General features: G+C 42.5%; 45 protein-coding genes and 1 pseudogene. 22 read left to right on the top strand and 24 right to left on the bottom strand.

The window, feature by feature from the left end; genetic code table 11:
- Nucleotides 1-3: 3 nt before the first annotated feature.
- Nucleotides 4-8,334, top strand: coding sequence for a Calx-beta domain-containing protein (locus SJY28_RS13485; RefSeq protein ID WP_379545012.1), 8,331 nt, complete (start codon nucleotides 4-6; stop codon nucleotides 8,332-8,334).
- A gap of 150 nt (nucleotides 8,335-8,484) precedes the next feature.
- Here SJY28_RS13485 and SJY28_RS13480 read toward each other — a convergent pair whose 3' ends face one another.
- The 10 genes from SJY28_RS13480 to SJY28_RS13435 all read right to left on the bottom strand — a co-directional run bounded on the left by SJY28_RS13480 (nucleotide 8,485) and on the right by SJY28_RS13435 (nucleotide 19,659).
- Nucleotides 8,485-9,111, bottom strand: coding sequence for a c-type cytochrome (locus SJY28_RS13480; RefSeq protein ID WP_379545011.1), 627 nt, complete (start codon nucleotides 9,109-9,111; stop codon nucleotides 8,485-8,487).
- 166 nt (nucleotides 9,112-9,277) lie between these two features.
- Complete coding sequence (locus SJY28_RS13475; protein WP_379544871.1) at nucleotides 9,278-10,879, bottom strand: flavin monoamine oxidase family protein; 1,602 nt, start codon at nucleotides 10,877-10,879, stop codon at nucleotides 9,278-9,280.
- Between the two features lie 70 nt (nucleotides 10,880-10,949).
- Nucleotides 10,950-12,335 carry a c-type cytochrome gene (locus SJY28_RS13470; RefSeq protein WP_379545009.1) on the bottom strand — a complete coding sequence of 462 codons (1,386 nt, stop codon included), beginning with the start codon at nucleotides 12,333-12,335 and terminating at the stop codon, nucleotides 10,950-10,952.
- Nucleotides 12,336-12,456: 121 nt separating this feature from the next.
- Nucleotides 12,457-13,071, bottom strand: coding sequence for a YceI family protein (locus SJY28_RS13465; protein WP_379544869.1), 615 nt, complete (start codon nucleotides 13,069-13,071; stop codon nucleotides 12,457-12,459).
- Between the two features lie 230 nt (nucleotides 13,072-13,301).
- Nucleotides 13,302-14,111, bottom strand: a complete 810-nt coding sequence (locus tag SJY28_RS13460; RefSeq protein WP_379544868.1) for a PAP2 family lipid A phosphatase — start codon at nucleotides 14,109-14,111, stop codon at nucleotides 13,302-13,304.
- A 134-nt stretch (nucleotides 14,112-14,245) separates the two neighbouring features.
- Nucleotides 14,246-14,719, bottom strand: coding sequence for a diacylglycerol kinase (locus SJY28_RS13455; RefSeq protein WP_379544867.1), 474 nt, complete (start codon nucleotides 14,717-14,719; stop codon nucleotides 14,246-14,248).
- A 177-nt stretch (nucleotides 14,720-14,896) separates the two neighbouring features.
- Entirely contained in the window at nucleotides 14,897-16,237 is a 1,341-nt protein-coding gene (locus SJY28_RS13450; protein WP_379544866.1) for a sensor histidine kinase, read from the bottom strand.
- 127 nt (nucleotides 16,238-16,364) lie between these two features.
- Entirely contained in the window at nucleotides 16,365-17,060 is a 696-nt protein-coding gene (locus SJY28_RS13445) for a response regulator transcription factor (RefSeq protein ID WP_379544865.1), read from the bottom strand.
- 55 nt (nucleotides 17,061-17,115) lie between these two features.
- Nucleotides 17,116-18,828, bottom strand: coding sequence for a phosphoethanolamine transferase (locus SJY28_RS13440; protein WP_379544863.1), 1,713 nt, complete (start codon nucleotides 18,826-18,828; stop codon nucleotides 17,116-17,118).
- 141 nt (nucleotides 18,829-18,969) lie between these two features.
- On the bottom strand, nucleotides 18,970-19,659 hold the full coding sequence (locus tag SJY28_RS13435; RefSeq protein WP_379544861.1) for a Crp/Fnr family transcriptional regulator: 690 nt from the start codon (nucleotides 19,657-19,659) through the stop codon (nucleotides 18,970-18,972).
- An 85-nt stretch (nucleotides 19,660-19,744) separates the two neighbouring features.
- Here SJY28_RS13435 and SJY28_RS13430 point away from each other — a divergent pair, with 85 nt between their 5' ends.
- From SJY28_RS13430 to SJY28_RS13420, 3 genes are read left to right on the top strand one after another with little or no spacing between them, the layout of a single operon-like run.
- On the top strand, nucleotides 19,745-20,536 hold the full coding sequence (locus SJY28_RS13430) for a class II aldolase/adducin family protein (RefSeq protein ID WP_379544859.1): 792 nt from the start codon (nucleotides 19,745-19,747) through the stop codon (nucleotides 20,534-20,536).
- Nucleotides 20,537-20,543: 7 nt separating this feature from the next.
- Nucleotides 20,544-21,140, top strand: coding sequence for an alpha/beta fold hydrolase (locus SJY28_RS13425; protein WP_379544858.1), 597 nt, complete (start codon nucleotides 20,544-20,546; stop codon nucleotides 21,138-21,140).
- A gap of 13 nt (nucleotides 21,141-21,153) precedes the next feature.
- The gene (locus tag SJY28_RS13420; protein ID WP_379544857.1) at nucleotides 21,154-21,417 is read left to right on the top strand and encodes an alpha/beta fold hydrolase; all 264 of its coding nucleotides are present in this window, start codon (nucleotides 21,154-21,156) and stop codon (nucleotides 21,415-21,417) included.
- Between the two features lie 479 nt (nucleotides 21,418-21,896).
- Here SJY28_RS13420 and SJY28_RS13415 read toward each other — a convergent pair whose 3' ends face one another.
- From SJY28_RS13415 to truC, 3 genes are all read right to left on the bottom strand, one after another.
- Entirely contained in the window at nucleotides 21,897-22,241 is a 345-nt protein-coding gene (locus tag SJY28_RS13415) for a hypothetical protein (protein ID WP_379544856.1), read from the bottom strand.
- 130 nt (nucleotides 22,242-22,371) lie between these two features.
- A complete protein-coding gene (locus SJY28_RS13410; RefSeq protein WP_379544855.1) occupies nucleotides 22,372-22,764 on the bottom strand; it encodes a hypothetical protein in 393 nt (130 codons plus the stop codon).
- Between the two features lie 215 nt (nucleotides 22,765-22,979).
- Nucleotides 22,980-23,753 (bottom strand): tRNA pseudouridine(65) synthase TruC, encoded by a 774-nt coding sequence (gene truC, locus SJY28_RS13405; RefSeq protein ID WP_379544853.1) that lies wholly within the window; start codon nucleotides 23,751-23,753, stop codon nucleotides 22,980-22,982.
- Between the two features lie 268 nt (nucleotides 23,754-24,021).
- Here truC and SJY28_RS13400 point away from each other — a divergent pair, with 268 nt between their 5' ends.
- Nucleotides 24,022-24,960: a pirin family protein gene (locus SJY28_RS13400; RefSeq protein WP_379544852.1), complete on the top strand. Its 939-nt coding sequence runs from the start codon at nucleotides 24,022-24,024 to the stop codon at nucleotides 24,958-24,960.
- A gap of 227 nt (nucleotides 24,961-25,187) precedes the next feature.
- On the opposite strand, the gene SJY28_RS13395 is transcribed toward SJY28_RS13400, so the two are convergent.
- On the bottom strand, nucleotides 25,188-25,466 hold the full coding sequence (locus SJY28_RS13395) for a peptidylprolyl isomerase (RefSeq protein WP_102078430.1): 279 nt from the start codon (nucleotides 25,464-25,466) through the stop codon (nucleotides 25,188-25,190).
- 272 nt (nucleotides 25,467-25,738) lie between these two features.
- Nucleotides 25,739-26,374 (bottom strand): TetR family transcriptional regulator C-terminal domain-containing protein, encoded by a 636-nt coding sequence (locus SJY28_RS13390; protein ID WP_379544850.1) that lies wholly within the window; start codon nucleotides 26,372-26,374, stop codon nucleotides 25,739-25,741.
- A gap of 487 nt (nucleotides 26,375-26,861) precedes the next feature.
- Here SJY28_RS13390 and rutA point away from each other — a divergent pair, with 487 nt between their 5' ends.
- The 9 genes and pseudogenes from rutA to SJY28_RS13345 all read left to right on the top strand — a co-directional run bounded on the left by rutA (nucleotide 26,862) and on the right by SJY28_RS13345 (nucleotide 35,100).
- Nucleotides 26,862-27,965 (top strand): pyrimidine utilization protein A, encoded by a 1,104-nt coding sequence (gene rutA, locus SJY28_RS13385; protein WP_057761066.1) that lies wholly within the window; start codon nucleotides 26,862-26,864, stop codon nucleotides 27,963-27,965.
- A 14-nt stretch (nucleotides 27,966-27,979) separates the two neighbouring features.
- Nucleotides 27,980-28,699, top strand: a complete 720-nt coding sequence (gene rutB / locus SJY28_RS13380) for a pyrimidine utilization protein B (RefSeq protein ID WP_379544848.1) — start codon at nucleotides 27,980-27,982, stop codon at nucleotides 28,697-28,699.
- A gap of 75 nt (nucleotides 28,700-28,774) precedes the next feature.
- A complete protein-coding gene (gene rutC, locus SJY28_RS13375; RefSeq protein ID WP_057761062.1) occupies nucleotides 28,775-29,158 on the top strand; it encodes a pyrimidine utilization protein C in 384 nt (127 codons plus the stop codon).
- 132 nt (nucleotides 29,159-29,290) lie between these two features.
- Complete coding sequence (gene rutF / locus SJY28_RS13370; RefSeq protein ID WP_191114002.1) at nucleotides 29,291-29,872, top strand: NADH-dependent FMN reductase RutF; 582 nt, start codon at nucleotides 29,291-29,293, stop codon at nucleotides 29,870-29,872.
- A gap of 35 nt (nucleotides 29,873-29,907) precedes the next feature.
- Nucleotides 29,908-31,266, top strand: a complete 1,359-nt coding sequence (locus tag SJY28_RS13365) for a solute carrier family 23 protein (RefSeq protein WP_379544846.1) — start codon at nucleotides 29,908-29,910, stop codon at nucleotides 31,264-31,266.
- A gap of 39 nt (nucleotides 31,267-31,305) precedes the next feature.
- The gene (locus SJY28_RS13360) at nucleotides 31,306-32,805 is read left to right on the top strand and encodes a CoA-acylating methylmalonate-semialdehyde dehydrogenase (protein ID WP_379544845.1); all 1,500 of its coding nucleotides are present in this window, start codon (nucleotides 31,306-31,308) and stop codon (nucleotides 32,803-32,805) included.
- Between the two features lie 108 nt (nucleotides 32,806-32,913).
- Nucleotides 32,914-33,561, top strand: a pseudogene (gene ribB / locus SJY28_RS13355) (3,4-dihydroxy-2-butanone-4-phosphate synthase); the annotation flags it as partial.
- 147 nt (nucleotides 33,562-33,708) lie between these two features.
- The gene (gene rutD / locus SJY28_RS13350; RefSeq protein WP_201567281.1) at nucleotides 33,709-34,485 is read left to right on the top strand and encodes a pyrimidine utilization protein D; all 777 of its coding nucleotides are present in this window, start codon (nucleotides 33,709-33,711) and stop codon (nucleotides 34,483-34,485) included.
- 18 nt (nucleotides 34,486-34,503) lie between these two features.
- The gene (locus tag SJY28_RS13345; RefSeq protein WP_379544844.1) at nucleotides 34,504-35,100 is read left to right on the top strand and encodes a malonic semialdehyde reductase; all 597 of its coding nucleotides are present in this window, start codon (nucleotides 34,504-34,506) and stop codon (nucleotides 35,098-35,100) included.
- A 440-nt stretch (nucleotides 35,101-35,540) separates the two neighbouring features.
- Here the strand turns inward: SJY28_RS13345 and SJY28_RS13340 are convergent, their stop codons facing one another.
- From SJY28_RS13340 to SJY28_RS13315, 6 genes are all read right to left on the bottom strand, one after another.
- A complete protein-coding gene (locus SJY28_RS13340; protein ID WP_379545007.1) occupies nucleotides 35,541-35,957 on the bottom strand; it encodes a TSUP family transporter in 417 nt (138 codons plus the stop codon).
- Nucleotides 35,935-36,315, bottom strand: a complete 381-nt coding sequence (locus tag SJY28_RS13335) for a TSUP family transporter (RefSeq protein ID WP_379544843.1) — start codon at nucleotides 36,313-36,315, stop codon at nucleotides 35,935-35,937. Before SJY28_RS13335 ends, SJY28_RS13340 begins: the two co-directional genes overlap by 23 nt.
- Nucleotides 36,316-36,490: 175 nt before the next feature.
- Nucleotides 36,491-37,996 (bottom strand): tripartite tricarboxylate transporter permease, encoded by a 1,506-nt coding sequence (locus tag SJY28_RS13330; protein ID WP_379544842.1) that lies wholly within the window; start codon nucleotides 37,994-37,996, stop codon nucleotides 36,491-36,493.
- A 5-nt stretch (nucleotides 37,997-38,001) separates the two neighbouring features.
- Complete coding sequence (locus SJY28_RS13325; RefSeq protein ID WP_379544840.1) at nucleotides 38,002-38,457, bottom strand: tripartite tricarboxylate transporter TctB family protein; 456 nt, start codon at nucleotides 38,455-38,457, stop codon at nucleotides 38,002-38,004.
- A gap of 116 nt (nucleotides 38,458-38,573) precedes the next feature.
- Nucleotides 38,574-39,587 carry a tripartite tricarboxylate transporter substrate binding protein gene (locus SJY28_RS13320; protein ID WP_191113994.1) on the bottom strand — a complete coding sequence of 338 codons (1,014 nt, stop codon included), beginning with the start codon at nucleotides 39,585-39,587 and terminating at the stop codon, nucleotides 38,574-38,576.
- A 578-nt stretch (nucleotides 39,588-40,165) separates the two neighbouring features.
- A complete protein-coding gene (locus SJY28_RS13315) occupies nucleotides 40,166-41,455 on the bottom strand; it encodes an SLC13 family permease (RefSeq protein ID WP_238051833.1) in 1,290 nt (429 codons plus the stop codon).
- Nucleotides 41,456-41,792: 337 nt separating this feature from the next.
- Between SJY28_RS13315 and SJY28_RS13310 the strand changes: the two genes are divergently transcribed.
- The gene (locus SJY28_RS13310) at nucleotides 41,793-42,518 is read left to right on the top strand and encodes a GntR family transcriptional regulator (protein ID WP_191113992.1); all 726 of its coding nucleotides are present in this window, start codon (nucleotides 41,793-41,795) and stop codon (nucleotides 42,516-42,518) included.
- 271 nt (nucleotides 42,519-42,789) lie between these two features.
- Here SJY28_RS13310 and SJY28_RS13305 read toward each other — a convergent pair whose 3' ends face one another.
- Nucleotides 42,790-43,221, bottom strand: a complete 432-nt coding sequence (locus SJY28_RS13305; RefSeq protein ID WP_057761040.1) for an Lrp/AsnC family transcriptional regulator — start codon at nucleotides 43,219-43,221, stop codon at nucleotides 42,790-42,792.
- Nucleotides 43,222-43,389: 168 nt separating this feature from the next.
- Between SJY28_RS13305 and SJY28_RS13300 the strand changes: the two genes are divergently transcribed.
- From SJY28_RS13300 to map, 5 genes are all read left to right on the top strand, one after another.
- Nucleotides 43,390-44,484 (top strand): ornithine cyclodeaminase, encoded by a 1,095-nt coding sequence (locus SJY28_RS13300; protein ID WP_379544836.1) that lies wholly within the window; start codon nucleotides 43,390-43,392, stop codon nucleotides 44,482-44,484.
- 30 nt (nucleotides 44,485-44,514) lie between these two features.
- A complete protein-coding gene (locus tag SJY28_RS13295; protein ID WP_379544834.1) occupies nucleotides 44,515-45,531 on the top strand; it encodes an arginase in 1,017 nt (338 codons plus the stop codon).
- A 96-nt stretch (nucleotides 45,532-45,627) separates the two neighbouring features.
- Nucleotides 45,628-47,031 (top strand): YjiH family protein, encoded by a 1,404-nt coding sequence (locus SJY28_RS13290; RefSeq protein ID WP_379544832.1) that lies wholly within the window; start codon nucleotides 45,628-45,630, stop codon nucleotides 47,029-47,031.
- Nucleotides 47,032-47,247: 216 nt separating this feature from the next.
- A complete protein-coding gene (locus SJY28_RS13285; protein ID WP_057761037.1) occupies nucleotides 47,248-47,454 on the top strand; it encodes a ParD-like family protein in 207 nt (68 codons plus the stop codon).
- Nucleotides 47,447-48,220: a type I methionyl aminopeptidase gene (map, locus tag SJY28_RS13280; protein WP_379544831.1), complete on the top strand. Its 774-nt coding sequence runs from the start codon at nucleotides 47,447-47,449 to the stop codon at nucleotides 48,218-48,220. Before SJY28_RS13285 ends, map begins: the two co-directional genes overlap by 8 nt.
- Before the next feature lie 186 nt (nucleotides 48,221-48,406).
- Here map and SJY28_RS13275 read toward each other — a convergent pair whose 3' ends face one another.
- The gene (locus tag SJY28_RS13275) at nucleotides 48,407-50,065 is read right to left on the bottom strand and encodes an isovaleryl-CoA dehydrogenase (RefSeq protein WP_379544829.1); all 1,659 of its coding nucleotides are present in this window, start codon (nucleotides 50,063-50,065) and stop codon (nucleotides 48,407-48,409) included.
- Nucleotides 50,066-50,172: 107 nt separating this feature from the next.
- Here SJY28_RS13275 and SJY28_RS13270 point away from each other — a divergent pair, with 107 nt between their 5' ends.
- Entirely contained in the window at nucleotides 50,173-50,976 is an 804-nt protein-coding gene (locus SJY28_RS13270) for a PaaX family transcriptional regulator (RefSeq protein ID WP_379544828.1), read from the top strand.
- A gap of 124 nt (nucleotides 50,977-51,100) precedes the next feature.
- Here SJY28_RS13270 and cadR read toward each other — a convergent pair whose 3' ends face one another.
- Nucleotides 51,101-51,532: a Cd(II)/Pb(II)-responsive transcriptional regulator gene (gene cadR / locus SJY28_RS13265; RefSeq protein WP_057761031.1), complete on the bottom strand. Its 432-nt coding sequence runs from the start codon at nucleotides 51,530-51,532 to the stop codon at nucleotides 51,101-51,103.
- A 188-nt stretch (nucleotides 51,533-51,720) separates the two neighbouring features.
- On the opposite strand from cadR, the gene SJY28_RS13260 reads away from it, so the two are divergent.
- The gene (locus SJY28_RS13260; protein ID WP_379544827.1) at nucleotides 51,721-53,913 is read left to right on the top strand and encodes a heavy metal translocating P-type ATPase; all 2,193 of its coding nucleotides are present in this window, start codon (nucleotides 51,721-51,723) and stop codon (nucleotides 53,911-53,913) included.
- Nucleotides 53,914-53,948: the final 35 nt, after the last annotated feature.

Below are 53,948 nucleotides of genomic sequence, written 5' to 3'. Positions count from 1 at the left end.
ACGTTGGATAACCTGACTGACATCCAAGCCTTCCTGACAAATGGTGCCACGGTCACCATACCTGCAGGCAGCACGAGTGCACCTGCGATTACGGTCACTGTGATTGATGATGTGGTGTATGAGCGCTCAGAAGACTTGGTTCTTAATATTGCCATACCGACAAGCAGCCCAACGGCCGCCACGGTTGGTACAGGCAGTGCCACCGGTGTCATACTAGATGAAGACCAACGCGTCAACACCAACAACCTGAATAACCCAGATGATGTTACTGATGAAGTCGATGGTGACAAACCCGTGGTTGGTATTACTGGCACTGATGCTCAAGCGGTTGAGGGGGTAGACAATACCTTAGTCTTTACTGTGGCTCAGAATAACCTCAGTAATTTTGATACCACCGTCAAGGTTAGTTTAGGCAGTAGTACACTAGTCGCTGCTGACATTGCCAGCATCAGCTATACCGATGCCACTGGTGCAGTGATCACGCTGAACAATACTGCCGATATTCAAAACTTTCTCACGAATGGCGATAGTGTCAAGATACCAGCAGGTAGCACGAGCGCCCCTGCTATTACAGTCACTGTGATTAATGACAATATTTATGAGCAATCAGAAAACATCGTACTTACGATCAGCAATGCGTCCAATGCCACTTTTGGCAGTAATGCCAGTGCCACAGGCACCGTGTTTGATGAAGATAACGGGAACCCCAATGACGGCAGCACCACTGATGGTGATAAGCCAGTGGTCAGCATCACAGGTACAGAAAACCTAAGTGAAACAGCAGCCAATGGGTCGGCAAATACGGCTACTTATACGGTCAGTTTAAGTAATCCAAGCGCCCTTGATACTAGTGTGGTCGTCAGTATTGCTGCAGGCTCTGCAACCGGTAATGGCACAGATTACATCGCTCCTGTTACCCAAGAGGTCACTATTCCAGCTGGCCAAACATCAGTCAACATTACAGTGCCATTAATTGATGACACAAATTTTGAAGGCCCTGAGAACTTTACTGTCAGCATTTCGAGTATTGCACCAGTATCGACAGGTAACGTAACTATTGATCCTGTAAACAATACTGTAAACACTACGATCTATGATGATGGTACGACTGATGGTACGACTCCAGGCGGGGTGAACGACAACATCGTGCCAGTAGCAGTAGCAGACACATTAAGCTTAATCGAAAATGTGAGCGTTGGTTCAAATTCTGGTAACGTATTAACCAATGATAATTTGGGCAACACACCGACTCAAAGCTTCACTTGGGGTACAGAGTTTGCAAGCTACGGTAGTATCACTAAAAACCCAGACGGTACTTACAACTACGCGCTCAGCAACGGCAATACGGACGTACAAGCACTGGCAATAGGTGAGACGTTGACGGAGACGTTTACCTATAGCTTTAGAGACCAAGATGGTGAGTTAGCAAACTCAACGCTGACCATCACCATTACCGGTACCAATGACCGACCAAAAATCACCAATGGTGCCAGTCTAAATGGCGTCATAGACAGCAGACAAATCACAGAGCAGACAGATGCCTCTGTTATTACGCAAACAGGTATCATCAACTTTACTGACGTTGATACGAGCAATGAGTTAACACTCATTTATCTAACAAATCAAAACATCTTTACCTTTGGTTCTAATACCGCATTGACGTCATTAACAGCAGACCAACAAGCGGCACTAGAAAATATATTTAGCGTGAATCAACCATCAACGTCTAACAATGAGGCGAGTTGGAATATTAATGCTTCTTCTACTGCGCTTGACTTTATTCCGCCTGGTGAGACGGTAACGATTCGCTATGCTGTACAAGTCAATGATAATGAAGGGATCACGACTGCCGCTAATGGCAATCAACTCAGTGCCAGTGATATTCGCTATATCCAAGTCACGATTACAGGTACAAACGACGGCATTGCTCTAGTTAATGATAGTGAGACAATGCTCGAAGACGGCACCTTAACTGGCAATATCTTTACCAATGATAATGATGATCCTGATATTGGAGAGATGCTGACGATAGAGAGTTATGAGGTTAATGGCACGGTAGTACCTGTAACGGCAGGTACAAATACCGCAATGCCTGTGACTATAGATGGAAATATAGTGGGGCAAATCACTATGAATAGTGACGGCAGCTACATCTTTACCCCAACTGCCAATTATAGTGGCACTATCCCTACCATTACGGCTAATGTGTCAAACGGCTTGCCAGTCGGTAATCCTAACCGATCATCGGGTTCTGAGACGCTTGATATTACTGTGACGCCAGTCTCAGATGCGCCTACTTTATCAGCTGTATCAGTGACAACGAACGAAGATACCGCTGTGTTACTAGGGCTAAAAGCACCTATCATTAACGATGCCAATGATCTCACGGCAAATACAGATGACAGCCCTGAACGTATCGGCTTGATCACCCTAACTGGCATACCTAGAGGTGTGACCTTAGATTATGGTAGTAGCAGTATTATGACAACCACTGCCAATCAAACGATTACGATTTTATTGAGTGATGGCCCCACTGTTGTTAATCCACTAGGACAAGATGCGTCGACTATCACCATGACAAGGGCTGAATTTGAAGCGATCGAACTAACACCACCTGAAGATAGTGCCGCCAATATCACTATTGGCATGGCAGTGACAGAGTATGAGGTCGATAGCACAGGTGCTATCGTTTCAGGGGTGGCAGGCGCTGCGTCTAGCACAACGATAAAGGTTGACGTGCAAGCAGTGACCGACAGCAGTAGCAATAATGCTGCTAGCGATGATGTCAGTACCTTTGGCTATACTACAGTGGTAGGTGATACAGGAGTTGTGTCTGGTAGTACTTATACCGTGAGTGCCCAAGAAGGCGACTCTGTTGTCTTGCCAATTACCACTGCATTTGGTGATTTGGTAGGTAGTGGCAATAATCGTGAGACTTACGGGTTTGTTATTAGTGGCTTACAGCCAGATGCGGTCATATCATTTACTCCTGCGGGCAGTAACACCGTCACTGAGTACACTGCTAACAGTAGCGGTGAAGTATTGATCGGTGTAAATGCCATTTCACCTACATCGACTACACTGGCTGTGAGTAGCGGCTCAGAACCTAAGATCAGTATTAAATCAGCCATATATAATTCACTCGATATGAGGAATATCGAGGTATCTCTATACACCCAAGACCATGATACTGACTCGACCCCAAGAAACAAAACGGTTGAACTGATCAGTACGGTGACAGTAGATATGACTGTGACGCCTGTCGCGGGACAAGTGACTGCGAACGATGTTGCAACTATTGAAGACACGGCTATCACGCTAGATGAATTCAACTTCCAAGTGCTAGATAATCAGTCGAGTGGTAGCCTTACTCAAGAAGTCATCACTGCGATTCGGTTTACCTTGCCAGTAGGTTGGACTTATAGCGACGGTACCACTATGCAAGTAGGTGATGGCACTCCTACATCTATTATTACTATTACAGACACTTCCAACTTAAGTAGTTTATCGCTCACGCCACTTGCGCAATCTTCAACAGATACTGACATTGTTTTTGAAGTAACTAGTGCAGATTTGGATGATGACGGAGGTTTAGGTGCTGTTTCGATTAGTACAACAACAGAATTGACCCAGACGGTTACGATTACACCAGTCGCTGAAAAAGTTGGTGAAGATATTGATGGTGATGGCACAGCCGATCTAACCATCAATCCAGACCATGAATATACGAATGTTGCACAAGAAGAAATCGCTTTCAGCCTTGGTGTTGATGGTGCATTTACATTGCTCACTGGCTGGACCAACCAAGATGATACGGTCGACTTTGGACAAGAAAGCCATACGAATAATCCTCAGGATTCTGAGCAGACTTATGCTCACCTAACGTTTGGTTATAAAAATGCTAGCGGCTTTGAGGCAGTTGAAGGCGCGGTCTTCACTTATAGTGACGGTACTAGCACTATTACTTTAACTGATAGTGGTACTGGTGTTGATATTCCAGCTGCCTATCTTAATAGTGTGACTGTTATCTCGCCAGAAGATTATAGTGACTTCAACCTTGCTAGTGGTACCGAGACCGCGGTCAAAGTAGAAGCCAAAACTATAGATTATGATGAAGATACAGGCATGGATGTCGAGGCCATCAGTGGTGAAAGCTATTTGACATTTAAAGTAGCAGGTGTGGCTGATAGTGTCTCACTAGGCGTTGACCCAGCTTACGGTAATGAAGATCAAGCACTCGCGGGTGGCAATATGCGTGACGGGTCATCGACTGCTGTCGTTAATCCGACGAATGGTATTGCGTTGCAAATTCGCCCAAGCTCGCGTGATGATGATGGCTCTGAGATTTATAACGTAACCATCACAGATATTCCAGTAGGCGCGCAGCTGTATGTTGTTAATGCATCAGGTGTTTCAACGTTGGTACCTACTAACACAGTTACTGACACCGCTACTGGTAAAGTCACCGAGACAGCCATTATTAATAACTATACCAATGACGTGACTAGCCTTTATTTTGTTCCTGCTGAAAACTACAGTGGTACAGTCAATCTGAAAGTGTCTGCAGTGAGTGAAGAAAGTGATGGTGATATCAGTGCATCTAGCGCCATACTCAATTTACCGGTTGCCGTTATCGGCAAGGCGGATCTTATATTGAATGATACGCTAGCCACTGAAACCGCTACAGTAACAGCTACTGATGGTCAAGAAACCACTAAGGATTACACCTACGTAGGTGCTGAAGATGCTGGTAATATTGCGTTATCAGAGTTCTTCTCTGATTCGGCCAATATTGCTGCTTACGACAGCAATGTACCCACTGCCGAACAAGTCACTTATAAAGTGACCGGTTTGCCAACTGGGTTTGATATTACAGGTGCCGTATTTTTAGGTGGTAGCGGCCTCACACGCAGTTGGTCTGTATCTTTAGATGCACTAAAAAATGGTACAGCGGAACTGGTAACGCCTAGCAACTTCGCTGGTGAAGTCGATTTTACTATCACTGGTACAACCACTGAAACCGTCTCTGGTAATAGTGCCACGCATAATACTCAAAATGTGTCGGTGCTAATAACACCAGATGCGACTGACAGTGTAGTGGCTAACCCACAAGTGCTAGCGACAGAGGATGTTTGGACGACTGTCAATTTCCTTTCTGTTTACACTAGTACAGACACGACAGCACTGGTAAATATTGCGACTGGTTATGAGGCATTAGAAACCATAATTCTAAAAGCTGATGACTTAATCAGCAGGGAAGTCGCATTGCGTGTTGATAATATTGAAGTTACGCTAGTGGCAGGTGAGACATATATCTATACACCAGATCAGCGCATTGAGATTATGTACGATGATGACAAGCGTCATAGTGATGATGATGTCAGCATACCTTTTGATTACACGTATACCGACACGGCTACATTAACAGATGGTTCAACCATTACCACAACATCACCAGTCATTACTGGCAAATCAGTAGATGTTACTTTCCAAGCTGTCACTGACCAACCGACTCTAACATTGACGGCTATAACATTGCCAGGGGACACGGCTCCTAATAACACTATCGACAATAGTGGCTCAAATGATACAGCCTCGGTTACAGTTTCATTAACCTCACCTGATCAAGATGGCTCAGAAAGCTTTACCCGTCTAGAAATCAGCAACGTGCCGGCTGGTATTCGAGTAGAAGGCGGTATATTGGCTGGTAATACTTGGTATGTCGATGTACCAGATACGGCGATAACAGGTGCGGCACCAGCACCAGAGTATGAGTTGGTATTCATCAGAGATACCAACATAGTCAACATACGTCCAGATATCTATGACATTACGGTGGTTGGTTTTAACCAAGATATTAACGGGCAGGGTATTAACGGTAATGAAGCACGTGACAGCCAAATCTTTAAACTTACGCTAGCAAGAAACGGTACTGGTGGTATAGACCCTGTAGATCCAGACTTGATCAATACGCTGACAGTCACCTCGGTACCTCAGCCAGAAGATGCCGCTATTGTATTGTCTACTTTAATCAATGCGACGCTAAACTCTGAAGCTGAAAGTACAGTGAGTGCTTATAGTTTCACATTGACCGACTTACCAGACGACACGGTATTGACCAGTAGCAATCCAGACGTGCAGGTGCAGAAGATTGCAGGCCAATGGATTATCAGTGTAGAGGCGAGCGCTAACTTAACGCCTAATGAAGCACTAGCAGCAATAACACTGACGCCGCCTACTGATTTTAGCACCAATGAAGTCGGTCAAGAGCTTGTCTTCGATGTTGGGTTTACAGCCTTGAATGATGAAGGCTTAGACGATAATCTCAAAATTGATGATGTTAAAGTTGAAATCAAACCTGTCACCGATGCTTTTGATAACGATGGTCAGACTTCAATCGTGTCAACCGATGAAGACGCGCCGATCGCGATTAATATCAATTTAACCAATACTGCGGATGGCGATTATGTGTCGCTAGTTGATGGTAAGTTGTATATTAAGATCGATGAAACAGGATTAACGACAGGATTAGGCACTGCTGGCGTATTAACATATAACGGTATAACGTTGACACCAGATAATAACGGTGAGTATATAGTTGATCTAAACAATGGTGCAGGAGACTTAGTTAATCCTCCTGATAGCGTTATCGTTCAATATACCCCTGCTGAGAATGCTGATGGTAGTGCTACCATTACTGTAAATGCTGATCACAAAGAAGTGACCAATGTTTCCGGAACGGATGATGGTAATATCATCACGTATCAGCACAGCTATGATGTTAGCGTTGCTGCGCAGCCAGATGCGCTTAGTATCGCTGGGGTCGGTAATAATGATGGAGATAATGACCCTTTAACAGTGACTGCTACAGGTAATGAAGATACCCTAATAGCCATACCTTATGAGATTAGTTTAAGTGATATTCAAGGTGACAGCGATGGCAGTGGAGGTGTTGTGGAGGATAGCGCCGCTGCTATCAGCCTAGATAACGTACCTAATGGTTACTTAGTGTATTATGCCAATGCGTCAGGAAATCTAGTTTTAGCCAGTAATAATGGTGTGTCACCAACTAACGCTGATAATAATTCATGGTCAATCGATGCGAGTAAACTGCAAGCTGGCACGGATAATATCTTTATTTCGGCGCCAGAAAATGAAAGCGGTGTCGTTACGGGTATTGAAATGAGTGTGATTAGTGATAGTGGCCTAGTGAGTACTCCGCTTAGCGTTACGCTTGATGTGACGCCAGTTGCTGATGCTATCGAGTTCAGTCCTAGCTCTGTGATTGGCTCTCAAGGCAAGTGGACATCACTTAACTTAAACGCGGCTATGGTCGATATTGATGGTAGTGAAACGGTCAATGTGATACTGACGGGCACCAACCTATATGGTGATGTGCTCGATGTAAAAACTAAAAGTGGCACTGCTATAAACAATGTTACGTTTGATGCGGCTACTGGCACTTATACCATTATAGGCGTCACACCATCGCAACTGAACGATTTGCTTGTCAAATCAGCCGCACCGTATACGGGTACGTTACAGATTAGCTTGCAAACGGTTGAATCGGCAAACGGTAATAATCTGACCATAGCTGCAAAAGACCTTCCTGTTAATATTGCCCCAACGTTGATTTTCAACGGCACGACTGAAGATGATGTTTTAATTTCAGTCAATCAAACAGCCGCTGTTAAATACTCTGGTGGTGATGGGAATGATACCTTTATCGGTGGCAGCGGCAAAGATACCCTCAATGGCGATGCGGGAGATGATGTTTTAACTGGCAATGCCGGTAACGATACCATTAACGGTGGTACGGGCGATGACATACTTAGCGGTGGATCAGGCAATGATATACTTAGTGGTGGAGCCGATGACGACACGATAGATGGTGGTGCTGGTGCCGATACGTTAAATGGTGGAACGGGTAATGACACGATAATATTTGATGCTGCTGACTTAGTTATCAATGGTGGTGACGGTATTGATACGTTACTCATTAATGAAGAAAATACCACAATTAACTTTGGCACTTTCGATTCATCTAAGTTTGAAAGTATTGAGGTTATCGATATGACGGGTAATGGTGCTCAGTCACTTACCAATCTGTCGACCAGTGATGTGCTTGATATCATCAATGATACGGTCATGACCGATAAGGACCTAATTATCAATGGTGACAGTGATGATAGCGTGAGTCTTACTGCGACAGGTTGGGCAAATAGCGGTACTACCACTCAAGACGGTATCAACTATAATGTGTATAGCTTCTCTGATACCAATGGTAACCATGATCTGTTGATTCAGACTGATGTGAATACTACTATCCTATAGGTTTATTCACCTAGTACAGATTTTGATTTTTCATAAAACGCCACTGGATTCAATCCAGTGGCGTTTTTTTGTATTCACATTATGGCTTTTTCTAGATGTATTTTGGTATGTAAAGTTATATTGACTCTATTAATAGCGATTCTTGTAAACTCACTCACTAGGGTCTGACCCTGGTGGGAAGTCATGGCGTAGCTGTGCGACATTGGCAGGAGTCACTGTATCTGTGAAGTTATTTAGATCGCTATGCACGTATTGTGTGACGGCTGCTATTTGCTCATCGCTCATCATGCGGTGGAATGATGGCATGCCGCGTAGACCATTGATAACGACACTAATAATATAGTATTTCGATTGCATCTTGCTGTTGTCAGCTAGTGGCGGATAATAGCCTGCGCCGTATGCACCCTCACCTTTTTGCATATGACAACCTGCACAAGAGTCATCGTAGAGCTTTTTGCCATTGGTGGTAAAGAACCCCGTCTTGCCTTGTGTGCTGCCTTCAAATTTAGTGAGCCACTGCTGCATGCTGGCATCTTCACTCATCTTTGGTATTGAGCGTATATCGACTATATTGGTAGTAGGTTCAGCCAATTCTGCTTTGGACATATATACGCCGCCCCATGCGCCCTGATTGCGACTGGCCTGATGGTCGAAATTGTTGTCAAACACCATGGGAGCTGTTTGCTGGCTAGCAATAGTAGCTGCGTTTTTGGTTCTATTCTGACTACAGCCTGACAACGTTATTAACGCTATCGACCCACCAACCATGAGCGTCATTATTGCTTTGCTCGATCTGAGCGAGCTAGATGATTTCATTGGGTTTGCTGTCACTACGTTCATAATTGTTCCTAATGTGCTTAGTCTCATTGTTATCCTCCTTGCTTCAACGCCAGACTGATTATCCAACAGCTTATCATCTAAAATTTCGTTATTTAAATACGTGCTACCCAAGCTTTTTGGCCTTTTGATGTAAGCGTTTGGCGGCATCCATACCAGATAGTATCGCGCCTTCTTGCCAAGCAGGAATATGTGAGCAGTGCTCACCTGCCAGTACGATACGGTAATCAATCTCGCAAAGCGTATCGTAGTACTGCTCACGACTTGACTCGCTCCAAATACCGTAGCAGCCAAGCGACCAAGGGATACGGTGCCATGCGACAGACGTGCCCGAACGGAACTCTTTGGTATATTGCGGATGAATCTGTTTGCCATAGGCGAGCGCGGCATTGATACGTTCTTTGGGTGTCAACGAGTTGAACTTGTATGAAGCTTCCCCAAATCCATAAGCACCAAGCAACACACCTGAGCCTGTGCTAAACATATTTTGTGAGGGATAAGAGATTTGGGTGATCGGCAGATCAGTATAGGTGATACCGCCATAGATCCATTCATCCTCTTCCCAAAACCGTCGTTTGAACTCCAAGCCCACTTTATACGAGCTGTCATAAGGAACGGCTGCCATTGCTTGTTTCATTGGCGCGGAGACATTGATGTCAATTTGAGTCAATATGGACAAAGGAATCGTACAAATGCACCAATCCGCGCGCACTGTTTTGGCTGCACCGTCAGGGCTATTGCTATCGACATAGTCAACGGTGACCCCAGTTTCGTCTTGATTGATTTTGGTGACTTTGGCATTGAAGGTAATCATCTCGCGACACTCGCGCGTGAATGCATCACCGATTTTCCCCATACCGCCGACAGGTTGAAACATAGTAGGTTGATGCACATGCACGGTATAGTTGCTATAAATGTCCGACCACATGCCTGAGTCTAGTAGCTTATCCATCGGTATTGGCGTTGATGGCTTGGCATCCAGCATCAATCCACCACCCGGATACACACTATAGCCGCGATGCTTACCCGTCTCATGGCTTTTGACATAGCGATAGTTGTTATCTAGCACGCCCCAGCCTTTTAGTCCTTCGAGGAGTTTTTCTTTATCCTCTTTATTGACCGTACTATCGAGGTTGCCTGTATTGACGGCTTTGGACAATAACTCTGATACATAACCGCGAATATCGCTTTGCACCTCACCCAAGCGCTGCGGCGCACCATTGAAGTGATTGGTACGGTGTAGATAAGCTCGGTCGTTGGTTTGGATAAAGGGTTGCAATGCCACACCGAACTTTTTGCAGTAATGAAAGACCGCGTAGTGATGAATAGGCAATCGCCATGGACCAGCATTGAAGTAATTGCCTTTTTCAAAGTCGCAAGTAACTTCAGCACCACCTAATTCAGTGTATTTGTCACCGCTATTGAGCGTCCAGCTACGGCCACCGCCACGGTTTTGGTACTCAAGCACGGTCACTTTGTAGCCTGCTTTGCGTAGCTCATAGGCGGCAGTCAGACCGCCCAACCCTGCACCCAATATCACGATACTAGCGCCAGCCGGTGCGCCTTTAAGATTCATCTCTTCTTTGAAGCTCGACTCAGAAGCAAACCCTAACGTAGTCATCGCTTGATACATCGCGGTCGCGCCTGCCGTCTTGCCTATCATTGAGAGCAGTTGTCGCCGTGTGGGAGATTGGAGCAGGTCATTCATAGGATTATCCTTATCGTGCTGAGTCTTTGCGGTGTTATTGAAAATACTAATTTATGCCTATTCTTTATAGCTAGCTTTTCTCTTTTATCACGCGCGTGACATCCGCCGCGCTGACATCGCTGTTTGGTAAACCACCAAATTTAACTCGTACGTAGTTAGTGATGCTAGCGATTTGTGCAGAGCTTAAATCTTCTGAAAAGCCGGGCATTTTTGGTGCTGTGTTAAAGGCACCTTTCGCGCCAAAAGCAATCACAACAATTAGTGCATCAGGTTTTACGCGGCGAATACTACTCAAACCAACGATGGAGGCGTAGCGTGCATCGGGCTGGGCGTAACCGTCGACGCCATGACAGCTAGCGCAATGTGTCAGATACAACTCTTTTGGCGTGTTGCTGTTCAGACCGCTATTGTTGGCACTGCTGACAGTATTGGTTTTGGCACGCGCCAGATAGTCTTTCTGCTCTAGCAAGTCATAAGTAATCGAGTTACTGACTGGTTGCGGTAGACGAGAGACATTGACAGGTATCAAATAATCATCGGTCTTAATGGCTGGGACGACTTTTAAATAGTCAGCCATCGCTATAAGGTCTTCATCAGTGAGATAACGCGTACTATGCGCCACTGCTTCTGCCATCGGGCCGCCCGCGTAAGCGCGCTTATCAAGAGTGCCTGTACGCAGGTAAGTTACGATATCCATTTCTCTCCAAAGGCCGATACCCGTATCGTTGTCAGGGGTGATATTTGGTGCAAACCATTTACCAAGTGGCGCCCCAGATAAATAACGGTCTTTATCAAGGCCTTGGGTTAGGTTGCGCGGGGTATGGCAGGTGCCGCAGTGTTCTAAGTTATTGACTAGGTATTCACCACGTTGCTGGGTTTGCGTCAGCCCTGAACGGTTTTCGGTAGATGGTACGTTGATGACATTCCATGCCAGCATTAGGCTACGGATATTCAATGGGAAAGGCAGGTGCGTGGTTTTTTCAGGGGGTTTGTCTACGATAGGTACGGTCTGAAAGTACGCAAATAAGGCGCTGATATCCTCATCTGTCATGCCATGATAAGACGGGTAAGGCATCGCAGGATAAAGCTGATGGTTGGGTGTACGACCTTTTTGCAAAGCCTTTTTGAAATCGGCTTCGGTATAGTTGCCGATGCCATAGCGCGTTGACGGTGTAATATTGGTCGAGTAGATATTGCCAATGGGTGTCTCAATTGGTACGCCGCCACTATAGTCATCACGGTGGCAAGCCATACAGTCGGCGGTACGAGCCACGTAAGCCCCGCGATTGGCAAGCGCACTATTGGCTGGGCTGACATTTGGTAGGGTTATTCGACTGGGCAAAGTGTCTATTGGCAGGCTGACCGTGCCTGCCATCACGACGGTAGACACTAAGCTGAATCCCAACGTTAATGTCAGCGTCAGTGTTATTATCGAAGAAAATGACAATGCTGGCATGACGGCAGAAAGTGGTTTCGCAATACTCTTATAATACCGATGAATCATGTCTAATTCCTTTTTAAGCTTTCTGCAAATCACTACCAGTATCCATTCAGACAATGGCGAAACATTAAAAATACTACTGTCTGTCGGCTTCGACCTTGATACTTAAGTCAAGGTTTTTGGTCAGTCCGAACCAAGCGAATTTATTGATATTCCATTTTGTGCGATTAATCGTAGCAGTGAACTCACCCCCACAAACATTTTTTCTGATGCTCGTGTTTAGATAACAATTAAACTTAGTCGCGGTTAGGCTAATTGGGTGTGTCTCGCCATGCAGTGTCAGCTGTCCATCTACCCGAGTAACCTGCGGGCTTCTATTATCTTGATTGAAATGCCATTTTGTCGATTCGAAATATGCTGAAGGAAATCTCTGCATATCAAAAAATTCAGGCCCCGTTAGACTATTATTAAAAGAAGGGTTGCCCGTATTTAAAGAGTTTATCGGTATGATTAATGAGATATCACCTGATCTTAAGTTTGGATCGTATTGCAATTGACCTTTGATATTGTAAAAGCCACCAGTCGTGGCTGAACCTTTAAAGCGTTCGATAGCAAATCGAATATGAGTGCTGGCAGGATTAATAGCGTAACTGGCAGCTTGACTGCTATTTGCAGCGCCTATGAGTAGTAATGGAATGGTCAGAAAAGAATAGATATGCGATGATTTTGGCCTAATAAACAACAAGCGCATAGCTGCATTCCTTTGCAAGTTACTGAAATAGAATAGCTTATTCACAAGCGCTATCCTTGCGTTTGCTTAACAATAAGCCAGTGATTGTTTATTATTTATACAGGGTTTTTCAAATACTTAGTAGTGCTATTTTAGTAAAGAGATAACGAACGACTCTGTCATGTCTGAACGTCAATTCTAAGTATTGAAGCTAAGTACTGATGCATAAGTACTGAACCTAAGTGCCAACTTTAAGTGTTAGAGTGCTCAATGCTAGACAAGCTAAGACCAGTATTTCTTTTATCGTCGTTGGTGCTGTGTGCTTTATTTTTAATCGATTGTTTAAAAAATAAGGCCGCGAGCGCACAGGCTATGGTTAATGACAGCAGCATTGAGACCAATGTATGGCTAAAGAAGTGATCGCCAAACAGCATCTTATACAGTCCCATTGTCCAGCCCAAAATAGTTACTGATATGACTATTTGATAGCGGTATTTTCTCAATGTCGGTAAAAAAGCCAATCCATATAAAGAAAACCCTGCGCTGGCGTGAGCTGCTGGGAAGCATCTTGCAGGCGTTGCTGCTACGATGTTTTGCCAAAGATTGAGGTAGGGCAAATCCCCATTAAAAACAATCAAGTCATTTGGGCAGCTGACATGGGTGACGCCTTTGAGCGTGGCAATGGTAGCAGGTACAACTGCTAATATAATTAGTAGGTAGCTAATCTCGCGCATAGATAAAGGAAGTAGAAATCTATCAAGCTTATTACGATGGAGCTTATTACAGTTTAGGGCAGTAGCATTAAGCCTTGACTGTCTATACTTGATGATTAAAACCGCTATGAGGTAGACAGCCAATAGAATCAGTAATACTTTGGGCAAATCATAAAAGATAAATGCATAAGGCTGCGCGCCTTTTTCAAGTAGCCAGTGACCATTATTATAAAAAATCTCACTGATGCGTACGTCTAATTGGCTATGCTCAAAAACCAAGGTGGCCATGATGGTCACGCACAGTAGTTTTAGCCAGTCCCAAGTCACTGCGTTGTTTTCTGAAGTCATGACTACACCCGATAACGTATATGCGATGTTGATAGATCCTAATACGCTCTTCATTTTATTATTTAAGATAGCGCTAGCAGCGCGTTTCGCTGTTAAGCGAGTGCTCGCCATGCTTTAATAAAGTAGAGCAGACTTTAATAAAATAGAGCAGATAATGCCATTACCCATAAAACTATTAACAAACTTAACGCTAAGAACTGTGCTGCAGAGCCGACATCTTTTGCGATTTTTGCGAGCGGGTGTTTGGCGGTTGAAGTATGGTCAACGCAGGCTTCGATACCTGTATTGATTAGCTCAACAATCAAAGATAAAAAAGAAGCGACGACCAGCATCATTTTTATACCAAGCGCAAAAGGCATAACGATGACAGCAGCTAGCAGTATAAGATTGAGCCACACAACTTGTCTAAAAGCCGCTTCCAATTTATATGCGGCTTTAAAGCCATCTATAGAGTAACCAGTGGCTCTTATCATGCGGAGGATTCCTGTTTTGCCTTTGGCATGACTTGCAAAGCTGTCAGCTGCGAGTACATTATCATGGGCTGTTTTGTTGACAGAACTATGCTCGGCTGATGGGGCTACAAGGTTGGTATGAGTGATTTGCTTCATAGGGCATTCTTAATGGTCTATTAAAATTAAGATAGCCTGAGTATAAGACGGGAGAGGTTAAGAAAACGTTAAGAGGATATAGGGAAATGAGAATAAAGCATAATGGGTGTTTAAATTTTTATTTCCCAATCAGTAATTATGATTAGGAAATGAATATGTCTTTGAGCTATCACGAGGTTATTTATAATAAATACTAAAGGTGCTACCACCTGAGCGATTAGCTTGGTGAGTGAGCTGCCAGCCCATATGCGACATGATACGCTGGACGATACTGAGTCCTAGACCTGACCCTTCAACCTTATGTTTTGTCTCATGCTCTGACGATAGGGTTGTTTGCTCGTCTTTATATTGAGACTCTAATCGCTCAAACCGTTCATAAAGTAAAGGCATCATCGCTTCAGGAATACCTAAGCCAGTATCAGTCACCATAATTTTTTCGTCATCGATAGTAATGGTTACTTCGCCATCATCGGTATATTGAAACGCATTTTTAATGAGGTTGCCCAATGCCATTTTTAGTAGTTCGGGACGTACGTAAGCGCTGTATTCTTGCTCAGCAATTACCTGACAAGTAACAGACTTATACCGCAGTAAGTATTTTAGGCGCTGCATTTCCGCTAAAGCGATATTGTTGATAGAGGTTTGCGGTGCGTCTAACTTTTCAGGCGCGCGCGATAGTAGAAGCAGGGCGGTGATAATCTCAGAAGTTTCTTTGGCAGTAGTGCTGATGCGATTGGTAAATTCATTTAAGTGGCTGTCAGCGTCTAATTGCGAGGCCAACACTTCAGAAGCTCCCATGATAATAGTCAACGGCGTACGCAGCTCATGACTGACATCACCAGTAAACAGTTGCTCGCGCTTGAGGTACTGTTCTAACTTGTGGTTTTTATCATCGATGGCCCGTGCCAAGACACCAACCTCAGATGGCAAATGTGTTAAATCGCTTAAGTTATGATGGTCGGTTTCGACAGCTCGCTTCAAATCCAATAGAGGCTTGATGATTTGTTTGGAAGACAACTGAGAGAAGATAGCGGCGATAAGTAAGCTTAAAATAACGGCTACTTTTAGCGTATCTGCAAATATGTCTTCTAGGTGCTCAAATATCGCCAAGACTGGATAATTTTCCATTACCATTTCGGTGTTTTCTAGGTAAGTCAAAATATAGGTTTGACCGTCTTGGGTGTAGGCGAAAAGATGCAGGTTGGCATGACCTGCTCCAGAGGCTTTATTAACAGTGACAGAGGCTTCTTGCACCGTGTCATTGGCTATCGCTTGCAAACTGGTAGGTGCTTTGTCATAGCGATAAATCTTGATACCTGGGTCAGCGACATAGATAGGCTGGTCACCGTACTTTTCTTGACTAAGCTCTAGCTGCTGCAATAGGCGAGCCTTGACCAAATCTTGCTCTATTCGGCTCTCTGCGTACAAGAAAATACTGACAAAAGCTGCGCACAGTAATAACGCGAATATGAAGTAAGACAGTCTGAATTTATTGGCTATCGAGTCTATATTGAGCATGGCATGGGACAACCTAATAGAAGAAGGCGATATATAACAGGGCTATATATAATAGAGCGATAAATACGATACGGTCAGTCGATTAGTAAATTGGATGAGGTTTATTCAATTCATACTATAATGATGACTACGCGCTTGCTGATTTATTAGGGTCAACAACTTGGTAACCTACGCCAGGTACTGTGACTATCATAGGTGTGTCAAATGGCTTATCAACCTGCGCCCGCACGCTGTGCATATGGGTGCGCAGTGCATCACTACTCGGTACATCTAGCCCCCATACTTTTTCTTCAATCTCAGTTTTACTGACGACGCGAGGTGCGGCACTCATGAGGATGTGCAATATTTTAAAGCCAGTTGGGGTAAGCTTCAGTGATTGTCCGTCGCGCATAATAGTATGCTCACTGTTGTTCAAGGATAGCGCTCCGACAGCAATACTGTAGGCAAAATGATCGTCCTCGGTGCGACGTATGAGCGCTTTGATACGGCACTCCAGCTCAACCAACGAAAACGGCTTAACCAAATAATCGTCAGCACCGCTATCAAACCCAGCGACTTTATCTAAGATTGTATCGCGAGCCGTAAGCATTAGCACGGGAGTCTTGTCATGCAACTCTTCTCTGAGCTTTTTGCACAGCTGCGTGCCATCCATACCCGGTAACATCACATCTAGCAGTATCACGTCATAGCGATTGTTTGAGGCAAGTGTTAGCCCGCTATAACCATTATGTGCGTTGTCCAACTCAAACCCTTTTGGCTCAAAAAAAGCATAAATATTGGCCACGATATCGGGGTTGTCTTCAATGACGAGTATCTTGTACATGATGCTGACCTAAAAATAGTAGCTACCTAAAAGATGGAGCAATATAAAAACAGATTTAGTTCTTCACTTTAAAAAAGGTTGGCGCACCTTTGACTTCATCGGTCGTAATACCAAAAAAGCTAAGCAATGTCGGCGTAATAAAATCGTGTGACACTGGCTGATTGACCATACTAGAAAGACTGTCAGTATCGATACTATTGCTGTTGGGCGACCAAACTATCGTAGGCACGTGTTTTTGGGTATCTGGTGCGAACTTATAGGGCAAGCCGTGCAAGTAGATATTATTTTCACCCAAACTCTCCCCATGATCACTAATATATACCATTACCACATCATAATCTTGCTCATAAGGCTTTAACGTATCAATCACATTATTCAAAAAATAATCGGTATAACGAATCCCATTATCGTAGCCATTTATCACAGACTGAGCATCACATTTAGACAGCTCATTGGTCATGCAAACAGGGTTATATTTTTCAAATTCTTTTGGATAGCGCTGGTAATAGGCGGGGCCATGATTACCCATTTGATGCAGCAAAATAAGCGTGTCTTTCGGCATCTCTTTCTGTGAGCTGCCTGATTTAACCAGTTCATTAAACCCGTCAAGCATACCGATATCTCGGCATTCGACATCACAGTTGGGGTTTGTGTCAGCTGTTTTGTAGTTTTCAAAAGTAACGCGATCAGCCACGCCTTTTGAGCTAGAGTTATTGTCGCGCCAAATGACATTGATCCCTTGCTTGCTTAGCGTATCTAGTACGTTTTCATTATACTTGGCTGTATCGATATCGTAGTCTGTTCGATTTGCATAGCTAAACATGCAGGGTACGGAGTAAGCCGTAGAGGTTCCGCAGGAGACAGCATCTTCAAAGCTATAAAGGTCTGACTGCTTTGAGAGCAGCGGTGTGGTATTGCGTGTATAGCCGTTCAAACCGAAGTGATCAGCGCGAGCCGTTTCCCCAACCACAAACACCATTAGTTTTGGTTTGCCGCTACCATCCACACTATTAGCAGGTGCCACGCGCTTTGCGTCTGTCGCATGCAGCGTCAAAGTATCAGGACGGCGTAGCTCATCGACATAGTTTTCGCCAAGTTTGATCGTAGAGTAAATAGGCGTGATCGGGTTGGCATAAGAACGGACTTGTTTATGCTGACGAAAGAAGCTGGCGTACTGGTCACCAAAGGGTAAAAGACACGCCGCGATGACTGCGATAGACAATATCAGCGTGGCTGTCTTTTGTAGTATGCCTCGCTGCCACGTAAAGCGTTTTAGACGAATTTTGCTAATGATAAATGCTGGCAACACGCCCAGTAGCAGCACCCGAATGACCATGCTAGGGGCAAACAACCCCATCGCCTCTGCTTGATCGGTCTCTAGACTGTTGATCAGCATGTTTGTGTCAAATATCGTCCCATAAGCATCGGTAAAATAACCACAGATGGCAGCAGTAATCAGTAGCGCAATCAACACTGGTTTGGCAATGGGACGATAGCAAAGCAGCTGTAATACCAGCCACATCAGTCCAAACAACAAACCAGTAATAGACAGGATGAATCCGATGTTTTTGCTAAATGGATAGATAGCCAGCACCTGCTCAAAAAACCCAATATTTGCGGTCGCTACCAAATATAAAGCCACAATGAAAATAAGATAACTGAGACTTATCTCACGATCATAGAGCTTACTAAGGTAGCTGGTCTTTGTATTGGCGTTGGGTGCTTTGATTTTTAGCACATTGGTCTTGATGACTTGAGGTATGGACATACAGATACTTCTCAACAGATGGTAGGAAACGTCATTCCTTACCATAGCAAGTGGTCTGTTAAGAAGATGTTAAGGCAGTTGATGCTAACTATCATAAGTTGGATGTTGTGTGGATTGTTGAAACGATTTTATATATTCAAGTCAGGCAGGATTCATCATTGCCATCAACTGGGGCTTGTCCTTTATGGTGATAAAACCATAGTGCATATCGATAAGGCTCTGCTTTTGCCACGATTGAATGATTTTATTGATGGTTTGTCTGGTAGTACCAAGCATAAAGCCAAGCTCTTCTTGCGATAAGCGCAGATCTATTTTGATATCGTCTCCTATTTGCTGTCCATAAGTGTCAATCAGTCCAATCAGCATGCTAGCCAATCGCGCTGAGGTATTGAGTGAGGTAGCATCGTCAATCCAATCAAATGCTCGGCGAATTCGCTCGCAGGTTATAAGCGCGAGGTGCTTGTATAAAATCGGATGCAACTGCGCTGTTTGAATCACCAGATTTCTAGGGATAGAGATGAGCGTTACTTTGTTAATCGTCCACGCATCATGGGTGCGAGGATTGTCATCTATGATAGATATCTCACCAAACCACTCGCCACTAGATAGATGCGCCAGTGTCATAGCATGGCCACTAGCGCTCACATTACAGACCCTAATCGTACCCGACACGACAAAGTGTAGCGCCGCATCATCGTTGTCACCGATGGCATGAATCATTTGGCCTTTTTGGTATACCTTTAGCACCGCATCGCCTGCCAGTAGCGGCTGCACAATGGCTGGTAGTTGACTAAACCATGGGTCGTTATTTAAATAATGATTGATATTCATAAGTGTAATGTTTTTGACAGATTTGGTTTTATGAAATGGTGTAAAGTAATCATTCAGGATATCTAACACAGTAAAGGAATACACCATGCAAACAACTATGCAAACCGTGACATCAACCGATTCAACCTCGAGTGTACACCATAATATGAGCGAACAAGAGTGGCAGATGCGCGTAAATCTTGCCGCCTGTTATCGAATGATTGCCTCTTATGGTTGGGATGATTTGGTATTCACTCATATCTCTGCGCGCGTACCAGGTACTGAGGATGAGTTTTTAATCAATCCGTATGGGATGTTATTTGAAGAGATTACCGCCTCTAGTTTGGTCAAGGTCAATAAAGCAGGCGAAAAAGTAGCGCCATCAGAGTTTGAGGTTAATCCAGCTGGATTTATTATTCATAGTGCTGTGCACGAGGCTCGTGATGATGCGCATTGCGTTATTCATCTGCACACAAATGATGGCGTTGCCGTCTCAGCGCAAGAAAAAGGCCTGTTACCTATCTCGCAACAATCATTATTTCCGCTATCCAACTTGGCATACCACGACTACGAAGGTGTCGCATTAAACCCTGAAGAAAAAGTACGTTTGGTTGCTGATTTAGGCGATGCTCACTTTATGATTTTGCGTAACCATGGTCTGCTCACCTGTGCCGATACGGTTGCCAATGCGTTCTTATACATGTATATCATGCAAAGAGCTTGTGAGATTCAGATCAAAGCGCAGAGCGGAGGAGGTGCCTTGACGCCGATACCAGCACAAATATTGGCCGGTATCCAAGCTGCCTCAGAGCAAGTCACCCGTGGCGCGAATGGCGATATCGCATGGCCTGCACTGTTAAGAAAATTGCGCCGCACCGACCCGTCATTTGAAGAGTAAGTCGCTAATGATAACTCTTGATGAGTGGCAACGGCAGGGGCAATATGAATCCATTAACGGGCATCAAATATTCACTCGGTATGCAGGGGACAAGAGTGCGCCTGCATTGCTATTGATTCACGGTTATCCTAGTGCTAGCTGGGACTGGGAGGGCATGTGGGATGCGCTAACCAACCACTATTATGTCATCACCCTCGATATGCTAGGGTTTGGGCTGTCAGATAAACCTAAAAATGCGCGCTATCTAATCAGTGAGCAGGCCGATATTTATCAAGCGGTTTTAGAAAAACTGGGTGTTAGTGATTATCATATATTAGCGCATGACTATGGTGATACGGTGGCTCAGGAATTGCTAGCCAGACAAGTAGAAGGGAGCGCTGAGCGACACATCGCTAGCGCATGCTTCTTAAACGGTGGTCTGTTTCCTGAGACGCACAAACCTATCTTGGTACAGAAGCTACTGCTATCGCCATTGGGACCTCTGGTATCAAAGCTGATTAATAAGCAGAAATTTGCGGGCAGTCTACAACGGATATTTGGCCCCGAACACGCAGCCCACAGTAGAAGTGATAGATACGCTATGGCAGCTGTTAAGTCACAATGATGGATTGGGTGTGATGCATAAGTTGATTAACTATATGCCACAGCGTCAGCAGTACCGCGAGCGATGGGTAGGCGCGATTATCAACAGTACTGTACCGGTTAAATTGATCGCAGGTGCCAAAGACCCTATCTCAGGTCAGCATATGATTGATCGTTACCGTCAGCTGATACCCAACGCTGATATAACCAATGTGCCTATGCTAGGTCACTATCCGCAGATAGAGGATGCAGCGGCAATCACAGCGGCCTATCTACAATTTAGATGCAGTATTCTGTAAATACAGTTCAATCTAACAAACGCAGAGCATCAAATGGTGCTCTGCGTTTTTTTATTCTCTTATCATCTTTTAGCTTTCAAGAAAAATGTATAAGTTTAAATGAGACTAACATCCGTGAGCGCAGTCACAGAGCTGTGCAAAAGGTTTTTGATAAAATGATCACCAAAAAACGGTGAGTTATCATTAAGTGAGCTATATGCGCAGTGCTACAAGATATTGATGACTTGATAAAAAGATATTTTGAAAAACTTGAGGTTTTGGAGCGTAGTCTAAGAGACTATCTTTTAAGTGTATTATGAGAATATAAAGTACTCGAGTAAAGCCTAACAGATATAACTATCCTTAAAAGCTGTTATAAGTGGTTCCATTATACCAGTCTGTTTTAAGTAGTCTGTTAATAGGTTTTTGGGGTGAAATAACTGGTTCCGTTGGGGTATACTCTAATTAAAACCTCTTATCAGTTTTACTAAGTTATTTGATCAAGGTCTATGACCCAATTCTTTTTGAAATTTAAGCCAAGGTTCAATTTGCCCTTCAACGATACCTTCATAAGTTTCCCAATCATTTTTTAGAAAGTCGTAGAGTATAGGATGCATGCTATCATTCAGACCTGCTGATAAATCACCCGTTGTTAAGTCTAAGTAACTGTCTTCTAACACCTCTATGTTATAGACTTCATTTTCCCTATATACTATTAAGCCTTGGTAAGTACTACAGCTTGCTAAATAATAAGTTTCAACTTTATTCTCACTATAGTTTTTACCTTCATAAACACTATATATGTATATGAAGTCAATATCATTCTTACTCAATGCTCTAATCATAATTTAAAATTCTACCCATCTGTTGAATTGAGCTATGCTTTCAATTTTTTAGTTACTAAGTTCATATCTAGAACTAGCAGTTCGATGCCTGTATAGCGCACCGATCACGTATAGAATACGCAGATAAACCCTAAAAAAACGTACTCATTCTTAAGCCGGAGGGAGTACTTTCAATTACATTATTGTTTTTTGGGATGAATATCCATGTATCAAAACTTACAGCTGTAACGTCGTCAAAAGCATTTACTATCCTTTCAACAGTAGTCTCTAGAATCGGGTGTGCTGCATCATTCCAGATAATAAAACAGTTATCTGCTAGTGTGAGATTTATTTGATTTTTAATTTCTTCTATACAGTTTAGTAGCACTTTTTTATCAACCTTGTTCCAGTCAATTCCTCCGTTACCACTAGTTCGTATCGGAAATGAGCTAACAAACTGACTCATTACTTTCCTAGACTCTTCATTTGCTAACACTCTAACTTCTTTAAGAGCAACTGAAGCTTCATCGAATAAAACGTTCATACAAATGGCCTGTTAAATTGTTTAAGATAATTAAGAATAATTCGATTGAATCTTGAAAAACTCACTTCGTGTACATTAGCAAGTACATCGTGACTACCTAAATAGCTCAAGATACTAATACCACTAGCCCACAGCTTAGTGTTCAAGCCCTCACTAGGGAACCGAACCTTTAGCAGCCGTATTTTGGCTTTTTTCACTGACTATTTTAGATAAGTTTAGGCTTTAGCGCTGTCTACCCAAGAGAACTCTTCTAAGATACGCATCCATTGATCGTCTAATCCTGCTGTTAGTACTAGTGGCTCACCAGTGACGGGGTGGCTGAGCGCCAAAGTCTGTGCATGCAGCAACATACGCGTGCAATCATAATGAGTACGAAAAAATCGTGTGTGACGTATATCGCCGTGACTGGTATCACCCACGATGTGATGGAATACATGTCTCATGTGCCGACGCAACTGATGTTTGCGTCCAGTTTCAGGCGTTAAGCGAACCAGACTATAGCGGCTAGTGGCATGCTTTTTTGATACTGCAAATGGCAGTTCAACTTGTGCCAAACTCTGCCAGTGGGTGACCGCTTCTTGAGCAGGTTTATCTAAGTTGGCAAATTTATCGGCAATGGCGTCAGGCTTAAAGCTCAACGCATAGTCAACAGTACCTTGCTCATACATAAATCCGCGCACCACAGCCAAATATTGCTTGGTCACTTTGCGTTCAGTAAACGCTTCGGTAAGGCTACGTGCCACGGCTGAACTCTTAGCAAATAACAATACACCTGATGTGGGTTTGTCTAACCTATGTACTGGAAACACATGGCAGCCTACCGCATCACGGGTGAGCTGCATGGCAAAGCGTGTCTCACCTTTGTCCAGCCAACTGCGATGCACCAACAGACCAGCTTCTTTATTAATCGCTACTATATACTCATCTTCATAGATAATTTCTATTTGATCAGCAGTATTGCCTTCGATATCCATGTTGTCATTGCTCATATTTTAGATGCGTCAATTATATATCCTTTTTATTGTACCTGTAGTGGCATAATAAATTTAGATAGTGCTGCAGAGAAAGTAAGCAGTAAAACTACCGCACCGATGTTTATATCTTTGCTATTAGCAGCAGCGTTAATATAAATGGTAAAACGCTAAATGATAAGACGTCAGATGCCAATGTATTAGGCGTGGAAGTACCAACAACCATTCAACACTTTTCTACGCTCATTATTTGTAATATATAGAGTATCAAGAAAGGAGTAATTTCATGAGTATTCAAACGTTAGAGCCAAAACTGGCTAGCGTCGGCGGTATTCCAATCGCACGTTTACTACCTAACAAAGGCAAAAAGCCGATCGGTGCGTGGTGCTTTTTAGATCATGCAGGTCCTGCTGATTTTGATGAAGATGACGAAGGGATGCAAGTGGGTCGCCATCCGCATACTAACTTGCAGACTTTCAGCTGGATGCTAAATGGTGAGGTGCTACACAAAGACAGTTTGGGCAATGAACAAGTTATTACCAAAAACCAAGTCAATGTCATGACCGCAGGTACGGGTCTGCACCAAGGTATCAGTCATACAGAACAAAGTGTCTTTCCAGATACGGGTGGTTCAGAAAATGCCGCACGTGGTATCAGTATGGTACAGCTATGGATTGCGCTTCCCACCGATCAGAAAATCGAACGCAGTTTTCATCATTATCCTGAGCTACCGACATGGAGCGAGGGCAACGTAGAGATGATACTGACGACAGGCAGTTATACCAATACATCAGGTGAGACATTTGAAGCGCCTACCATTCAGTATTCTAAACTGGTCGGTATAGATGTGTACTTTAAGCAAGATGGCGAAGCGACATTGAATTTAGAGCCAAACTTTGAGTACGGGATTTTGGTTTCAGAAGGGGAGGTAGAGTCTGAAGGCAAGGTCTGTCAGCAAGACCAGTTATTCCGTTTTAATGATAGTGATGTCGCCAATAACAAAAGTATTAAGCTGGCTGCCAAACAAGGCACACGTATCATGTTTATCGGCGGCGAACCGCTTAATAATCAAGTGCTAATGTGGTGGAACTTCGTTGCTGATAACAAAGCTGAGATTGAGCAATCTATTATTGATTGGAATAATGGCCATGAGCGTTTCGGCAATGTTGACTCTGATATGAAACGTTTGCCAGCACCTGAACTACCGAAAGGTTTCAAAGGCTAATTACAGTTTGTCTCGCCCCTCACTATTTGACCTTAACTCGTAGAAAACTGCTTAAGTAAAATACTGTTTAAATAAAATAAGGGGAGTTTGACGTAAGAATTAGAAAGGATAGGTCGACCAAAAACCAAATCCTGATTCGCACATAATTACCACGATGATAAATCATATATGAATCAGGACAATATTTGAGGCATACTCCAGTTGGCTTACAATCAGAGCGTCAACGCTTAAGTTCTATAAAGGACTTTTACGACATGCCAGCCAAATTTGGTCTTTACTAGATGCGGAGTAAATAGTTCGCCGGTAAAGCAAACCTTATCGAATGGCCCTACCATATCACCTTTGCCAAACTCACCTAAACTGCCACCTTTTTTACCTGATGGGCAGGTTGAGTATCGTTTGGCCAGTACATCAAACTTAGCGCCTTTTTTAAGCTTGGCAATAATGTCCTCAGCTTGTTCTTTATGTTTTACTAAAATGTGCAATGCGCTAGCGGTACGAGCCATAATGTAACCCTTTCATAAAATATCAATTATCGGGGCATTATATCACTACTTACCTTGGTTGCTAACCTCACTTGTAGGTGCTGAGTTCTCCCAAGTCATCCTTATACAATCGTGACTATAGGGGTTGGAGAAAAGAAGTTTTAGTCATGTAATGTTTTATTTAAACTACATCTTTATTTAAATTACAGTCCTTAAATGACGGACATAAAAAAAGCCTCAATCTTCGGATTGGGGCTTTTCGAATTGGGTAGCCGTACTTTACTCATATCAAATCACGGAATCAAACTATCTACCAAAAGCTGAGTACTAGTGTTTAATGCCTCATTAGCGAACTTCTTATTTCTCAAGCTATGATTGCACACTGCTTCAGTTTGAATAGAAAAGTCAGAATAGTGCTGAGTCACCGCCCAAATATGAAAAATTAAATGGATGGCAGACACGGACTTAATCTTGTTATCTGCAATCCAGCCATCAATCACTGCCACCTTTTCACGAACCAAAGACCTCAAAGGGCCTTTTAATACGGCCATCAAATGAGGTGCCCCTTGTATAATCTCTAACGCATACAGTCTTGATGCTGCCGGTGATTTTTTTGAGATTTTATACTTTTCTTCAATATAGGTCTTAAGGGCAACCCTTGGATCTTGGTTGGCGTTAATCTCACTCAAAGGCGATAGCCACTTACTCAGCACCTTTTCTAAAACAGCAACATACAGAACTTCTTTACTTTGAAAGTAATAAAATATATTCGATTTGGATATGTCAGCCTCTTCGGCAATTTGCTCCATGCGCGCGCCATTTAACCCCTCTTGGGAAAATACGATCAATGCAGCATTGATGATATGTTCTTTCTTTTTTAATATCTTTGCACTCGTCTCTGTCTCTTCTTTTAGTGCGTATTCTTTCACTATATTTTCCCTCACCGTAAAGCCATATGAACCTAATTTTAAATGATAGTTGATTCAATTTAAAAAAGGGTCGAAGTAACCAAAGGCAGATGCTACTGGTTGATCAAAATAGATATGCCAACTACTTCAACAGCGAGCAATACCATATCGGTTTACAGGTTTACCGACTAAAGCAGCCTGCTGTTGACCAGTCTTTTCTGCTGCTTATTCCACCTTATCTTCATCCAAACCACCATCAAAATGTACTTATAAATAATTTATACATTTGTGCACTATTTTATAACATTTTGCACCAATTTATAACAGCCCGCACTATTTTTCTGCATATTTTTAGACCATATGGTTTAATAATTTTTGTGAAAAAAATATATAAGTTATTGATAAATAAGAATTAATTTATTTGGCATAAATTATGCTACATAAAAAACATGAAATAATCTTTATTTCTTTTATCGCTCTTTTCTTCCTCAAACGTATAGGTGAAATCATGGAAATAGGTATTTTTTGTCCGATTGGTAACAATGGCTGGTTAATTTCAAAAAACGCGCCGCAATACAAGCCAACATTTGAGCTAAATAAACAAATTGTGCAACGGGCTGAGCACTATGGTTTTGATTTTGCGCTCTCGATGATCAAACTGCGCGGTTTTGGCGGGGAAACTGAGTTTTGGGATTATAACCTCGAGAGTTTTACTCTGATGGCAGGACTCGCGGCAGTAACGTCCAAAATAAAAATCTATGCCACATCAGCAACGTTGGTCATGCCACCTGCGATCGTAGCGAGAATGGCATCAACGCTTGATAGCATCTCAAACGGGCGTTTTGGATTGAATGTCGTGACTGGCTGGCAAGAAGCAGAATATGGACAGATGGGCATGTGGCCAGGTGATGATTATTTTGGTAAGCGCTATGACTACCTATCTGAATATGTACAAATTTTAAGAGATCTTTGGGCAACAGGCCAATCTGATTTGAAGGGTGAGTTCTTTCAGATGAATGACTGTCAGGTGAAGCCTATTCCAAAAGCGGATATGAAGATTATCTGTGCGGGCCAATCAGATACAGGCTTGGCGTTCTCTGCAAAATACGCTGATTACAACTTTGTCTTCGGTAAAGGTCTGAACACGCCAACTGCCTATGCCGGTATCAATGATCGCTTAAAGGTACACACGGATAAGACGGGTCGTAACGTTCCGACCTATGTCCTCTTTATGGTCATTGCAGATGAGACCGATGAAAAAGCCCAAGCAAAGTGGCAATCATACAATGATGGTGCGGATTTCGAAGCCATTGATTGGTTGCAGTCGCAAGGCGGTAAGGACAAAACATCAGGCAAAGATACCAACGTTCGCCATATGGCCTCAAGCGTTTCACCAGTCAATATCAATATGGGTACGCTTGTCGGCTCTTTTGAAAATGTCGCCAGTATGTTAGACGAAGTCGCTGAAGTACAAGGTACGGATGGCGTTCTACTGACCTTTGATGATTTCGTGCAAGGCGTGGAAGATTTTGGTAGCAGAATTCAACCGCTGATGCAGAGCCGCATCAATGTTGATACACCAGTTGCCAGCCAAGCTGTCAGCGAAGCCTAATAAAAGGAGCAAATATGAATTCGGTTAATACAATTTGTGCAGACTTTACCAAGGAATCCTCTCCTGTTTTAGAGTCGTTGCCTGAACCTATCAAGTTAGATCCATCCCAGACGGCATTGATCGTCGTGGACATGCAAAACGCGTATGCCAGCCAAGGTGGTTATCTAGATTTGGCTGGGTTTGATGTCACAGCGACCAAACCTGTCATCGATAAAATCAAGCAAGCCGTGGCTATTGCCCATCAATCTGGCATACAAGTCATCTACTTTAGAAATGGCTGGGACAATAAATATGTAGAGGCTGGTGGTAGTGGATCGCCCAATTATCACAAGTCAAATGCCCTAAAAACCATGCGTAAGAATCCTGAAATTGAAGGAACGCTATTGGCAAAAGGTGGCTGGGATTATGAGTTGGTCGACGAGCTTAGCCCTGCGCCTCAAGACATCGTTATAGATAAACCTCGATATAGCGGCTTTGCGAACACCAACTTCGATAGTGTATTGCGGTCACGTGGCATACGTAATTTATTGCTCACAGGTATCGCGACTAACGTCTGTGTTGAATCTACGCTTCGAGATGGATTTTTCCTTGAGTATTTTGGGGTGTTATTAGATGACGCTTGTTATCAAGCAGGGCCAGTAGAGGCTCATGACGCTACACTATATAACGTAAAAACCTTTTTTGGTTGGGTCTCTGATGTTGCCAGCATGCAGCAGTGTTTTTCAGATAGCTAATATTTTACCTAGCCAGTTTTTAGAAATCTAAACCAAGCGTTTCATACTTAACCTAACCGCAATAGGAATGTAGATATGTCTAAACAAGTGATTATCCCTGAAGGTACTAGCAAACCATTAGCCCCTTATGTACCCGCTACCAAGGCCGACAACATCGTTTATGTCTCGGGCACCTTGCCCTTTGATGAAAACAACGATGTCGTACATGTGGGTGATGCCGCTGCTCAAACCCGCCATGTGTTAACAACGATTCAAAACGTTATTCAAACTGCTGGCGGCGATATGGATGATGTGACCTTTAATTCGATCTTTGTAAAAGATTGGGCAGATTATGACGCGGTCAATCAAGTCTATGCAGAATTTTTTCCCAATGAAAAGCCAGCAAGATTTTGTATTCAATGTGGATTGGTTAAACCAGATGCTTTGGTCGAAATCGCGTCCATAGCGCACATTGGATAAAAACCTGTTTAAAAATAACTGCAGTTAGTGAATTTAAAGTTACCTGACATTGAACCCCCTAGCATTGGACTGTAGTAGGGCGCTTTAGTTGACTACACATGTGGCGGAATATTGTTTAAAAGGAAATGACAGATGAATACAGTAATTAAAGAAAGCCAAGTAACGCAATCCTCATTAATGAAACATAAGTCTAAAGAATCATTCACCTCTACGGCAGGAAACTTAACCGACATGCAGCAGTCTTTTAGAGATGCAATGAGCAAGTTGGCGGCTGCAGTGAACATTATTACCACTGAGGGTCCAGCAGGGCGCGCAGGATTTACCGCCTCAGCGGTATGCAGTGTCACTGACGAACCGCCAACCCTATTAGTGTGTTTAAACAGAAGCGCTTCTGTATACAAATTTTTTAAAGAAAATATGGTGCTATGCGTCAACACACTTGGTCTTGAACATAAAGATTTAAGCGGTGTGTTCGGCGGTAAAAAGGCGCTGGAAGAAAGATTTGAGCAAGGCAACTGGTCCACGCTGTCAACCGGATCGCCTGTATTAGAGGACGCCAGCATCTCTTTTGATTGCAAAATCAAACTCATCAGCTCGGTGGGGACCCACGATATTCTTATTTGTGAAGTGTTGGATATCAAACACAAGCCTGATTGTGAAAGTCTCATCTATTTCAATCGAGACTACCATCAATTGAGTAAGTGCAAAAACTAAGTATCACACCTCTACTTTTTTTAAGGATATTTAAAATGGATAAATGGTTTGTGAAATGGCGTCCCTATACTGGGAACCTAGAAACGACACCGGTAGGTATCAATGAATACTTACCAATGGGTAAAAGTGTGGTGTTAGGCGCACAGCACTCATTCGCAATGTTTGGTGCGACAATCTTAGCTCCCTTACTGATGGGCTTTGATCCTAGCTTGACCATGCTGATTACGGGTATAGGTACGATACTTTTCTTTCTGATTACTGGGGGTCACGTACCAAGTTATTTGGGCTCTAGTTTTGCATTTATCGGAGCGGTTGCAGCAGTAACAGGGTATAGCGGCACTGGTATCAATCCAAATATTGGTATTGCGCTGGGAGGTACCGTTGTCTGCGGGGTTTTATATGCATTGATGGGTCTGCTGGTGATGAAAACAGGGACAGAGTGGATTGAGAACTTGATGCCACCTGTGGTCACTGGGTCCATTGTGATGATTATCGGGTTGAACTTAGCGCCGGTCACCATACAAAGCGTCATCGGCAGTAGCTTTGACTCTTGGATGGCATTAGTCACCGTATTGTGTATCTGTTCAGTCGCCGTATTTACCAGAGGTATGGTCAGACGCCTGTTACTGTTAATCGGATTGGTCGCTGCATATTTTATTTATTTCCTATTAACCAATGTATTGGGCATGGGCACGCCTATTGATTTTAGTCCAATTGCAAATGCCGCTTGGTTCGGTATTCCAACCCTTTATTCTCCTGTCTTTGAGACCAGTGCCATATTAGTCATTGCACCTGTCTTTATCATCTTGATCGCTGAAAACCTTGGGCATTTCAAAGCAGTAGAAGCCATGACTGGCAAAAGCATCTCGCCTTATATGGGTAGAGCGTTCTTCGCTGACGGCCTTTGTACCACGCTTTCAGCCTCGGTAGGCGGCACTGGTATGACGACTTATGCAGAAAACATCGGCGTGATGGCCGCGACCAAAATCTACTCTACAGTCGTCTTTGTCATAGCAGGTGTCTTTGCAATCTTATTGGGTTTATCCCCTAAGTTTGGAACCTTGGTAAGTACCATTCCTGTGCCTATTTTGACCGGTGCTTCAATCGTTGTCTTTGGTTTAATCACGATCGCTGGTGCGCGCATTTGGATGAATGCAAAAATTGATTTCAGTAAGAATGGCAATATGTTGGTAGCCGCCGTCCCAGTAATCTTAGGTACTGGCAACTATTCACTAAACATTGCAGGCTTTGATTTAGGCGGTATCGGTACCGCTACTTTCTTGGCCATTCTTATGAATCTCGTTTTCAATTTTAAAAACAAACAAAAAGAGATGAGCGTGACCACTGAGAGAGAAATCGCTACATCAGAGCCGCTCTTAAAACTCAATCCATAAAATTAAACCCTACTTGATATTACCTTAAGGAATCGTGTCATGAATACAGAACCACGCAGCGTACAACAATTGATTAATGGCGAATTTACCGAGTCAACTACCACAGAATGGATTGATATCACCAATCCAGCCACGCAAGAAGTTATCGCCAAGGTACCACAATCAACACCTGAGGAAATCGAGCAAGCTATCAAAACGGCATCTGAAGCCTTTCAGAGCTGGCGTGTCACACCAATCAGCAAAAGAGCGCGTGTGTTTCTAAAGTATCAACAACTGATACGTGAAAATATGGATGAGTTGGCGGCGCTACTGACTGAAGAACAAGGTAAGACACTGGCAGATGCTAGAGGTGATGTATTTAGAGGTCTTGAGGTCGTAGAGCACGCCTCAGGTATCGGTAACTTGCAACAAGGTGGCTACATCGAAAACGTCGCCAGTAGTGTTGATATGTATACCGTTCAACAGCCAATAGGTGTCTGTGCAGGTATTACTCCCTTTAATTTTCCTGCCATGATTCCTCTATGGATGTTTCCAATGGCCATCGCCACAGGCAACACATTCATCTTAAAACCCTCTGAACAAAATCCAATCGTTACCATGAGATTGGTCGAGTTGGCCCTTGAAGCAGGTATACCAAAAGGGGTGTTAAGTGTCGTTCATGGTGGTAAAAATACGGTGGATGCGCTGTGCGATCACCCTGACATAAAAGCAATATCTTTCGTTGGTTCAACAGCAGTTGGTAAGCATGTCTATGATCGTGCCGGTCAGGCTGGTAAACGCGTGCAATGTATGATGGGTGCAAAAAATCATGCCGTTATCATGCCTGACGCCAATAAAGAACAAAGTCTGAATCAGCTAGCAGGAGCGGCATTTGGTGCAGCAGGGCAGCGATGCATGGCACTGTCTGTCGTGGTATTGGTTGGAGAGTCTAAACAGTGGGTTGATGAAATTGTAGAAAAATCAGCACAGCTGGTAGTGTCTGCTGGCAAGGATGATAAAGACTTAGGTCCGCTAATATCTAAGCAAGCCAAAGCCCGTGTCGAGCGCTTAATTCAAGCGGGAATTGATGAAGGGGCAACTCTCAGACTCGATGGCCGTGGTTGTCAGGTAGCAGGTTATGAAGAGGGTAACTTTGTTGGCCCGACTATCTTAGATAATGTAACCACTGATATGAGCTGCTATACCGAAGAGATTTTTGGCCCTGTCCTATGCATTATGTATGCCGACACGCTTGAGGAAGCCATTAAGATTATCAATACCAATCCGAATGGTAACGGCACTGCCATTTTTACCCAGTCTGGCGCCCATGCACATAAGTTCCAACAAGATATCGATGTTGGACAAGTTGGTATTAATTTACCAATTCCAGTACCGCTACCGATGTTTTCGTTTACAGGATCTAGAGCCAGTAAGCTCGGTGACTTAGGTCCTTATGGTAAGCAAGCGGTACAGTTTTATACGCAGACCAAAACAGTAATCTCACGCTGGTTTGATGAAGATGCTAGTGAAGGTGTAAATACCACTATTTCTATGAAGTAGCTATACGGCCTAGCAAACGTAGGACGTTATGTAGAGCGTGTGATTAATTGATAATAGGCTCTACATAACAACATACAAAAGCAAATATAAATGCAAATGGTGGATTTTATGAATATCAATACAATACCAGAAATCATTGAAGATATTAAAGCAGGCAAGATGGTTATAATCATGGATGATGAGGATAGAGAAAATGAAGGTGACCTAATCATGGCAGCCACTTTAGCCAAACCTGATGATATTAACTTTATGATCACCCATGCCAGAGGTTTGGTTTGTTTGACCTTGACCTCCGAGCGTTGCAAAAAATTAAAACTACCTCTGATGTGCAAAGACAACCAAGCACCTTATAGTACAAATTTCACCGTTTCTATTGATGCAGCAAAAGGGGTAAGTACCGGAATATCAACGGCAGACAGAGCTCAGACTATCAGAACTGCCGTGTCTCAAGACGTTACCTTTGATGACGTCGTAACCCCAGGTCATATTTTTCCATTAGTGGCTAAAGAAGGCGGTGTTTTAGAGCGGGCTGGGCATACCGAAGCAGGTTGCGATTTAACGAAGCTGGCTGGCTTGGAGCCTGCTGCAGTTATTGTAGAGATTATCAACCAAGATGGTGAAATGGCTCGCAGAAATGATCTGATGAAATTCGCCGATACTCATAATCTAAAGGTTGGCACCATAGATGCATTAATCAAATATATCAAGTCTCAAGAGGCTGTTGAAAATAAAAGTAAAAATGAAAGCGAAGTCGAAAATTTAGAAGAAACCGTAGCGTATGAATATGATGAAAGCGATGAGCGTACCGTTGAATTGATTTAATAAATTTAATTTAACTTGATTTTATAAGCTATTAGATACTTTTACCGCAATTTGAATTTTGCTGAAATTGGATGAAACCCTATGTTAGTTAAAAAATATCCTTGTAAGAACGACACGTCAGAAACGGTCGTATTTAGTTCAGGTTTAGGCGGGCATGCTGATTTTTGGTTACCTCAAATTGAGAGTTTTACCGAGCATTACAATGTGATTTGCTATGAACAAGAAGGGGTGTCGCCTGATAGTGCTCTCTTACCTGATAACTATTCTATGCAAGATTTAGCAGAACAATTAATCGAAATTTTAAAACAAGAAGAGCTGTCTAATTGTCATTTTGTCGGTCACGCACTTGGCGGATTTATCGGTATGGAAGTCGCTTATAAAGCGCCAGAATTGTTAGATAAACTGGTCATCTTAAATGGATGGGAAAGCCTAGATCCTCACACTATTAAATGTTTTAGCATGCGAACCAGTTTGCTGCAAGACACAGGGGTAGAGGCATTTGTACGTGCCCAAGCGATATTTTTATACCCACCGATCTGGATCTCAGACAACATAGATACACTCACGCAAAAAGAAAATAAAGCCATCGCTCACTTTGCGCCAGTCGAGAACGTCTCAACGAGACTAAAAGCCTTGCAGGCTTATCAACCCCTGATAAATGCCAAGCATATCAAAAACAAAACACTAGTTTTAAGCAATCTTGATGATGTTTTGGTGCCATGGCAACGCGGTCTGGCTTTAGCCGATAATATACAAAATGCTCAATTTGAGTTGATGGTAACAGGTGGCCATGCCAGTACAATCACAGAAACCTGCTCAACCAATAGCAAAATCCTTCAATTCTTATCCAAAAATTAATATCAATTAGGACGTACTATGACTGATTCCCTATCGTTAACCTCAGAAGGTCTTGACCAACTGTTTGGCAAGGCCAGATCCTTTAACGCTTGGCAAAAAAAAGACGTACCAGATGCACTACTTGAAGAAATCTACCATTTAGTTAAAATGGCACCTACCTCGGCCAACTGTTCACCGGCGCGGTTTGTATTTCTTAAATCTGATGACGCTAAAGCGAAATTAGAGCCAGCCCTATCATCAGGTAATATCGAAAAAACAATGACAGCACCTGTCACCGTGATTGTCGCTTATGATGAAGAGTTTTATGAGCAACTTCCCAAATTATTCCCACATACGGATGCCAGATCATGGTTTAACTCTAGCCCTGAACTCATAAAAGAAACGGCGTTTAGAAACAGTTCTATGCAAGCCGCTTATCTGATTTTGGCTTGTAGAGCCTTGGGTTTAGACACAGGCCCAATGTCTGGGTTTAATAATGAATTAGTGGATAACACCTTTCTTAAAGATAGCAAATGGACTTCAAATCTACTGATTAATATAGGTTATGGTCAAGAAGATCAATTGTATAGCCGTCTTCCAAGATTGGACTTTGATGAGGCTTGCCAGATCTTATAAACACAGACGATTCATCCATGTGAAAGGGTAGCTGTTTTCGACTGGGTTATTAAGTGAACTATGATGACGCTTAATAACCATTTTTGATTACAAAGCTTTGAAACTAAAGGTTTTCCGCTACAGCTCTGTTATTGCAGGCATAAAAACAGCCCCAATCTTGAGATTGGGGCTATCTACATTTGGCAAACATAATATGATTCGAACCAACGATCTCTACTATTTTAAAGTAGGTCAACTGGATGTTATGGAGTGACAATATCTTACATGTATTGATTCTATCGAATTATAGGTATTATATGGTTGAACAACAACAATGTAAGTTGTAATGCAATTAATAAAAATACTGTACGCAGATATTCAATCAGTAAAAATATATGCGGTGAAAGTACTGTCATTGTTTATGCAAATGTACTATGAATAGTTATGGCATAGAAGAGTCTCTAGAACAGCACATCAATATTTCTTATTATCATTATTAGGCCACTTATTACCATTAGTATCAGCAGCATAATTCTAAACTGGCTAATACTAATGCCTGCTAAAAAGCGTTTGCCAATGATATTGCCAATCACGGCGCCCAGTCCTAATACAAGACCATACGCCCATATCTTGACGGTGAGTATCCCAAAAAAGGTGTAGCTGACGATTTGTACAATACCTACAAAGAAAGAATTAGCCGTTTTGGTAGCAATAAGGCTTTCTTTTTCCAGTCCAGCATTCATATAAAAGGGGTTAAGTATAGGGCCGAGGCCACCCACCAATGTGCTCATAAAAGCAATGGCAAAGCCCACAGGTACAAAACCTACTTTTGGCATATCAAATGTCTTGCTTACCTTACCAAACTTGTATTGGAAAATAGTAGAAACTAAAAATGCCCCGAACCAATAATTGAATCCAGCCTGCGTCTAAACGACTAAATACCAATGCGGCTAGCCATGCACCTACGATAGCGCTTGGGACATAATATTTGGTCAATGACCAATCAATATCATGCCAAAATAGATAAAGTCGCGATGCATTACTCAGAAAGGTAGCCACGTTGATCACAGGTGGTGCAATCGCTGTCCCTACCATCGAAGAGGTAACTGGTATCAGTAGCATAGCACCGCCACCACCAGATATAGTGGAGATAATAAAAGCGACCATGCCAGCGATCAACAAACCTACTAAATGCCAAGTTGGAATGGTTTGCAATAAATCTAAAACAAAGAGCACTATAAAATCCTATTTCATAAGTGACATCAAGTAGTGATGTTTTGCTAATTTTGGACAGCTGACAAAAAGAGTTAGGAGTGCTAAGTAACTGTTGAAAGTATCTCTAAAAAAACGGTGGCCATACATAGAGTATAACCACCGCCGGAGAGAGATTTAGAGACGAACTAGCAAGAACTTATGCAGCAGTCTTTTTAAAACGCTTACGATACATTTTACGAATGATTGGCATGAATATCATGACAACTACCAGGCCCCATAGTGACACAGTGATTGGGCTACTCCATAGAATAGACATCTCACCTTGAGAAATAGACAAGGCACGTCTGAGGTTAGACTCCATGAGCTCTCCTAGTACATAACCTAGAATAAGGGCTGATAGAGGGAACTGTAATTTACGTAAGAAATAACCAAATATCCCAAGTCCTACCATGAATACCATATCAAAGGTCGTGCTGTTGATAGAGTAAACACCAACAAAACTAATAGCAGCAATAGATGGTATCAAGATATAGTTTGGTACATTAAGTAGCTTAGAAAATACACCAACCAAAGGAATATTCATTACTAACAAGATGACGTTACAGATGAATAATGAAGCGATAAGACCCCAAACGATGTCTGGCTGTTCGGTAAATAGCTGTGGACCTGGCGTGATGTTATACAAAGTCAACGCACCCATCATGACCGCTGTCGTACCAGAACCAGGAACACCCAAGGTCAACATCGGTACAAATGAACCACATGCTGATGCATTGTTAGCCGCCTCTGGAGATGCTAAGCCACGAAGATCGCCTTCACCAAATTTGCCACTGTCTCCAGCAATTTTGCGTTCACTAGCATAGGTCATTGCACTCGCGATAGTTGCACCTGCACCAGGCAAAATACCAACGAAAAAGCCCATTATGCCACTACGCACCATGGCGCCAATGGTGAAGAGAAATTCTTTTAGGTTAAATAAGCTACGCTTACCTTGCGCGATAATTTTCCCACCAGTACTGGTTCTTTCGAGCAAAATCAAGATCTCACTAACACTGAAAAAGCCAATAACGATCGTTGTGAACTGAATACCATCAGATAAGTTGACTGAATCAAAGGTATAGCGATAGATACCTGTGACCGCATCGACACCAACAGTAGCCAGACCCAAGCCGATTAACGCTGACACTGCTGTCTTGATAGGTTGATCACCAACCAAACCACTCAAACAGCAAATCGCGAATACCATTAATACGAAATATTCAGCAGGTCCAAAAGACACTGCCCATTTAGCCAATAGAGGTGCGAACAAGACCACACCAATGGTCGCAATCGTAGAACCGATAAATGAAGCAACCGCAGAGATGGACAAGGCGATGCCAGCCTTGCCTTGAACCGCTAGCGGGTTACCATCCAATGAGGTCATAACCGCCGCGGCAGATCCCGGCACGTTAAGTAGAATGGCAGAAATACGACCGCCATATTCACAACCAAGATAAACAGCCGCTAGTAAGATAAGTGCACTCTCGGGTGGTAGACCAAGGGCAAAGGCAAAAGGCAATAGAATTGCCACACCATTAATAGGGCCAAGGCCAGGCAACATGCCTACAACTGTACCAATAAAAGCGCCAATGAGTGCAATCAGTAAGTTTTTGGGCAACATCGCTACGCCAAAACCTTGCATTAAAAAGTCAAAAGTTTCCATAATAGCTATCCCATTATTCCTGATAATATTCCAAGTGGCAGAATCACATCCAAAGCCATGTCAAATAAGACATACAGGGCGATACTGATCACAACTGAAAAGATAAGGCTTTTAATAGGATTTCCGGCAAATAATAAACCAACCGCAAAACACATCAGTGTGGTAGCAACCACAAAACCTAAAGGCTCGAAAATTAAGCTATAAATTAATAATGTGCTGACACACAGCACAAGATTTCTAAGCACGACGTTGTTATAGCCCAAATCGATGACTTTCGTAAATCGTGCTGGACGAAAGGCAATAACCAAGGTCAAAAGTGCCGTAAGGGAGAAAATCAAAATAGGATAGGGTCTAGGGCCGATAGGATCATAGGCAATAGGAGCAACGTAACCAATAGCTAAATAGACCAAAAATAAGCTAAACAGCCCCATTAATCCAGAAAACGCACGTTCCATTGTCATAGAAGTATTCCTTAAATTCCAAAATAAGAAGGTTGATAGATGTCTCATCTGTCAACCTTCGATAAATACTATAAAAATCAGTATTCAATCATTAAGGGGATATGATCTGAGTAATGCTACTTAGCTGCAGCATCAACAAGACCGTACTCAGCAGACAATTCACGTAGCTCACCTGTACGTTTATAAACGTATGCTTCTAGCTCATCACCAGTCATAGAGAATGGTAGTAGCTCTTGTTGCTCGCGTAATTCAGCGAATTTTGGATCCGCAAGCATGTTATCAAAGCTTGCTTTCCACCAGTCATAAGCGGCAGGGCTGACATCTGGACCCATGTAATAACCACGCATGACAGGCCAAGTAACGTCATAGCCTTGCTCTACAGCAGTAGGAATATCGGCCATAGTGCCGCCCAGTCTTTCATCTGCAAATACAGCCAATACACGTAATTTGCCAGCAGTGGCTTGTGGCATGATCTCAGCGATACCAGCACTTACGACAGTCACATGGTTACCCATGACCGCTGTAATAGCCTCGCCGCCACCTTCCATCGCAACATAAGTCATATCGCTAGGATTGACCCCAACCGCTTTAGCTAAAATAGCTGTCTGCATCCAGTCCTGACCGCCAACACTACCACCAGCGGCGAAACTGATTGCTTTTGGATTTGACTTAAGCTCAGCGACCAATCCTGCTAAGTCTTTGATAGGTGAGTCTGCATTGACAGCGATAGCACCATAATCAGTACCAACGGCTGCTAGCCATTTCACGTCTTTTTCGGTGAATTTACCAAATTTACCTTGCGATAAATTTAGGATAGAGCCAGTAGAGAAAGCAATGATTGCATCGTTATTAGCACGATCATTGGCAACAATTTTGTTGTAAGCAACAGCACCCACACCGCCTGGCATATAAGTGACTCGCATTGGATCTTCTAATAGGCCGGTATCTCTTAAGCCGGCTTGAGCAAGTTTACAAGTCAAGTCAAAGCCACCGCCTGGTTTTGCTGGGGCGATACATTCTGGACGTGAAGGGGCGTCATAACTGGCATCAGATGCTGCCGTATCAGATTTATTACATGCGGTAAGGGTGAGTACAGAAAGGCCAAGAGCCAAATAGGATAGTTTGTTCACACGACACTCCTTGTGTGTATTTTTAATGAATAGCTCAATAGAATTATGAGCAAAATAATAAAGTGATGACAGATGAAGTTCAGATCATCCTGACAATAACTACTAAACTTCATAAAAGTAGAGTTTTTAGCGTTTTGCAAAAGTAACAGAATATTATAGAAATAACAAGAAACATATGTATGTATACATGAATTTTATTTTAAGATACTATCACAATGACTGATATGAAGTTATTTATCGTCTTAATATCAAGAGAAAGAAAAGACAGAAGAATATTCAAAATACAAGATGTTTATGTTGATAAAAAATAATGAATACAATGATTTATAGAGATTTATAACCGTGAGAGAGATATTACAAACGTGCTAGGGTATGCTTTTTCGGATAAGGAAAAGAGATAACTCGGTAGATGAGGTCAGTGAGATGAGACTAAGCGCTATGACGGGCAATTCATTAGGCATTTAAGAAGTTTGATTGTATATGTTTGTCAAAAGACAGCTGCATCAAAACTGTCTTTTGGGAGAGATTTGCTTAAGGGTAGGGCTTGTTCCCATTCTCAACATAGGAACATATACTAGCTAAAACAGCAGCTGAATAATGAAAATGGCTAATATGCCAATACCAATATCTAAGGGTACCGCTTTGAATAGTAGCGCATTAAATAGCTTGTTTTTTTCTATAACTACTTGAGAAGCGCCCAACATTAGACTGCCTCCTGATGAGAAAGGGGAGAGTGATGAGCTTTGTGCTCCCACCACAATACAGGTAAATAACAATAGAGGGTTAAGTCCAGAGGCAACGGCTAAAGGCAGCACCATAGGAAATAGAGTAGGAGCGACTACGCCAAGTGTACTAGCAAAGATTGACATGATTGCGCTAATAACAAATACCAAAATTGGTATCATCCAGATAGGGACGTTGGTACTTAGCCATTCTGTTAGCTCGTAAATAACACCGATCTCAACGCCAAGGCCGATTAGCATGCCGACCCCACAAATCATAATAAGCGTATTCCAAGGAATTAAAGCAATTACTGTTTTTTCGTCCCCTAATTTTAATAATAAACTGATTAAGGCAAAAATAATGGCGATAAAACCAATGTCAATCCGAGCGTTTAAAAACTGAATTGCTTCTATGTTAGGCATTAGGAGATTTAAGATGGGTACAATAAGCACGATAGCCATCATGATAAAAATCAGCATAATAGATTGTTTTTGCTTATTATCGAAAGGCTCTGGTACTATCGTTTGAATCGCAATTTTGCTATTTTTGGCATTAAAAAAGCAATAAATACCTAGGACGATCACTGGCATGAGAAAGGTAACTGCGAAGACACCTAAAACATAAGTAAAGGTATTATCATTTGCAACGCCGGCCCCGCGCATCAGCTCTCGAAAGATAACCCCGCTTTGTGAGGTGATAAAGTTAGCACCAGCCAATGCACCATAGTTAACAGATAAAGTAGCAATGACAAGATTCAAATTAGTACGTTTAGACAATAACAGAATCATAGGTGCCATCGTGGCTAAGACGGTGTAATAACCAGCTCCTAAGCCAGCAACGATCGTAGCAGCAAAGAAAATAACCAAGGGTAAAAACTCGGGAAAATGACGGCATCTATAGATCAAATGATTCGATAGTTTTTCTAAAGCGCCATTCGCTAAAGGAAAGTTATAGAAGAGAGTAACGGCAAAAATAACAAAGAAAATTTTGAGAGGCCATAGCTCAACAATTTCATAAGCGCTCATTCCCATACCGAAACAGCCGATGAGGTATGAAAATGCAATAGCAAATAGACCAATATTGATCTTGGTTGTATAGCCCAAAATAATACATATTACTATTGCGGCTAGAATATAAAGAGTCATTACTGTCCCTTGAGCTTAACTACATGAATTCTATAGAGAACTGTATTGACTTCTATAGGTAAAGAGCATTACGAGAATATTGACAAACAACTTTCTAGATTACAGAATCGTATAAGCCTGAAATGTACGTATAAATAAGTGGAATAATAGCAAAAAAAGTAATATGAATTAGATAAGATTGTCCACAAAGTGCCAGACAGTCGTTAGTATTGCAATGATATATAAGGTTTTCTTAGCGCTTAAGATAGAGTACTCCGTTATATTCCAATCTCTAAAATGATAACAATGCTTAAAAACAGTAAAACAATTCATAAACCCCTTAAATTGTGGTGAAATAATGCTAAAAAACTTAGAAAAATTTAAAATACCACGGTATGAGCAAGTGCGATGGCACATTTTGACTTTACTGACAGAAAGTAAATGGGACGAAAACACACCTTTACCGACTGAGCAGGAGTTTGCAGATAAGTATCAAGTATCAGTCGGAACCGTTCGAAAAGCGGTTGAAAAGTTGGTCGACGATGGTGTGTTAACCAAGTATCAAGGCAGAGGTACCTTTCTAAAGCGTCCAGATTTTGAAAGCTCATTATTACGGTTTTTTAAATTTCGTGATAAAGATGCCTGCTATGCGACACCGACAGGCGTGGTCAAAAAGGTCATGGTAATAGAGGGTATTGAAGAGATTAATGAAAAGCTAGATATTGGTAAGAATAAAGCGCTGATTTATATAGAACGTGTACGTATCATTGAGGGCAAAGTTTCGCTGAGTGAAAAAATTTGGTTACCTAAGAGTCGTTATCAAGCCTTTGTAAATCTAGAGCCTGAAGATTTTGAGAATTTGCTATATCCGTTCTACTATACTAAGTGTGGCCAGTTTGTCTCATCTGCCGTAGAGACTTTATTTTTTGTAGCCAATCACGTAGACCCTTATTTAGATAATAATGAGCAAGAAAACCTAGTGAAGGTATGCCGTATTGCTAAGAGTCTAGAAGGTGATCCTATCGAATATAGAGAGTCATATGGAATGGCGGAGAAGTTCAGCTATGAAGTTAATATTATTTAATGAATAATAAGCCGTTAGTAGATTTCTTGTCTCAAGCTCAGGTAAGCTATCGTCTGAGTTAAAGGTATTATCATGTTTTCAAACTAAAGAACGTAGTAAAAGATACGTTCTTTAGTTTTATTGTACCAGTCAAATAAAAACTAAAAAATCTAGCTTATAAAACGCCAATATACTCTTTTTACGCTTACCTTCAGGCGGCTTAATCACAACACTCTAAGTTAATATCTATCAGATAAACAGCATCGCTTATGCGATTGTGAGTTTAATGACACTACAAACTCGAAAGCAGAACACTTGTTTCACTATTCAAAATACCATCAATTTCTCTGACTTGACGCAGCACTTCATCAAACTCTCTCAAGCTTGTCGTATGTATCTCTCCTACCAAATCCCATGCCCCATTGGTTGTATGCAGCTTAATCAATTGCGGGATACCCCGCAGTTTCCTAATCACTTGTGAAGTAGATTTTCCTGTTACTTCAATCATCATCATCGCTTTGACTGTTTCTTTATCTAGTGCCTCATGCACTCGAATCGTAAATCCTAAAATAGCACCGTTGTGAATCAGTCTATCCAATCTGTTTTGGACAGTGGCACGAGAGACTTTGAGTTTTTTAGCAAGGTTTGAGATGGTTGCTCGACCATCTTGTCGAAGTTCAGATATCAGTTCGCTATCCAAAGAGTCATAAGTGTAATATGCCATAAAAATGCTTCCTTCATTAGATTTTGACATTATGCTAAGTAGCACCTAACAATGTGTCAAAAAAATGTCCATATTTGGTAAATTATTGACATTTTAACTGACAATTATAATTGGTAGCATATTAATTGTCGGTTAAATAAATAATATTCATGGAATGGAGCAAAATTAATGTCTAAATTTATCGTATCACAGAAGCAGGGTGTGCCATTTGTTAGCGTACAGGCGATGGCTGAAATTATTAGTAATTATGGTATAGAACAGACGATAAAAGAGTTGGTAGATGCTTTAGAACAAGATTTTTCCCGTTGGGATAGTTTTGAAAAATCCAGTCGTTTTGCTTCTCATTCCAAAGACGGTGTCATAGAGTTGATGCCTGTCAGCGATGGTGAAATGTTTGCGTGTAAATATGTCAATGGTCATCCGATCAACACCAAGCGCGATTTGCAGACGGTAGCCGCTTTTGGCTTATTGTCTGATGTCGATACAGGCTATCCCATTCTGCTGACAGAAATGTGTATTTTAACCGCCTTACGCACGGCAGCGACTTCTGCATTGGTTGCCAAACATTGTGCACCCAAAAACGCCCAGACTTTAGCGCTTATCGGTAATGGTGCTCAGGGTGAGTTCCAAGCAATGGGTATGAAGGCAGTCGTGGGTATCTCAAAAGTGCGTTTGTATGATGTCGACCCAGCCGCATCTGAAAAAGTAGCGCACAATCTTGCCGATTCAGGCCTAGAGATTACTATTTGCAAAACGGCAGAAGAGGCGGTTGAAGGTGCAGATATCATCACTACCTGTACCGCAGATAAGAAAAATGCCACCATTCTCCGTGATGATATGGTCAAAAAAGGTGTCTATATCAATGCTATCGGTGGTGACTGTCCTGGCAAAACGGAGTTGGATGCCAACATCCTGTTAAGAGCCGATCATGTGATTGTAGAGTTTGAACCGCAAACCCGTATTGAAGGCGACATTCAACAGCTCTCTCAGGATTTTCCTGTGACAGAGTTTCACCGCATCGTAAATGGTGAAAAAGCAGTACGCACCAATGAAAATAACTTGGTTGTATTTGATGGTGTTGGTTTCGCTTCAGAGGACTTTACGGCTTTGGTATTTTTGCGTGATTTGATCAAAAAGCAGGATGCATATGAGCTGCTTGACTTGATTCCTCAGCAACAAGACCCTAAAAACCTCTATTCGGTAGTCAAAGCTCATAGCAAAGATCGTAGCCTAGAGACGGATGAAGCGATGGCCGCATCATAAGTAGTTTGAATATAGAAAAATAGGAGTTCAATGCCAGATGTGGACTCAAATGATGAAAAAATTGTTTTATTTAATAGAGACAAAATAATGAATGATTTAATGAAAAACGTGCGAATAGTAGAAGTTTATTCAGATGTTGCAGGGCATAAAAAAGGCGCGTCACTAGGAATCGATGCATTGCGCGCATCATCAAAAGAGATGAATGCAGACTACTATGAAAAATTGCAACTTGATAGTATAAAAAATGAATATATACATGAAGAAGAGTCGCCATTTAAGCATGCAAAATACGCCGATGTAATTGAACCTGTTATTTCTAAATTGGCGCATAAAATCAAAGACATAAGAAATGAGAATCAGTTTCCGATTGTTATCGCAGGTGATCATTCTAGCTGTGCAGGCACGATGCATGGTCTAAAAATGGCGCATCCTGATGCTGAAATTGGCGTGGTTTATATAGATGCTCATGCTGATTTTCATTCACCATATACCAGCGGATCAGGAAATATGCATGGCATGCCTTTGGCGATGGCTTGTGCCATTGATAATTTGGAATGTCAGCGTAACGAGCTTTCTGAAAAAGAAAAAGAGTATTGGGAAAAGTTGAAATTTATGGCATCGAGCGAGCCATCAATTAAGCCAGAAAATGTGGTGTTTTGTGCGGTTAGAGATTATCAAGAAGAAGAGATGGATCTAATCAGAAGACATAAAATCCCTTTATACAGCGTGGCTGAGATAACCCAAAAAGGCATCAGTTCTACCGTAGAGGAAATCTTCAAAAAACTAGAATATTGTGATCATATCTACGTGTCATTTGATGTTGATAGTGTCGATCCTTTATATGTGCCAGGAACCGGTACGCCTGCAATGAATGGTCTGTCATACGAGCAAGCGATGCAACTTAATATAGAGTTAATTAAGAACAAGAAAGTATGCTGCTGGGAAATGGCAGAGATAAATCCTTTGTACAACAACTCAAAAGATGACTCGACCAGAATATTTAAAATTTTAGAAAAAGTGACCCACACACTTTTGAGCAATTACTAGTATTGAATATTTAAAATGAGTAACAGAATCTAATCTAAAGGGGTTTGTTAAAACCTTCTTTAGGTTGGTTAAAAAGGGACTGCGAGTAAAAATAATATGGACATTATTAAAGCCAGCGCTGCAAGTCGAGATGTTAGCGGTATCAATATCAAACAGTTTTTAAAGTTCTTTATCCCATCTATTATAGGTTTGATGCTTTTTGTATTTCCAATCCCATATGTTGACGGTAAGTTTGTCACCTATGCAGAAGGATTTACCATTCCTATATCTGTATTAAAGGATTATATACAGGGTTATATCGGTGACCTTTTGCCGTTATTGGTTGTCACCTCAATCATGATTACCTTGTGTTGTACTTTATATACTAAAATCATGAAACCTGCATTTATTTTGAAGAATGCGTTTCTAAATAATTTATTAAACGTTACAACGCCTTGGCTTATCATTAGGATGCTTGGTGCGTTCTTTGTTGTCGTGACCTATTTTAAATTTGGGTTTGAGTCAATATATTCAGACAATATTGGCGGCTTAATATTATATGAGTTAATGCCAATACTTTTTATTGTATTTTTCTTGGCTGGATTACTGCTACCGTTATTGCTTGATTTTGGTTTATTAGAATTCTTCGGGGTTCTACTAAGTAAAGTGATGAGACCTTTATTTGGTTTACCAGGTAGGTCATCTGTAGATTGTTTAACGTCATGGTTGGGCGATGGCACTATCGGCGTATTATTGACTGATAAACAATTGGAAGGTGGGTTCTATACCAAAAAAGAAGCGGCAATTATTGCTACAAGTTTTTCAGCAGTGTCGATTACATTCTGTTTGGTTGTCATTTCTCAGGTTAAGCTCGAGAGCTACTTCATCAATATGATTGGGGTCGTTGCTTTATGCGGAATTGTTTGTGCGCTAATAGTTCCAAGGTTATTGCCTTTATCTAGAATTGAAGATACTTATACTATCGAAAACAGTGATAGAGATCATGAAACCATTCCCGAAGGAAAAACGTTATTCACCCACAGTTTGCATAAAGCTGTCCAAAAAGCAGATAAGAGTCCAAGTTTTCTTACTTTCTTAAGAGATGGTCTAAAAAATATTTTGGATATGTGGATTGGGATACTGCCTGTCGTTATGGCGATCGGCACGATGGGTTTAATCGTTGCAGAAGAAACACCTGTATTTGATTATTTAGGTATGCCTTTTATTCCATTCTTAGAGTTATTGAACATACCTTTTGCTGCAGAAATGTCAAAAACGATCATGGTAGGTTTCGCAGATATGTTCTTGCCGGCTATTATCGGTTCTTCAATCGAGTCAGAATTAACGCGATTTGTTATCGCTTGCTTGTCAGTGTCTCAACTGATCTATATGTCAGAAGTTGGCGGATTGATTTTAGGGACAAAAATTCCGGTGAGCTTTTTTCAGTTATTAGTCATTTTTCTACTAAGAACAATCATCTCATTACCAATCATTGCGGTGTGTGCTCATATGATTTTCTAAATAGAACTTTCTAAAAGCTGGCTACACCACGTTTGAACAGAGAGTCAGCAGCAAAAAACCACCTTGATAGGTGGTTTTTTGCTATCAGTATTAAGCTATAGTTTAATTCAAATAATTTCGATATAAGGAAATCGAGTTCAAGCGATACATAATTTCTTGCAACCATACAAAAATAGATATACGATTCATATACGTTTCGTATATTAAGATATTTTTATGGGTATTGTTAAAATTGATGATGAACTGCATGAAGATATTCGTAAAGCAAGTGCCGTCATGGTGCGCTCCATTAACGCACAAGCTGAATATTGGATGAAGATAGGCATGCTTGCTGAAGCCAACCCTAATATGTCTTACAACCAAATTATCAATGAGCAAATGAGACAAGCTGATGTCAATGTAAGGAACCTTATAGATGGATAAAGTCATACTTAAAAGCGCAGCAGAATTGGAAATCATGCGCGAATCTGGGCGACTTCTCGCCTCTGTCTTCGATTATCTTGATGAGCAAATTACAGTTGGTACTTCTACGATGGACATCAATAACCTTGCTGAGCACTATATTGTCAATCAGTTAAGTGCACGTCCAGCCAGTAAGGGTCAGTATGGTTATCAGTATGCATTAAATACCTCGGTGAATAACGTGGTCTGTCATGGCATTCCTTCAGATCAGCAAATACTCAAATCGGGTGATATTGTGAATGTGGATATTACCCTAGAACAAGGGGGTTTTATCGCTGATTCTAGCAAAATGTATCTGATAGGTGAGGTGTTGCCCCTTGCAAAACGCTTGGTTGATCAGACCTATGAAGCCATGTGGGAAGGAATACGAGTGGTGAAACCTGGAGCAACGCTAGGTGATGTTGGTTATGCCATCCAAAGTTACGCTGAGAAGCAGGGCTATTCTGTAGTGCGAGAGTATTGCGGTCATGGTATTGGACGCGAAATGCATGAGGGACCGCAAGTTCTACATTACGGGCATCAAGGAAAAGGTCTAGTCCTACAAGAAGGTATGACATTCACTATTGAACCGATGGTCAATCAAGGTAAAGCCAAAGTTAAAGTCAAAAAAGATGGCTGGACCGTAATTACTAACGATAAAAAATTATCTGCTCAGTGGGAGCATACAATTGCGGTTACTTCTGACGGCTATGAAGTGCTTACTCTGCGAAACGATGAAATACTTTAAGCGATTTGATATTTGAACGACGATTCGGTAAGGCGCTTTTATAATTCAGAAGCGCCTTTTTTTAGGATGTCATGTGACTTTTATTTAGCCAGTTATGGCTGAGAAGAAAGTGACTGACGTCAAGGGCAAAACCTCTGCTGCGACACCAATCAGTAGCAGGCAACTATTTAGCACATATAAAGATACTTATAGAGCTGCTTTGGTCGCGCCAGCCGCCCGTTCGATCAATAAATCCACGGGAGCATCAGGACTTAATGTACCAAAGGCCAGTCCATGCTCATTTCCGATTCTAGAACGACAGAATGCCTGAGCGATCTCCGTATGTTCAGTCTGCAGTAGTATCGAAGCCTGTAGCATCAATGCTAGGCGCTCAATCACATAGCGACTACGGAACTCCAAGGTTTGCGTATCCTCAAATCGCTCTATCAGCAGGTTTAACTCTGCATCATAATCAGCATTTTTCCCTGCTGCCTGCTGCAGTTCCTTAAATAAAGCTCGCTGAGTTTCTGGCTCTTTTTTTAAGGCACGCAGCACATCTAGACACTGCACATTGCCGCTGCCTTCCCAGATTGAGTTTAGCGGCGCTTGCCTGTACAAACGCGGCATAATAGTCTCTTCGACATAGCCATTACCGCCCAAACATTCTTGTGCCTCATTGATAAAAATGGGAGCGCGTTTGCATATCCAATATTTCCCAATCGCAGTAGCAATACGAGCAAGCGCAGCTTCATGAGGGTCTGTTTCTATCCTATCAACTGCGCGCGCAATACGCATTGTTAGGGCCACAGCCGCTTCTGACTCTAAGGCTAAGTCTGCCAACACATTACGCATAATAGGTTGGTTGACTAATAACTTACCAAAGGCTTCACGCTGACTAGTGTGATGAATCGCTTGGACGATCGCTTGGCGCATTTGAGCTGAGGAGCCAATCATACAGTCAAGTCGGGTTAGCGCGACCATCTCGATAATGGTAGGAATACCGCGACCTTCAGTGCCTACTAGCTCACCGAATGCGCCTTGAAACTCCACCTCTGAGGAAGCGTTTGCCCAATCTCCTAATTTGTCTTTTAAGCGTTGAATTTGTACGGCATTGCGTGTCCCATCAGTCCGGAAACGTGGTACTAAAAAGCAACTAGGTCCACTGTCAGATTGGGCCAAGACGAGATGAGCATCACACATTGGCGCTGAGAAAAACCATTTATGCCCAATAATTTCATAAGAGCCGTTTTCTTGTCTTGTGGCTCGAGTCGTATTGCGACGTAAGTCTGATCCACCTTGTTTTTCTGTCATGCCCATGCCCATCGTACAGCCTAGTTTTTCTTCCATGGGCAAGCTGCGCGGATCATAGTGTTCGGATAATAGCTTGGGCAGCCATTTTTTGGCCAGCGCTGGCGAATGGCGTAGGGCAGGGATAGCGGCATAGCTCATAGACATGGGACAACCAAACCCAGCCTCAGGCTGTGAGCCGAGATACATGACTGCCGCCCGAGCCACGTGAGCACTATCACGCTCTTCATTGCGCCAAGCAAAATTGCTCATGCCATATTTCATCCCTGCGCGCATCAAATCATGGTAAGCCGGATGAAACTCTACTTCATCTATACGCCGACCATAGCTGTCAAAGTTGCGCAATTTAGGCTTGTTTTCATTGGCTAAGAATCCGCTAGTGATAAGCTCTCCACCAGTCAGTGCACCAAACTCTTTCAAGTGACTTGCTGCCCAAGCAGCACCCTCTCGTGCGACCGCTTCTTTGAGCGCCGTATCTGTTTCCCATGCATTATAATTGGCTAAGGCAAAAGGTTGATTCTGCACCTCATGGGTCTTAAATTGATTTACAATTGACATAATGGTTATCTTCCCTGATTTTGAATATCAGTTGCTAAGTTTCAGTAGTTCAATAGTTCTCATGATTAGTATTACATATAAAAAATAATTACGTCAATAGGTGTAATATGAACAAACCAACGCCTCGTTTATTGCTTTTACGCTTACTTATGGCGGCAGAAGCAAATACACTTAGTGCTTCCGAAGCGGTGCTGGCAGGCTCTATCTTTGGTATGACAGAAAATAGTATACGTGTGACGTTGGCTCGTTTGATCCAAGCGGATCTTGCTGAGTCGATTGGTCCTGCCACCTACAAACTCGGACCGAAAGCTCAAAAATTGGGCGCCGATGTGGCTTTATGGCAAACAGCGGATAAAAGAACGATAAAATCCGATGGCTCATGGATAGCGGTAGCGACCGGTGGGTTACCTCGCAGTGACCGTAAAGCGCTACGTGCTCGTGATCGCGCTTTGTCATTATTGGGGTTTCGTGAACTTGATAAGGGGCTTTACCTGCGTCCCAATAATTTATTAGGCGGTGTTGATGTCGTTCGTAAGCGTCTATTGGACTTAGGACTAGAAGAGGAAGCCGCGGTTTTTAAAGCCAATGAATTTGATGAGGTTAGGCAGAAAAAAGCAAAAGCACTCTGGTCGGACATGCATCTTGAAAAGCATTATAAAGAGAAGTCACAGCAGCTCACCGATTGGTTAAATGGCTTGAACGACTTGCCGTCCCACGTGGCGCTTCGAGAAATATTCATGCTTGGAGATGCAGGTATCCGCAGTGTTGTTTTTGACCCTCTGCTTCCTGCTCCCTTAGTAGATGAGGAAGCACGGCAGAAGTATTTCGAGACGGTGCGACGTATTAATGAGGAGGGTAGGCGTTTATGGTTTGCCTTTTTCGAAGAGGCTAAATCGTTAGAATCCGTTTAACCAAGTCATTAGAATGCGCTTAAACAGAATAAAGTGAAATTGCGGTACAGTAATTATCAGATAGCAGAGGTGCTATCTATAGCGATGAATAAGTATTAATTATTTGCATCTATTCGGATAGTATTTAATGTGAGCCATATGGCGAATTTTCATGACAAGAATGATCAGCAAGTGCATTTAATATGCCACATGACTTCGCTGGTGCGCTACTGACGCATTTCTGTCGCAAAACACTTAAGTGTTTTTTTAACTGTTTTAGCTCTTCTATACGTGTTTCTACAGCGCGGATATGTTCATCCAACAAGGTATCGACATCAGCGCAATCTCTGCTAGGCTCTTCCCAGTACTTAAGTAAGGTCCGTACTTCATCCAACGTCATATCTAGTGTACGACAGTGCAGAACGAACTGTAGACGCTCGATGTGACTTTCGCGATATAAGCGATAATTCCCCTCACTACGGGAAGGTTCTGGTAATAGCTTTTCTTTTTCATAATAGCGAATGGTTTCTACTGTAGCGCCTGTACGCTTAGCAAGCTCTCCGATTTTTATTAGCATCGTTATCTCACAGTTCTCATAAAGTTAAATCAAAGTCATTTCAAAACTGAAAACATTAAAGTAACTATAAGGTTTAGCCCTAAGGAAATCAAGTTTATACAATTGCATATAAACGGCCTTGACTCTGAAGCCACTAGAGGGTTCACAATAGCGTTATCAAATGAATTCTTATAATGAGGCAGTTTATTATGCAATATCGTATTGAAGGTATGGACTGTGCCAGTTGCGTCAGAAAGATTGAAGCTGCATTAGAACGTATGCCTGGTGTTTCTGACATACAGCTTAATTTTGCGACTGAAAAGTTAGAGCTATCGCTTGCCCCTGATTCAGATACTCAGTGCAGCGATATTGAAAAGACCATCAAGCGTCTGGGTTTTGGCATATCTGCCACTACTGATCAAGCAAACACAGCAGACAGCATTAGTGATAATCTATTAGATACGCAGCAACAGCGTTGGTGGCAAACCAGAAAAGGTAAGCAAGTGGTTGGTCTCGGCGTCTTGATGAGCGTCGCCTACGTGTTAGCACTAATTTTTCTTGATTATGGCATGTGGGCATTCGCTATTGCCGTTATTGTGGGTGTTTTTCCCTTTGCCCGAAAATCTATGACCTTGGCGATGACAGGCACCCCGTTTTCAATTGAAATGCTGATGTCTATCGCAGCAATTGGTGCACTTATCATTGGTGAAGCTGAAGAAGCTGCGGCCGTTGTCTTTTTGTTCTCCGTCGGTGAATTGTTAGAAGGTGTGGCGGCTGATCGTGCCCGCGCTGGCATCAGAGCATTGGCATCATTGGTTCCAAAGACTGCGATTTTGCTTGATGCACAAGGCGGACAGCGTAACGTTCCTGCAGTCTCATTGCAGGTCAATGATTTGGTACTGGTACGGCCTGGAGATAAGGTGTCTGCTGATGGTGTCATTGTTCAAGGTAACTCTAGTCTTGATGATTCGCCCGTTACTGGCGAATCCATACCCGTTGCCAAAGCAATAGGCGATTCAGTATTCGCAGGATCCATCAATATGGAAGGAGCGCTGCAAGTCCACGTAGAAAAGACCGCGGCCGACAACACCATTGCGCGCATTATTACTCTAGTAGAGCAAGCGCAAGCCTCTAAAGCCCCTACTGCCCGTTTCATTGAAAAATTCAGTCGTTACTACACTCCAGCGGTGATGGCTATCGCTGCACTGGTTATTATTGTTCCGCCGCTAGCGATGGGAGGAGAATGGTCGACTTGGTTATATCGTGGTTTTGCACTATTGCTAATCGCCTGTCCTTGCGCACTCATCCTATCTACTCCGGCCGCCATTGCATCAGGGTTGGCTGTTGGTACACGCCGCGGCTTACTCATCAAAGGTGGCAGTGCTTTAGAAACCATGGGTCGCGTGAATGTCGTGGCTTTTGATAAGACAGGTACGTTAACTGAAGGTAAGCCACAGGTGACCGATGTGATAGCCTTTACACAGAAGCAATCAGTACAAGAGCATATAGGGCCTGAAGGTCAGAATGAGATGCTAGCGCTGTTTGCCAGTGTTGAGTCTGCTTCTAGTCATCCACTGGCAAAAGCGATTATTGATCATGCCAAAGCCGCTAATATCTCTATACCGATAGCTTCAAATGCCTATGCTACTGCGGGAAAAGCAGTACATGCAACGGTAGCCGGGCGCCCTTTAGCCATTGGATCACCTGTCTATGCAACTAAAAAAAGCTTGATGTCAATGGCTCAACAGGCAGACATTGAAGTATTGCAAAAGGAAGGCAAGATTGTCTCAGTTTTGTATGATGAGCAAAGTGATGAAGTGCTTGGATTGATAGCATTACGAGATGAGTTGCGAGAGGATGCTCAGGCAGGAGTGGCTCAGCTCAAAGCGATGGGTGTGCGTTCGGTGATGCTTACAGGTGACAACCGTCTGACCGCTCAGGCGCTTGCTAGTCATTTAGAGATGGAATGGGAAGCTGAACTCTTACCTGAAGACAAACTACGTTTGCTCAATGAGATGAAGGATAAGAGCAAGATAGCGATGATTGGTGATGGTATTAACGATGCGCCAGCATTAGCAACAGCAGACGTAGGTATTGCTATGGGTGGCGGTACGGATGTTGCTATTGAAACAGCCGATATAGCATTATTAAAAAGTCGTGTTACAGATGTTGCTCATCTCATTGCCTTATCGCGTGCAACCATGGCCAACATACATCAAAATGTAATTTTTGCTCTAGGACTAAAGGCCGTGTTTCTAATCACTACTTTACTAGGTATTACCGGACTATGGATTGCTGTGATAGCGGACACTGGTGCAACGGTACTAGTGACTCTCAATGCTTTACGCTTGCTAAGGTTCAAAGGAGCTCAACCACTAACAATTTTGTCCAAAGCAAAGTAAGTATGAAGTTCTTGTTAAAATGGCGGTTTGATTCT

Source organism: Psychrobacter sp. R86515, assembly GCF_042466315.1.
Taxonomy (GTDB): domain Bacteria; phylum Pseudomonadota; class Gammaproteobacteria; order Pseudomonadales; family Moraxellaceae; genus Psychrobacter.
The sequence above is the reverse complement of the archived record's forward strand: the minus strand, read 5'-3'. Positions and strand labels throughout refer to the sequence as shown.

What these genes read in the sequence shown, in the direction of transcription:
- map (WP_379544831.1), top strand. Translation starts at nt 47,447, where the DNA reads ATGGATAAAGTCATACTTAAAAGCGCAGCAGAATTGGAAATCATGCGC.
- SJY28_RS13420 (WP_379544857.1), top strand. Translation starts at nt 21,154, where the DNA reads ATGCATAAGTTGATTAACTATATGCCACAGCGTCAGCAGTACCGCGAG.
- SJY28_RS13360 (WP_379544845.1), top strand. Translation starts at nt 31,306, where the DNA reads ATGAATACAGAACCACGCAGCGTACAACAATTGATTAATGGCGAATTT.
- SJY28_RS13480 (WP_379545011.1), bottom strand. Translation starts at nt 9,111, where the DNA reads ATGACGCTCATGGTTGGTGGGTCGATAGCGTTAATAACGTTGTCAGGC.
- SJY28_RS13345 (WP_379544844.1), top strand. Translation starts at nt 34,504, where the DNA reads ATGACTGATTCCCTATCGTTAACCTCAGAAGGTCTTGACCAACTGTTT.
- SJY28_RS13465 (WP_379544869.1), bottom strand. Translation starts at nt 13,071, where the DNA reads ATGCGCTTGTTGTTTATTAGGCCAAAATCATCGCATATCTATTCTTTT.
- SJY28_RS13325 (WP_379544840.1), bottom strand. Translation starts at nt 38,457, where the DNA reads ATGACAATGGAACGTGCGTTTTCTGGATTAATGGGGCTGTTTAGCTTA.
- SJY28_RS13470 (WP_379545009.1), bottom strand. Translation starts at nt 12,335, where the DNA reads ATGCCAGCATTGTCATTTTCTTCGATAATAACACTGACGCTGACATTA.
- rutB (WP_379544848.1), top strand. Translation starts at nt 27,980, where the DNA reads ATGAATTCGGTTAATACAATTTGTGCAGACTTTACCAAGGAATCCTCT.
- SJY28_RS13435 (WP_379544861.1), bottom strand. Translation starts at nt 19,659, where the DNA reads ATGAATATCAATCATTATTTAAATAACGACCCATGGTTTAGTCAACTA.
- SJY28_RS13400 (WP_379544852.1), top strand. Translation starts at nt 24,022, where the DNA reads ATGAGTATTCAAACGTTAGAGCCAAAACTGGCTAGCGTCGGCGGTATT.
- SJY28_RS13260 (WP_379544827.1), top strand. Translation starts at nt 51,721, where the DNA reads ATGCAATATCGTATTGAAGGTATGGACTGTGCCAGTTGCGTCAGAAAG.
- truC (WP_379544853.1), bottom strand. Translation starts at nt 23,753, where the DNA reads ATGAGCAATGACAACATGGATATCGAAGGCAATACTGCTGATCAAATA.
- SJY28_RS13395 (WP_102078430.1), bottom strand. Translation starts at nt 25,466, where the DNA reads ATGGCTCGTACCGCTAGCGCATTGCACATTTTAGTAAAACATAAAGAA.
- SJY28_RS13440 (WP_379544863.1), bottom strand. Translation starts at nt 18,828, where the DNA reads ATGTCCATACCTCAAGTCATCAAGACCAATGTGCTAAAAATCAAAGCA.
- SJY28_RS13445 (WP_379544865.1), bottom strand. Translation starts at nt 17,060, where the DNA reads ATGTACAAGATACTCGTCATTGAAGACAACCCCGATATCGTGGCCAAT.
- SJY28_RS13290 (WP_379544832.1), top strand. Translation starts at nt 45,628, where the DNA reads ATGGACATTATTAAAGCCAGCGCTGCAAGTCGAGATGTTAGCGGTATC.
- SJY28_RS13415 (WP_379544856.1), bottom strand. Translation starts at nt 22,241, where the DNA reads ATGATTAGAGCATTGAGTAAGAATGATATTGACTTCATATACATATAT.
- SJY28_RS13305 (WP_057761040.1), bottom strand. Translation starts at nt 43,221, where the DNA reads ATGGCATATTACACTTATGACTCTTTGGATAGCGAACTGATATCTGAA.
- rutA (WP_057761066.1), top strand. Translation starts at nt 26,862, where the DNA reads ATGGAAATAGGTATTTTTTGTCCGATTGGTAACAATGGCTGGTTAATT.
- SJY28_RS13410 (WP_379544855.1), bottom strand. Translation starts at nt 22,764, where the DNA reads ATGAACGTTTTATTCGATGAAGCTTCAGTTGCTCTTAAAGAAGTTAGA.
- SJY28_RS13460 (WP_379544868.1), bottom strand. Translation starts at nt 14,111, where the DNA reads ATGACTTCAGAAAACAACGCAGTGACTTGGGACTGGCTAAAACTACTG.
- SJY28_RS13365 (WP_379544846.1), top strand. Translation starts at nt 29,908, where the DNA reads ATGGATAAATGGTTTGTGAAATGGCGTCCCTATACTGGGAACCTAGAA.
- SJY28_RS13330 (WP_379544842.1), bottom strand. Translation starts at nt 37,996, where the DNA reads ATGGAAACTTTTGACTTTTTAATGCAAGGTTTTGGCGTAGCGATGTTG.
- SJY28_RS13425 (WP_379544858.1), top strand. Translation starts at nt 20,544, where the DNA reads ATGATAACTCTTGATGAGTGGCAACGGCAGGGGCAATATGAATCCATT.
- rutF (WP_191114002.1), top strand. Translation starts at nt 29,291, where the DNA reads ATGAATACAGTAATTAAAGAAAGCCAAGTAACGCAATCCTCATTAATG.
- SJY28_RS13285 (WP_057761037.1), top strand. Translation starts at nt 47,248, where the DNA reads ATGGGTATTGTTAAAATTGATGATGAACTGCATGAAGATATTCGTAAA.
- SJY28_RS13475 (WP_379544871.1), bottom strand. Translation starts at nt 10,879, where the DNA reads ATGAATGACCTGCTCCAATCTCCCACACGGCGACAACTGCTCTCAATG.
- rutD (WP_201567281.1), top strand. Translation starts at nt 33,709, where the DNA reads ATGTTAGTTAAAAAATATCCTTGTAAGAACGACACGTCAGAAACGGTC.
- cadR (WP_057761031.1), bottom strand. Translation starts at nt 51,532, where the DNA reads ATGCTAATAAAAATCGGAGAGCTTGCTAAGCGTACAGGCGCTACAGTA.
- SJY28_RS13300 (WP_379544836.1), top strand. Translation starts at nt 43,390, where the DNA reads ATGTCTAAATTTATCGTATCACAGAAGCAGGGTGTGCCATTTGTTAGC.
- SJY28_RS13430 (WP_379544859.1), top strand. Translation starts at nt 19,745, where the DNA reads ATGCAAACAACTATGCAAACCGTGACATCAACCGATTCAACCTCGAGT.
- rutC (WP_057761062.1), top strand. Translation starts at nt 28,775, where the DNA reads ATGTCTAAACAAGTGATTATCCCTGAAGGTACTAGCAAACCATTAGCC.
- SJY28_RS13310 (WP_191113992.1), top strand. Translation starts at nt 41,793, where the DNA reads ATGCTAAAAAACTTAGAAAAATTTAAAATACCACGGTATGAGCAAGTG.
- SJY28_RS13295 (WP_379544834.1), top strand. Translation starts at nt 44,515, where the DNA reads ATGCCAGATGTGGACTCAAATGATGAAAAAATTGTTTTATTTAATAGA.
- SJY28_RS13450 (WP_379544866.1), bottom strand. Translation starts at nt 16,237, where the DNA reads ATGCTCAATATAGACTCGATAGCCAATAAATTCAGACTGTCTTACTTC.
- SJY28_RS13270 (WP_379544828.1), top strand. Translation starts at nt 50,173, where the DNA reads ATGAACAAACCAACGCCTCGTTTATTGCTTTTACGCTTACTTATGGCG.
- SJY28_RS13275 (WP_379544829.1), bottom strand. Translation starts at nt 50,065, where the DNA reads ATGTCAATTGTAAATCAATTTAAGACCCATGAGGTGCAGAATCAACCT.
- SJY28_RS13455 (WP_379544867.1), bottom strand. Translation starts at nt 14,719, where the DNA reads ATGAAGCAAATCACTCATACCAACCTTGTAGCCCCATCAGCCGAGCAT.
- SJY28_RS13315 (WP_238051833.1), bottom strand. Translation starts at nt 41,455, where the DNA reads ATGACTCTTTATATTCTAGCCGCAATAGTAATATGTATTATTTTGGGC.